A 56,868-nucleotide genomic window follows, 5' to 3' on the forward strand; every position below is an offset into this window, starting at 1 on the left:
CGGAGATCGGCGCGTCCAGCGGCAGCTCACCGCCGTCGCCGTTGGCCGGGAGCAGGCCCTCGGCGCGCAGCTCGGCGATGGTCGCGCCGAGCGAGATGCGGGCGGCGGCCTTGGCCAGCGGCACCGCCGTCGCCTTCGAGGTGAAGGGGACGGTCCGGGACGCGCGCGGGTTGGCCTCCAGGACGTAGAGGATGTCGCCGGCGAGCGCGAACTGGATGTTGATCAGGCCGCGGACCCCGACGCCCTTGGCGATGCCCTCCGTGGAGGCGCGCAGGCGCTTGATGTCGAATCCGCCGAGCGTGATCGGGGGCAGGGCGCACGCCGAGTCGCCGGAGTGGATGCCGGCCTCCTCGATGTGCTCCATGACGCCGCCGAGGTAGAGCTCCTCGCCGTCGTAGAGGGCGTCGACGTCGATCTCGATCGCGTCGTCGAGGAACCGGTCGACGAGGACCGGCCGCGAGGGGCTGATCTCGGTCGACTCGGCGATGTACGCCTCCAGGCGCGTCTCGTCATAGACGATCTCCATGCCGCGCCCGCCGAGGACGTAGGACGGGCGGACGAGGACCGGGTAGCCGATCTCGTCGGCGATGGTCTTGGCCTCGGCGAAGGTGGTGGCGGTGCCGTGCTTGGGGGCCGGGAGGCCGGCCTCCGCCAGGACCCGGCCGAAGGCGCCCCGGTCCTCGGCGGCGTGGATGGCCTCCGGGGAGGTGCCGACGATCGGTACGCCGTTGTCCTTCAGCGCCTGCGACAGCCCCAGCGGGGTCTGGCCGCCGAGCTGCACGACGACGCCCGCGACCGGTCCGGCCTGCTGCTCGGCGTGCACGATCTCCAGCACGTCCTCGAGCGTCAGCGGCTCGAAGTACAGGCGGTCGGAGGTGTCGTAGTCCGTGGAGACGGTCTCCGGGTTGCAGTTGACCATCACGGTCTCGTACCCGGCGTCGCTGAGCGCGAAGGAGGCGTGGACGCAGGAGTAGTCGAACTCGATGCCCTGGCCGATGCGGTTCGGGCCGGAGCCCAGGATGATGACGGCCGGCTTCTCGCGGGAGGCGACCTCCGTCTCCTCGTCGTAGGAGGAGTAGAAGTACGGCGTCTTCGCGGCGAACTCGGCGGCGCAGGTGTCGACCGTCTTGTAGACCGGGCGGATGCCGAGCGCGTGCCGGACCTCGCGGACGACGTCCTCGCGCAGGCCGCGGATCTCGCCGATCTGCTGGTCGGAGAAGCCGTGCCGCTTGGCCTCGCCCAGCAGGTCGGTGGTCAGCTCGGGGGCCTCGGCCAGCTCGTCGGCGATCTCCTTGATGAGGAAGAGCTGGTCGACGAACCAGGGGTCGATCTTCGTGTATTCGAAGACCTCCTCGGGCGTGGCGCCGGCGCGGATGGCCTGCATGACGGTGTTGATGCGGCCGTCGGTGGGACGGACCGCGTCGCGCAGCAGCTGGTCCTTGTCGCCCGGCTCACCGACGAAGGTGAACTGGCTGCCCTTCTTCTCCAGCGAGCGCAGCGCCTTCTGGAAGGCCTCGGTGAAGTTGCGGCCGATGGCCATGGCCTCGCCGACCGACTTCATCGTGGTGGTGAGGGTGGAGTCGGCGCTCGGGAACTTCTCGAAGGCGAATCGCGGGGCCTTCACGACCACGTAGTCGAGCGTGGGCTCGAAGGAGGCCGGGGTCTCCTGCGTGATGTCGTTGGGGATCTCGTCCAGCGTGTAGCCGACGGCGAGCTTGGCGGCGATCTTGGCGATCGGGAAGCCGGTCGCCTTGGAGGCGAGCGCCGAGGAGCGGGAGACGCGCGGGTTCATCTCGATGACGATGACCCGGCCGTCCTCGGGGTTCACCGCGAACTGGATGTTGCAGCCGCCGGTGTCGACGCCGACCTCGCGGATGATCGCGATGCCGACGTCGCGCAGCACCTGGTACTCGCGGTCGGTCAGCGTCATCGCGGGCGCCACGGTGATCGAGTCACCGGTGTGGACGCCCATGGGGTCGAAGTTTTCGATGGAGCAGACGACCACGACATTGTCGTTCTTGTCGCGCATCAGCTCCAGCTCGTACTCCTTCCAGCCGAGGATGGACTCCTCCAGGAGCACCTCGGTGGTCGGGGAGAGCGTGAGCCCCTGGCCGGCGATGCGGCGCAGCTCCTCCTCGTCGTGCGCGAAGCCGGAGCCGGCGCCGCCCATGGTGAAGGACGGGCGGACGACGACCGGGTACCCGCCGAGCTCCTCGACGCCCTTGAGGACGTCGTCCATGGAGTGGCAGATGTACGAGCGGGCCGACTCGCCGTGCCCGATCTTCTTGCGGACCTCCTCGACGACCTCCTTGAACAGGTCGCGGTCCTCGCCCTTGTTGATGGCCTCCACATTGGCGCCGATCAGCTCGACGCCGTACTTCTCCAGGACGCCGTTGCCGTGCAGCGAGATCGCGGTGTTCAGCGCCGTCTGGCCGCCCAGGGTGGGCAGGAGCGCGTCGGGGCGCTCCTTGGCGATGATCTTCTCGACGAACTCGGGGGTGATCGGCTCGACGTAGGTGGCGTCGGCGATCTCCGGGTCGGTCATGATCGTCGCCGGGTTGGAGTTCACCAGGACGACCCTGAGGCCCTCGGCCTTCAGGACGCGGCACGCCTGGGTGCCGGAGTAGTCGAACTCGGCGGCCTGGCCGATGACGATCGGGCCGGAGCCGATGACCAGGACGGACTGGATATCGGTGCGCTTAGGCACGCTGGCCCTCCATCAGGGAAACGAAGCGGTCGAACAGGTAGGCGGCGTCGTGCGGGCCGGCTGCCGCTTCGGGGTGGTACTGGACGCTGAAGGCGGGGCGGTCGAGGAGCTGGAGCCCCTCCACCACGTTGTCGTTCAGGCAGACGTGGGACACCTCGGCGCGGCCGAACGGGGTCTCGGAGACCTTCTCGAGCGGGGCGTCGACGGCGAAGCCGTGGTTGTGCGCGGTGACCTCGACCTTGCCGGTCGTGCGGTCCTGCACCGGCTGGTTGATGCCGCGGTGGCCGTACTTCAGCTTGAAGGTTCCGAAGCCGAGCGCGCGGCCGAGGATCTGGTTGCCGAAGCAGATGCCGAACAGCGGCGTGCCGCGCTCCAGGACGCCCCGCATCACGGAGACGGGGTGGTCGGCGGTGGCCGGGTCGCCCGGGCCGTTGGAGAAGAACACGCCGTCCGGGTTCACCGCGTAGACGTCCTCGACGGTCGCGGTGGCCGGGAGCACGTGCACCTCGATGCCGCGCTCGGCCATGCGGTGCGGGGTCATGCCCTTGATGCCGAGGTCGACGGCGGCGACGGTGAACTTCTTCTCGCCGATGGCCGGGACGACGTACGGCTCGGTGGTGGCGACCTCGGCGGAGAGGTTCGCGCCCTTCATCTGCGGGGCTTCCTGGACGCGGGCCAGCAGTGCGGCGTCGTCCCGGACGGCGTCGCCGCTGAAGATGCCGACGCGCATGGCGCCGCGCTCGCGCAGGTGGCGGGTGAGGGCGCGGGTGTCGATGCCGCTGATGCCGACGACGCCCTGGGCATCGAGCTCCTCGTCCAGCGTGCGCCGGGAGCGCCAGTTGGACGGCACGCGCGCGGGGTCGCGCACGACGTAACCGGAGACCCAGATCTTCCGGGACTCCATGTCCTCGTCGTTCACGCCCGTGTTCCCGACGTGCGGGGCGGTCATCACCACGACCTGGCGGTGGTAGGAGGGGTCGGTGAGAGTCTCCTGGTAGCCGGTCATGCCGGTGGAGAACACCGCTTCGCCGAAGGTCTCCCCCACGGCCCCGTAGGCACGGCCGCGGAAGATCCGGCCGTCCTCCAGGACGAGTACGGCGGGAGTCCTGGCAGCTCCCCTGGTGGAGGTGGTCATCGTTCGACGCCTTCCCTGGTGTTCGTTTCGATCATGGAGTTGATGGCCTCGACCCACTCGGTGTGCTCGGCCGCGTGGTCGGAGCGGAACCCGGAGTCGATCAGCCGGTCGCCGTGCTCCCAGGTGACGATCAGCAGGCCGCCCTCGGTGAGGACCTTGCCGGCGATGCCCTTGTCGAGCCGGGCCTCGCGCAGCTGTGCGGCCGGGACGAAGAAGTCGCTCGCCCCGGGGCGTACGACGTCGAGTCCGGCGTCCGTGAGGGTGAGCTCGGCCCGGCTGCGGGTGCCCAGGCCCTGGGCGACGATGCGGTCGAGCCACTGACCGGCGGTGGTGGAGCCGTGGTAGCGGCCGCTCAGGCTCAGCTTCTCGGGGCCCGGGTCGGCCGGGGTGGTGGGCAGCTCGGGCAGATCGCCCTGGAGGGTGCCGCGCCACTTCCAGCCCTCGCGCATCAGCCAGTAGACGAGCGCGACGAACAGGCCGAGGCCGACGACCCAGCCGATGCGGGCGGCCCAGTCGGTCACTTGCGCCGATTCCTTCTCGGCGGCCAGCAGGAGTACAGGTGTCACGTGAGCTTCCCGTCGACGAGCGTGGCCTTGCCCCGCAGCCACGTGTGCGTCACACGGCCCGGCAGCTCACGCCCCTCGTAGGGGGTGTTGCGGCTGCGTGAGGCGAAGCCCGCGGGTTCCACGAGCCCACGGTATGCCGTGTCGACCAGGGTGAGGTTGGCGGGCTCACCTGCCGAGACGGGACGTCCGTGGCCCGTGGCCTGTCCGATCCGCGCGGGCTGGACGGACATCCGGTCGGCGACGCCGGCCCAGTCCAGCAGGCCTGTGTCGACCATGGTCTCCTGCACCACCGACAGGGCCGTCTCCAGGCCGACCATGCCCATGGCGGCCGCGGCCCACTCGCAGTCCTTGTCCTCGTGCGGGTGCGGGGCGTGGTCGGTGGCGACGATGTCGATCGTGCCGTCGGCGAGCGCCTCGCGCAGGGCCATGACATCGCGCTCGGTGCGCAGCGGCGGGTTGACCTTGTAGACGGGGTTGTAGGTGCGGACCAGCTCGTCCGTGAGGAGGAGGTGGTGCGGGGTGACCTCGGCGGTGACGGCGATGCCGCGGGACTTGGCCCAACGGACGATCTCGACGGATCCGGCGGTCGACAGGTGGCAGATGTGGACGCGGGAGCCGACGTGGTCGGCGAGCAGGACATCCCGGGCGATGATCGATTCTTCGGCCACCGCGGGCCAGCCCCCGAGGCCCAGCTCGGCGGAGACGATGCCCTCGTTCATCTCGGCGCCCTCGGTCAGCCGCGGCTCCTGCGCGTGCTGGGCGACGACACCGCCGAAGGCCTTCACGTACTCCAGGGCCCGGCGCATGATCACGGCGTCGTGGACGCACTTGCCGTCGTCGGAGAAGACGGTGACGCCGGCGGCGGACTCGTGCATGGCGCCCAGCTCGGCGAGCTTCTTGCCCTCCAGGCCGACGGTGACCGCGCCGATCGGCTGGACGTCGCAGTAGCCGTGCTCCTTGCCGAGCCGCCAGACCTGCTCGACGACACCGGCGGTGTCGGCGACCGGGAAGGTGTTGGCCATGGCGAACACGGTGGTGTAACCGCCGGATGCCGCGGCCCGGGTGCCGGTGAGGACGGTCTCGGAGTCCTCACGGCCGGGCTCGCGCAGATGGGTGTGCAGGTCGACCAGGCCCGGCAGCAGCACCTTGCCCGCGGCCTCGACGACCTCCGCGCCTTCGGCCGACAGCCCGCTGCCGACCTCCGCGATCGTCCCGCCGTCGATCAGCACGTCCTGCGGCTCGCCGCCGAGCACCTTCGCACCACGGATCAGGATCTTGCTCATCTGTCTTACTTCTCCTCGGTGCGGGGGTGGGTGACGGCGGGTTCGTTCCCACCGAGCAGCAGGTACAGGACGGCCATCCGGATGGACACTCCGTTTGCGACCTGCTCGACGACGGTGCAGCGGTCGGAGTCGGCGACCTCGGCGGTGATCTCCATGCCGCGGACCATCGGGCCGGGGTGCATCACGATGGCGTGCTCGGGCATCCGCGCCATGCGGTCGCCGTCGAGGCCGTAGCGCCGGGAGTACTCGCGCTCGGTCGGGAAGAAGGCGGCGTTCATGCGCTCGCGCTGGACGCGCAGCATCATCACCGCGTCGGACTTGGTCAGCGTGCTGTCGAGGTCGTAGGAGACCTCGCAGGGCCAGGTCTCGATGCCGACCGGCAGCAGGGTGGGCGGGGCGACGAGGGTGACCTCGGCGCCGAGGGTGTGCAGCAGGTCGACGTTGGAGCGGGCGACCCGGCTGTGCAGGACGTCGCCGACGAGCGTGATGCGCTTGCCCTCGAGGTCCTGGCCGAGTCCGGCGTCCGGCCCGATCAGGCGGCGGCGCATGGTGAAGGCGTCGAGCAGGGCCTGGGTGGGGTGCTGGTGGGTGCCGTCGCCGGCGTTGACGACGACGGCGTCGATCCAGCCGGAGTTGGCGAGGCGGTACGGGGCTCCGGAGGCGCCGTGCCGGATGACCACGGCGTCGACGCCCATGGCCTCCAGGGTCTGGGCGGTGTCCTTCAGGGACTCGCCCTTGGAGACGCTGGAGCCCTTGGCGGTGAAGTTGATGACGTCCGCGGACAGCCGCTTCTCGGCTGCCTCGAAGGAGATCCGGGTCCGGGTGGAGTCCTCGAAGAAGAGGTTGACGATCGTGCGGCCGCGCAGGGTCGGCAGCTTCTTGATCGGCCGGTCGGCGACCCGGGCCATCTCCTCGGCGGTGTCGAGGATCAGGACGGCGTCGTCGCGGGTGAGGTCGGCGGCCGAGATGAGATGACGCTGCATCTGTCAGGCTCCGTAAGGCAGTTCATTCGGGAGAATTGGGGCAGACGGGCGCGCGAGGGCGCGACTAGCGGGCGTACGACGGCGGCGTACGCCGGGAGCGCTACTGAGAGGTCGGCTTGGCACCGAGCAGCACGGTGTCGCGACCGTCCTCCTCGGCGAGCTGGACCTTGACCGTCTCCCGCAACGACGTGGGGAGGTTCTTGCCGACGTAGTCGGCGCGGATGGGCAGTTCGCGGTGTCCGCGGTCGACGAGGACGGCGAGCTGCACCGCGCGCGGGCGCCCGATGTCGTTCAGGGCGTCGAGGGCGGCGCGGATGGTGCGGCCGGAGAAGAGCACGTCGTCGACGAGGACGACGAGCTTGCCGTCGAGGCCGTCACCGGGGATCTCGGTGCGGGCCAGCGCACGCGGCGGGTGCATGCGCAGGTCGTCGCGGTACATGGTGATGTCCAGCGAGCCGCACGGAACCTTGCGCTCGGTGATCTGCTCGAGCTTGTCGGCGATCCGCCGGGCGAGGAAGACGCCCCGGGTCGGAATGCCGAGGAGCACCACGTCGTCGGCGCCCTTGGCGCGTTCGACGATCTCGTGGGCGATGCGGGTCAGTACCCGCGCGATGTCGGGCCCTTCGAGAACGGGCCGGGCATCGGACTGCGTGTCATGCGTGTCGTGCGAGTCCATAAGAAACGGACCTCCTTCTCCGCCTCACGGGACGGACCTTAAAGGACGTCGGGATTGCGCCATACACGGTAGCAGGTCCTCGCGGTCGCCCGTATGGCCCCCTCGGATCACCCACTCGGCCTAACGGAACGCCGATACCACGGAAGAGTCGGTGCGGACCATTCGGCTTGACGCGGCAGAGTAACGCTGCGTAACCTCACAGTGAGTTACCAGCCGCGCGGCCTGGCATCCACGCCAGACGCGTCGACACAGTGCCGGGGAGCTATATGTCCAGCGAATACGCCAAACAGCTCGGGGCCAAGCTCCGGGCGATCCGCACCCAGCAGGGCCTTTCCCTCCACGGTGTCGAGGAGAAGTCCCAGGGCCGCTGGAAGGCGGTCGTGGTCGGTTCGTACGAGCGTGGCGACCGTGCCGTGACCGTGCAGCGCCTTGCCGAGCTGGCGGACTTTTACGGCGTTCCGGTGCAGGAGCTGCTTCCGGGCACGACCCCGGGCGGCGCCGCCGAGCCGCCGCCGAAGCTGGTCCTGGACCTGGAGCGGCTGGCCACGGTGCCGGCCGAGAAGGCGGGCCCTCTTCAGCGCTACGCGGCCACGATCCAGTCGCAGCGCGGTGACTACAACGGCAAGGTGCTGTCGATCCGCCAGGACGACCTGCGCACACTCGCCGTCATCTACGACCAGTCGCCCTCGGTCCTCACGGAGCAGCTGATCAGCTGGGGTGTCCTGGACGCGGACGCGCGCCGCGCGGTGGCCTCCCACGAGGACGCCTGACCCGCTCGGCGGGTCCAGCAGAAACGTGCCGCCGGGGTGGCCGAGACCGATTGGTTCTCGGCCACCCCGGCGTCGTTGTGCGGCTCTGACATCCCTGCGCGGCACGAGGACGTACGGGAACGCACCCCGGCGTCGTTGTGCGGCTCTGGCACCCCTGCGCCGCACGAGGACGTACGGGAACGCCGGAGGGCCCGCAGCGGTGACGCTGCGGGCCCTCCGGCATGTGGTCCGTCTCAGACCTCGTCGCGGCGGAGCGAGGGCTTGAGCTCCTTGAACCGGCCGAGCAGGCCGTTCACGAACGAGGGCGACTCGTCCGTGGAGAACTCCTTCGCGAGCTGCACCATCTCGTCGAGGACGACGGCGTCCGGCGTCGCGTCGACCCAGATCAGCTCGTAGGCGCCGAGCCGCAGGATGTTGCGGTCGACGACGGGCATCCGGTCGAGGGTCCAGCCGACGGCGTACTGCGCGATCAGCTCGTCGATGCGCTTCGCGTGCTCCGCGTAGCCCTCGACCAGCTCCATCGTGTACTCGCTGACCGGCGGCTGCCGGGTGTCCGCCCGGGAGAGCCGGACCCAGTCCGCGAGGACGGTCAGCACCTCGACGCCGCGCTGGTCCCCCTCGAAGAGGATCTGGAAGGCGCGCTTACGGGCCGTGTTGCGGGCAGCCACGGTTAGCTGTTCACCCGGCCGAGGTAGTCGCTGGTGCGGGTGTCGACCTTGATCTTCTCACCGGTGGTGATGAAGAGCGGCACGTTGATCTGGTGGCCGGTCTCCAGGATGGCGGGCTTGGTGCCCCCGGTGGAGCGGTCGCCCTGGACACCCGGCTCGGTCTCCTGGATGACGAGCTCGACGGCGGCCGGCAGCTCGACGAAGAGCACCTCGCCCTCGTGCTGCGCGACGGTGGCGGTGAAGCCCTCGATCAGGAAGTTCGCGGCGTCGCCGACGGCCTTCCTGTCGACGTGCAGCTGGTCGTAGGTCTCCATGTCCATGAAGACGAAGTACTCGCCGTCCATGTAGGAGAACTGCATGTCGCGCTTGTCGACGGTGGCCGTTTCGACCTTGACGCCGGCGTTGAAGGTCTTGTCGACGACCTTGCCGGAGAGCACGTTCTTGAGCTTGGTGCGCACGAAGGCCGGGCCCTTGCCGGGCTTGACGTGCTGGAACTCGACGACGGACCAGAGCTGGCCGCCTTCGAGCTTGAGCACCATGCCGTTCTTGAGGTCGTTCGTGGAAGCCACGGTTGCGGAATCTCCTGGACTGACGTACGACCCTGGGGCACGCACCTGCCTGGCTACAGGGCGAGCAGCTCCTTGGTCGTGATGGTGAGTAGCTCGGGTCCGCCGTCCGCCTCGGGGCGGACGACGAGCGTGTCATCGATCCGGACACCGCCCCGGCCCGGGAGGTGGACCCCCGGTTCGACGGTGACTGGCACGCAAGCGTCCAGTTTACCCATGGCCGCAGGACTCAATTGAGGGTCCTCGTCGATTTCGAGCCCTACGCCGTGTCCGGTCAGGACCGTGAGGCCCTCCGTGTACCCCGCGGAGTCCAGGACCTGACGGGCCGCGCGGTCGACGTCCCGGCAGGCGGCGCCGGGTACCAGGCTCTCACGCCCGGCCCGCTGGGCCGCGAAGACCAGGTCGTACAGCTCGATCTGCCAGTCCGCCGGAGCCGTGCCGATGACGAACGTGCGGCCGATCTCGCAGCGGTAGCCGCGGTAGGTCGCGCCGAGGCAGACGGAGAGGAAGTCGCCCTCCTCGACCCGGCGGTCGGTGGGCCGGTGGCCGGAACGGCCGGCGTTCGGCCCGGTGCCGACGGATGTCGGGAAGGCCGGCCCGTCCGCCCCGTGGTCCACGAGTCGTCTTTCGAGTTCCAGGGCGAGATGGCGCTCGGTGCGGCCGACGAGGATCGACTCCAGCAGTTCGCCCAGGGCCTGGTCGGCGATCTCGGCGCCGATGCGCAGGCAGGAGATCTCCTCCTCGTCCTTGACGACCCTGAGCTGCTCGACGGCGCTGCCGAGGCCCGTCAGGCGCAGCCGGGGGGCGACCGAGCCGAGGGCGCGGTGCCGGGCCACGGTGAGGTGGTGCTCCTCCACTGCGAGGGAGTCGGCACCCTGGCCCGCGGCGAGGCCGGCGGCCGCGACGGCCGGGTCACCACCGCCGACTCCGGGCAGGGTATGGACGCGCAGGGCCTCGTCGGGGCGCTCCTGCGTGGGGCGGTCGACCGCCGCTCCGGTACTGACCAGGAGGTCGTGCTCCTCGGTCCTGCCCAGCAGCAGAACGGCGCCCTGCGGGGCGGCGCCCGCGAGATAGCGCACGTTGGCGGGGCGCGAGACCAGCGCCGCCGCGCTGCCGCCCGCGTTGCAGTATTCCCTCAGACGCGTCCGGCGGGCCGCGTACACCTCTGACATGACCCGAGCGTATGAGCTCCGCCGGTTTGGCGCCGGTTGAGGGCGTCTGAGTGGGCGGTGCCCGGTGCGGCGTGCCGTTCGGGAGACGGGGTGCCGCGCGGGGTCGGATGCCGTCCGCGGCTGTATGGGGCTTGTCGCGCAGTTCCCCGCGCCCCTAAAGGGGCGCTCGCCTCGGGGCGCTTGGCTGAGGGGCGCTCACCATTGGGGCGGGCTGGCGATCGACCTGGCCAGGACGTCGTCCAGGATCCTCGCCGTCTCCGGGACGTCCAGCTGGGAGTTGTCGATGATCGGCAGCCCCGAGCCGTACCACCCGGCCATGCGGCCGTGGATGCGGGCGACCTCCTCGTCGGACAGCCGTCGGTTGCCCGAGCGCTCCGCGTTGCGTTCCAGGACGATCTCCAGGCCCGGCAGCAGCACGACCGGCAGCAGGCCCGGCCCCACATGGCGCTTCCAGCCGCCGAGGCCGACGACCGGGCGGTCGGGGAAGACCGCGTCGTCGAGGATGCACGAGATGCCGTTCGCCAGGAAGTTCCGGGCGGCGAAGCCGCAGGTGCGGCGGGCCAGGCGGTACTGCGCCTCGGAGTTGTCGTTCCACCCGGACTGGGGGTCGGCGAAGCCGGAGCGGACCCACTCGCGCACGTCGTCGAGGCTGATGTGGGCCGTGGGGACCCGGCGGTGGTCCGCCCAGTACTTGGCGACGCTGGTCTTGCCCGCACCCGCGGGGCCGATGAGCAGCACCGCGAGCGTCGTGCCGGCGGGGTCGGGAACGGCCGCGGCGGGCGAGGCCATCGGCATGGCGACCGGGCCGCCGGGCGGCAGCGGCACGTGCCCGGTCGTCTCCGGCGTCGGCGGGGCGGAACCCGCGGCCGGTCCCGGTCCGGGCGGGGGCGCCGGATATCCCGGCGCCGGGGGCGGCGGGGGCACGGGCACGGCGCCCTGGTGCGCGCCCGCGTGCTGCGGGCCCGGGTGATGTGCGGCCGGCGACCAGCCCGTGGCCGGTCCGTGCCCCGGCTGATGGGGCGGCGGCAGCGGAGAACCCACTGCGTGCTGCATCCGGTGCCACTCCGTCTCATACAGGCGATGGGCGCTGACAGCGGGGGCGGAACCCGCTTTCCCCCACAGCCTAAAGGGCGTGGGGGGACCCCCATCCGAACGGTACCGCCCCCGGTCGTCGATGTGTGAACGGCCGGGGGCGGCCCGAAGTGCCCGCCCCGTAAGGCGATTTCGGGCGCAAGGCGCGCCGGAGGACTTACTGCCCCACCTCGCCGTACGCGGCGAGCAGCACGGCCGGGTCGGGTCCCTCCAGGACGGTGGGCTTGGCCAGACCGTCGAGGACGATGAAGCGCAGGAGGTTGCCGCGCGACTTCTTGTCGACCTTCATGGTCTCCAGCAGCTTGGGCCACTGGTCGTACCGGTAGTGCAGGGGCAGCCCGACCGCTTCGAGGATCGTGCGGTGGCGGTCGGCCGTCGCGTCGTCCAGCCGGCCCGCCAGGCGCCCCAGTTCGGCGGCGAAGTGCATGCCGACCGAGACCGCCGCGCCGTGGCGCCACTTGTAGCGCTCGTTCTTCTCGATGGCGTGGCCCAGCGTGTGGCCGTAGTTGAGGATCTCGCGCAGTCCCGACTCCTTGAGGTCGGACGACACGACGTCGGCCTTGACCCGGATGGAGCGCTCGATGAGCTCGGCCGTGTGCGGGCCGGCCGGGGTGCGGGCGCCCTGTACGTCGGACTCGATGAGGTCCAGGATCACCGGGTCGGCGATGAAGCCGGCCTTGATGACCTCCGCGAGCCCGGAGACGTAGTCGTTGACCGGCAGGGAGTCCAGTGCGGCCAGGTCGCAGAGCACACCGGCGGGCGGGTGGAAGGCGCCGACGAGGTTCTTGCCCTCGGCGGTGTTGATGCCGGTCTTGCCGCCGACAGCCGCGTCCACCATGGCGAGCACGGTGGTGGGGATGGCGATCCAGCGCACCCCGCGCAGCCAGGTGGCCGCGACGAACCCGGCCAGGTCGGTGGTCGCACCGCCGCCGACACCGACGATGACGTCGCTGCGTGTGAATCCGGACTGGCCGAGCGCCTTCCAGCAGTAGGCGGCGACCTCGGCGGTCTTGGCCTCCTCCGCGTTGGGCACCTGGACGGCGACCACTTCGTAGCCCTGCTCGGCCAGGTCGGCGCGCAGCGCGTCGCCGGTCTCGGCCAGCGCCTCGGGGTGGAGGATCGCGACCCGCTGGGTCTTCTCGCCGATCAGCCCGCCGAGTTCACCCAGCAACTGCCGGCCCACCAGGACCTCGTACGGGTCGGTCCCCGCGGTGCCGCCGACCTGGATCCGCGTGACTGCCTCGCTCATACTTCCTTCAACTCCAGTGCGTCCAGGGCGGCTTCGGTGACCTCTTCGGGGGTCCGGCCGTCGGTGGCGACCACGGCCGTGGCGACCTCCTCGTACAGGTGGCGGCGGGCCTCCATCAGCTCGCGCCACTGCTTGCGCGGATTGACCGCGAGCAGCGGGCGGGCCGTGTTGAGGCCGGTGCGCTTGACCGCCTCCTCGACGTCCATCGACAGGTACGCCACGCGCTGCCCGGCGAGCAGTGCGCGCGTGTCGCTGTCGAGGATCGCTCCCCCGCCCAGGGCCAGGACGCCGTCGTGCTCGCCGAGCGCCCGCCGCACAGCCGCCTTCTCGATCGCCCGGAAGGCCGACTCGCCCTCGTCGACGAAGATCTCGGCGATGGTCCGGCCCTGCTCGGCGACGATGTCGTCGTCGGTGTCCCGGTAGGAGACCCCGAGCCGCTCGGCCAGGAGCTGTCCGACGGTGGACTTGCCCACACCCATCGGACCGACCAGGACGACCAGCGGGCCGCTCATCGGATGGCGAGGTTGTCGAGGTACGACGTCACGTTGCGGCGCGTCTCGGCCACCGAGTCGCCGCCGAACTTCTCCGCCACCGCGTCCGCGAGCACCAGGGCCACCATGGCCTCGGCGACGATGCCGGCGGCCGGGACCGCGGACACGTCGGAGCGCTGGTGGTGGGCCTGCGTGGCCTCGCCGGTGGTGACGTCCACGGTCTGCAGGGCGCGCGGGACGGTGGCGATCGGCTTCATCGCGGCGCGGACGCGCAGCAGCTCACCGGTGGTCAGACCGCCCTCGGTGCCACCGGAGCGGCCCGTGGTGCGCCGGATGCCGTCATCGGTCTTCACGATCTCGTCGTGCGCCTTGGAGCCGGGCACTCGCGCCAGTTCGAAGCCGTCGCCGAGCTCGACGCCCTTGATCGCCTGGATGCCCATGAGGGCACCGGCGAGGCGGGCGTCCAGCTTGCGGTCCCAGTGCACGTGCGAACCGAGGCCGACGGGCACGCCGTACGCCAGGATCTCGACCACGCCGCCGAGGGTGTCGCCGTCCTTGTGGGCCTGGTCGATCTCCGCGACCATCGCCTTCGACGCGTCCGCGTCCAGGCAGCGCACCGGGTCCTCATCCAGCCGCGCGACATCGGCCGGGGTCGGGTAGACACCCTTCGGCGCCTTGGCCGCAGCCAGCTCGACGACGTGGCTGACGATTTCGACGCCGGTCGTCTCCTTCAGGTACGACCGGGCCACCGCGCCCAGGGCGACGCGCGCGGCCGTCTCACGCGCGGAAGCACGCTCCAGGATCGGCCGGGCCTCGTCGAACCCGTACTTCTGCATGCCCGCCAGGTCGGCGTGGCCGGGCCGGGGCCGGGTCAGCGGGGCGTTGCGGGCGAGCCCGTCGAGGATCTCCGGGTCGACCGGGTCGGCGGCCATGACCTGTTCCCACTTCGGCCACTCGGTGTTGCCCACCATGATCGCGACCGGGGAGCCGAGGGTCAGGCCGTGCCGGACGCCGCCGAGGAAGGTGACCTCGTCGCGCTCGAACTTCATCCGGGCACCGCGCCCATAGCCCAGGCGCCGCCTCGCGAGATGGTCCGCCACCATGTCCGTGGTGATCGGCACGCCGGCGGGAAGACCCTCCAGCGTCGCCACGAGTGCGGGACCATGGGACTCCCCCGCGGTCAGCCAGCGCAACCTGCTCAACGGTGCTCCTCAGTGCTCGCGCTCTGGTACTGCCCTGCGTACGCGCCTCGTCGCGTACGGCGACGGCGCGACCGGGTGCGCGGCCCGGCCCGCCATCTCCGATCCTCCCACGCCGGGGCGGTTTGCCCGGCGGCCGGTCCATCAAGCGGACGCGTTCGCGGACGGGCCGTCGCCCTGACGCTGCTGCGGCGCGTACGCGCCGAGGAAGTCGGCGCCGCTCGGCTGCTGCGCGGGCTCGGCCTGCCGCTGCGGGGCGTACGCCCCCAGGTGGTCGGCACCGCTGCCCTGCTGCCCGTCCGGCTGCGTCTGCCGCGGGGCGTACTGGCCGAGGTAGTCCGCGCCGCGCCCCTGCCCGTACTGGGCGGCTGCGTGGACCGGCTGCCCGTTGCGGACGGCGCGCCGGTAGGCGATCTTGCGCTTGATCTTGACGACCCAGGACGCCACGACAGCGAGCACGATCAGGGCGAGCACCGTGATCTGCACCCAGTCGGGCAGGAATCCCAGCAGGGACTCGAATATCTGGGACTTGACGGATGCCTGAGGCAGGCCTGCGGACATGACGGACGTTCCCCTCCCCTGTTCCGCCCCCTGCGGAACCGAGAGCGGATCTTATCGGGCCGCGAGAGCCCGCTCGCCCGCTTTTCGCATGGCGTCCAGCGGTGCCGGTGCCAGCCCCGTCATCTGCTCGACCTGGAGCACGGCCTGGTGCACCAGCAGGTCGAGGCCGCTGACGACGGCACCGCCGTACGCCGACCAGCGGGCGGCGAGGTCGGTCGGCCAGGGGTCGTACAGGACGTCGAAGAGGGCTGCCGGGCGCTCCGGCACGGACCGGGCGAGGGCGTCGGTGACACCGGCCGGCGTCGTGCTGATCACCAGGGGGGCGCGCAGGGCCCGCTCGGCATCGGCCCAGTCGGCGATACGGACGGCGACATCGAGCCGCTCGGCCCACTGGCGCATCTCGGTGGCCCGGGCCTCGCTGCGCACGTACACGGAGATCTCGCCCGGGCAGATCCGGGACAGCGCGGCCAGCGCGGAAGAGGCGGTGGCGCCCGCACCGAGGACGGCGGCGGCGTCGACCTTGTCGATGCCGTGCTCACGCAGCGCCGCCACCATGCCGGGGATGTCGGTGTTGTCGCCGATCCTGCGGCCGTCCTCGGTGCGGACGACGGTGTTGACGGCGTCGACCGAGGCGGCGGTCTCGCTGATCTCGTCGAGCAGCGGGATCACGGCCCGCTTCAGCGGCATGGTCAGCGAGAGGCCGGCCCACTCGGGGCCGAGCGTCTCGAAGAACGCGGGCAGCCCGGCCTCGTCGACCTCGAACCTGTCGTACGTCCAGCCGGCCAGGCCCAACTCCTGGTAGGCGGTGCGGTGCAGGACCGGGGAGAGCGAGTGGGCGATCGGGGAGCCGAGTACGGCGGCCCGGCGTGGTGCGGCCATCAGGGTTTCCTCAGTTGTTCCGCGAGGCGTTGAACTGGTCGACCAGCTTCTGGTGTTCGGCGTTCGTCTTCGTGAACTTGCTGGTCTTGCCGTCGAGCGAGATGAAGTAGTACCAGCCGTCGTCCGTCGGCTTGAGGGCGCCCTTGATCGCGTCCTCGCCCGGGTTGTCGATCGGACCGGGCGGCAGGCCCTTGTGGAAGTACGTGTTGTACGGGTTGTCGTACGTCCGCAGCTCTTGCAGAGTCAGGTCGATCTTGCTCTGGTTCTTGATGTAGTTGTAGGTGGAGTCGAACTCCAGCATGCCGTTGGTCTGCGGGTTGCCGGGCTTCATCCGGTTGTAGACGACCTCGGCCATCTTGCGGAAGTCGCTGTGGCTCGTGCCCTCGGCCTGGACCAGGCTGGCGATGGTGACCAGTTGCCACGGGTCCTCGAGTCCGAGGCTCGCGGCCTTCTTCTCGACTCCGAGCTTCTCGTACGTCGCGGTGGCCCGCTTGACCATCTGCTTCAGGACGGCCTCGGGCTTCTGGCCCTCGCTGACGCCGTAGCTGGAGGGGTAGAGGAAGCCCTCCAACGGGTCCTTGACGTCGGCGTGGTTCTGCGCCCAGGCGGGCAGACCGAGTTGCTTGTAGTCCTTCTTGGCCACGGCGGCGGTGGTGCCTGCCTTGACCTTGAGGCGCTTGTCGATGAGCCGGTAGATGTCGGCGTTGCGACGGCCCTCGGCGATGATCAGGTTGTCGCGGCTCTTCGGACTGAGCATCAGTTCGACCGCACTCGCGGCCGACATTTGCTTCTGCAGCGTGTAGACGCCGTCCTGGATGCCCTTGCCGTTCGGGTTGTCCTCCTGGGCGGCGACGAACGCGTCGACGCTCTTGACGACCCCCGCGCTCTTCAGCACCTGGCCGATCTTGTAGCCGAGCGCTCCCTCGGGGATCTCGACGGACACCTGCTGCCCGTTGCCGTCGCCCGCGAAGTCCGGGGCGTCGCCGAAACGATCCTGGTAGAACTGGTAGCCGAAGTAGCCGGCACCGGCCAGACCGCCGCCGAGGATCACGACGACCAGCAGGCAGGCCATGCCATTGCGGCGCTTCTTCGGTTTGCCGCCGCCACGCCCCCGCTTGTCCTCGCGCCCACGGCGCTCTCCGGGCTCGTCGCCGTCGTCATCGTCGTCGCCCGCGAAGAAGGCGTGCTCGCCCTGATCGGGGCCGGGATCCCAGTCGGTCACCGCTTCCTGAGCGGGCTCCTGAGCGGGCGCGACCCCTCGCCGGCCGGGCGGCTCCGGGGGCGGATAGGCCTCGGGCGAGCCGTAGTAGTCCTGCTGTCCCCCGCCGTACGCACCGGCCTGCTGCCCATAGGGGTCCGCCGGGTCACCGGGGTAGGAGACCTGCTGGTGCGGGTCGTTGACCCAGCCGCCGGTGTCGTACTGCTGCTGGTAGCCCTGGGTCTGCTGGTGTCCGGGGTCCTGCTGGCCGGGGTACTGCTGGTGGTCGTGGGCCTGTGCCGTGTAGTGCTGGTCGTACGGGTACTGCTGCTGTGCCTGACCGTATGCGGCCTGGTCACCGGTGCCCCAGTCGCCGTACTGCGGCTGCTGCGGCTGCTCTGGGTAGTGCTGCGGCTGGCCGCCGTAGGGGGACTGCTGACCCTGATGGGCCTGCTGTCCCTCCCATCCGCCGTCCCCGTACAACGGGTCCTCGGGATGCCACGGTTCGGAGCCGTGGCCCCGGCCATACTCAGTCATCGATCCCCTAGAGCCGCGAGGCGGCGGTCGCGCGGCTTCCGGTCCGGCTCCCGTCCCGCCTCTTGCTGTGCGGTGGCTGTTCGAATGCCGCCGCATCGCGCGGAACGTTACCGTATCGCGATCAGATGACCACTTCGACGCCTTCGCCGGGTGCTTTACCTGACACCCGTTCGGATTCGAGGGCTTGTTGCAGGATGACCACGGCTGCGGCCTGGTCGATGACGGACCGGCCCTTCTTGGATTTGACGCCCGAGGCGCGCAGTCCCTGGCTGGCCGTCACCGTTGTCATGCGTTCGTCGACGAGTCTCACCGGAACCGGTGCGATGATGCGGGCCAGTTCCTGGGTGAAGCCCCGGACCTTGACCGCGGCCGGGCCCTCGCCGCCCTTGAGGGAGCGCGGGAGACCGACCACGACCTCCAGCGGCTCGTACTCCTCGACCAGTTGCTTCAACCGTCTCTGAGCTGCGGGGATGTCACGCCCCGGGACCGTCTCCACCGGGGTGGCGAGGATCCCGTCGGGGTCGCACGAGGCGACCCCGATGCGGGCGTCCCCGACGTCGATCGCGAGTCGACGTCCTCTGCGCATGCTGTCCGACCCGTCTCTTACTTGGCCGTCTCGGTGACCAGGCGCTCCACGGCGTCCACGGCGTCACCGATGGCGGCCGGGTTCTGGCCGCCGCCCTGGGCGACGTCCGGCTTGCCGCCACCGCCGCCGCCGAGGGTCTTGGCGGCCGTACGGACCAGGTCGCCGGCCTTCAGGCCGCGCTCGCGGGCGGCCTCGTTGGTGGCGATGACCGTGAGCGGCTTGCCGTTCGCCACCGTGAACAGGGCGACGACGGCGGCCCGCCCGCCCTGGATGCGTCCGCGCACGTCGAGGACCAGCTTGCGGAGGTCGTCGGCGGTGGTGCCGTCCGGCACCTGACCGGTCACGACAGCAACGCCACGGACGTCCTTGGCCGACTCGGCGAGACCGGCGGCGGCCTGGAGGACCTTCTCGGCGCGGAACTTCTCGATCTCCTTCTCGGCGTCCTTCAGCTTGCCGAGCATGGCGGAGACCTTCTCCGGGAGCTCCTCCGGGCGGCCCTTGATCAGCTCCTGGAGCTGGGCGACGACCGTGTGCTCCCGGGCGAGGAAGTTGTAGGCGTCCACGCCGACGAGGGCCTCGATCCGGCGCACACCGGAGCCGATGGAGGATTCGCCGAGCAGCTTGACCAGGCCGAGCTGGGCGGTGTTGTGCACGTGGGTGCCGCCGCACAGCTCCTTGGAGAAGTCGCCGATCGTGACCACGCGGACGCGCTCGCCGTACTTCTCGCCGAACTCGGCGATGGCGCCCTGCTTCTTGGCCTCGTCGATGCCCATGACGTCGGCGCGGACGTCGAGGTCGCGGGCGAGCACCTCGTTGATCTTCTGCTCGACGTCGGTCATCACGGCCGTCGGGACGGCGGACGGGGAGCCGAAGTCGAAGCGGAAGCGGCCGGGCTGGTTCTCGGAACCGGCCTGGGCGGCCGTCGGGCCGAGGGCGTCGCGCAGGGCCTGGTGGGTCAGGTGCGTGGCCGAGTGGGCGCGGGCGATGGCCTTGCGGCGGCGGTCGTCGATCGAGGCCTGGGCCTTGGCACCGACGGTGACCTCGCCGACCTGGACGACGCCCTTGTGGACGTAGACCCCCGGGACCGGCTTCTGGCAGTCACGGATCTCGATGACGGCACCGGTGTCGACCTTGATCTTGCCGGTGTCGCCGATCTGGCCGCCGCCCTCGGCGTAGAAGGGGGTGCGGTCGAGGACGATCTCGACCTCGTCGCCCTCGGTGGCGGCCGGGGAGGAGGCCCCGTCGACGAGGATGCCGACGATCGTGGACTCGCTCTCGGTGTCGGTGTAGCCGATGAAGTCGGTGGCACCGGCCTGGTCGGCGATCTCACGGTAGGCACCGGCGCCGGCGTGCCCGGTCTTCTTGGCCTGGGCGTCGGCCTTGGCGCGCTCCCGCTGCTCCTTCATCAGGCGGCGGAAGCCGTCCTCGTCCACGGAGAGGCCCTGCTCGGCGGCCATCTCCAGGGTGAGGTCGATCGGGAAGCCCCAGGTGTCGTGGAGCAGGAAGGCCTTGTCGCCGGCCAGGACGGTGCCACCGGCGGCCTTGGTGTCGGTGACGGCCGTGTCGAGGATGTTGGTGCCGGCCTTCAGCGTCTTGAGGAAGGCGTTCTCCTCGGCGAGGGCGACCTTCTCGATGCGCTCGCGGTCGGTGATGAGCTCGGGGTACTGCTGGCCCATCATCTCGATCACGGTGTCGATCAGGTCCTGCACGACCGGACCGGTGGCGCCGAGCAGGCGCATGTTGCGGATGGCGCGGCGCATGATGCGGCGCAGCACGTAGCCGCGGCCCTCGTTGCCGGGGGTGACACCGTCGCCGATGAGCATCACGGAGGTGCGCATGTGGTCGGTGACCACGCGCAGGGAGACGTCCGAGTCGTGGGCGTCGCCGTAGCGGACGCCGGTCAGCTCGGTGGCCTTGTTGATGACGGCCATCGAGGTGTCGATCTCGTACATGTTCTGCACGCCCTGCAGAATCATGGCGAGGCGCTCCATGCCGAGGCCGGTGTCGATGTTCTTGCTGGGCAGGTCTCCGAGGATCTCGAAGTTGTCCTTGCCGATGCCCTCGCCCCGCTCGTACTGCATGAAGACGAGGTTCCAGATCTCCACGTAGCGCTCGTCGTTGACGGCGGGGCCGCCCTCGACGCCGAAGTCGGGGCCTCGGTCGTAGTTGATCTCGGAACACGGGCCGCAGGGGCCGGGGACGCCCATGGACCAGTAGTTGTCCTTCATGCCGAGGCGCTGGATGCGCTCCTTCGGCACCCCGACGACCTCGTGCCAGATGCGCTCGGCCTCGTCGTCGTCCTTGTAGACGGTGATCCACAGGCGCTCGGGGTCGAGGCCGTAACCGCCCTTGTCCTGGGCGCTGGTGAGCAGCTCCCAGGCGTACTTGATGGCGCCTTCCTTGAAGTAGTCGCCGAAGGAGAAGTTGCCGCACATCTGGAAGAAGGTGCCGTGCCGGGTGGTCTTGCCGACCTCTTCGATGTCGGGCGTGCGCACGCACTTCTGGACGCTGGTGGCGCGCGCGAAGGGCGGCTTGACCTCACCCAGGAAGTAGGGCTTGAAGGGCACCATGCCGGCCGGGACGAGGAGCAGAGTCGGGTCGTCCGCGATGAGCGACGCCGAAGGGACGACGGTGTGACCGCGCTCCTCGAAGAAGCTCAACCAGCGGCGGCGAATCTCAGCCGACTCCATCAGTGGTCCTCATTCCGGTTGTACGGGTGCGTCTGGTACGTCGAACCCTCGACGTACTTCGGGTTGTTGCGGTTCTCGATGGCGATGTGACGGCGGGGGCCGGGCAGCTCGGGATTCTCGTTGATCCCGAGGGCGTCGCCCAGTTCGGCCTCCCGCACGGCCATGTTGTCGCGGACGTCGAGCGCGAAGCCCACGGCACGGTCCTTGATGCGGTGACCGGCCTCGATCGCCTTGTTGCCCGCGGTTCTGGCGAGGCTCTCGGGGGTCAGCTGCTTCAGCTTGCGATTGACCTTGGTGGTGGCCCACACACCGGCGGCGACGCCCGTGGTGAACCAGAAGGTGCGGCGGAACATCGCTGGCTCTCAGTCCCTCTTCCCTCGGGCGCTGCGCCGAGAGACCGTACGGCCCACGATCACGGTACGCCTGGACGCCTTGGCGGGCACGTCCTCCTTGCGGCCGCCCAGGGCCCGGCGCACGCCGTAGCCGAAGGCCGCGACCTTGACCAGGGGGCCGCCGAAGGTGGAGGCGACGGTCGTCGACAGCGCCGAGGCGTTCGACGTGACCTCCTGGACGTCGGAGGCGATCGAGTCGACCCGGTCGATCTGGGTCTGCGCGGAGCGCACCGCCGTGGAGGCGTCGGCCAGCAGCGGGACGGCCTGGTCGGTCACGTCCGCCACGAGCTTGGTGGTCGCCTTGAGCGTCTGGGCCACCCTCGCCAGCGCGACGGCGAGGAAGGAGACCAGGATCGCCCAGAAGACGGCCACCAGGATCCCGGCAACCTCTCCACCGGACACTGTGTGCACCCGCTCCCTGAAACGTGCCTGAACATCGAAAAAGTCGTGCGACGAGCCTATCGCGACCGCGACGGCACTCCGTACCGGATTTGGCTCCGGCGCGGGGGCGCGGCGTGGATTGTCCGGGCGGGTCGGGGAAGCCGCCGGGCATGAAAAACCCGCTGCCTCCCACCGTGACGGTGGGAGGCAGCGGGCTCAGCGCGAGGCCGGTGGTACCGCGTCGCCGAGGAAGATCAGCGGGCGTAGTACTCGACGACGAGCTGCTCGTCGCAGATCACCGGGATCTCCTTGCGGTTCGGCTCGCGGTCCAGGCGGAACGCCAGGCCCTTGAGGTTCACCTGGAGGTAGCGCGGGGTCTCACCGTCGGGGGCGAAGCCACCCTCACGAGCGATCGTGAAGAGGGTCTTCTCCTTGGAGCGCTCGCGAACCTGCACGACGTCGTCCGGACGGACACGGAAGGAGGGCTTGTCGACCTTCTTGCCGTTGACCGCGATGTGGCCGTGGACGACCATCTGGCGGGCCTGGTAGATCGTGCGGGCGATGCCCGAGCGAAGCACCAGCGCGTCGAGACGACGCTCGAGCTCGATGATCAGGGCCTCACCGGTCTTGCCCTGGACCTTGGAGGCACGCTCGTAGGCGCGGACGAGCTGGCGCTCGGACACGTCGTACTGCGCGCGCAGACGCTGCTTCTCGAGCAGACGGACCTTGTAGTCCGAGTTCTGCTTGCGGCCGCGGCCGTGCTCACCCGGCGGGTAGGGGCGGGCCTCGAAGTACTTGACGGCCTTCGGGGTCAGCGCGATGCCGAGGGCACGCGACTTCTTGACCTTGGGACGGGGCTGGTTCGCCACTGTCTTCTTCTCTTTCCTGGTTTCCGGCTTGTCAGGGTTGAGGGAGGTCGCATCCGCAGCCGGGGAAACCCTCCTCGGTCCTGGTGGACCCCGGTGGGCAGCCGCTCCCCTGGTCTGGGCACATACGTGCAGCACGCGAGTGGCCCACCGACCGGTTCCGTCGTGCGACGGTGGTGGTGGGCTGCCCGCGACACCGTTCGACGGTGCGCGACGCTCCTGGAGCCGATCCCGGAGGATCGGGCTCCGGCCGACTGTCCCGTTCTGACTGCACGGGACGCGGCACTCCGGACGAGTTTACAGGGTCCTCAGGACCGCTTTCGACCGAGGTTCTTCCGGGTCCACTCCACCGCGTCCGCGTAGCGGGCCTCCGACCCGTGCCGGGTCGGCTCGTAGTACTCGCGGTCCTTCAGCTCGTCCGGGGCGTACTGCTGGGCCGCGATGCCCTCGGCCAGGTCGTGCGGGTAGACGTAGCCCTGGCCGTGGCCGAGCTTGGTCGCGCCCTTGTAGTGGCTGTCGCGCAGATGCGCGGGGACGGGTCCGGCCAGGCCCTTGCGGACGTCTTCGAGGGCGGCGCCGATCGCGGTGGTGGCGGCGTTGGACTTGGGGGCCAGGGCGAGGGCGATCGTGGCGTGGCTGAGGGTGAGGGCGGCTTCGGGGAAGCCGATCATGGCCACGGCCTGGGCGGCGGCCACCGCCGTCTGGAGAGCGGTCGGGTCGGCCAGGCCGATGTCCTCGCTGGCGGAGATCATCAGGCGGCGGGCGATGAAGCGGGGGTCCTCGCCGGCTTCGATCATCCGGGCCAGGTAGTGCAGGGCGGCGTCGACGTCGGAGCCGCGGATGGACTTGATCAGGGCGCTGGCCACGTCGTAGTGCTGGTCGCCGTCACGGTCGTACTTCACGGCGGCCCGGTCGACCGTCTCCTCCAGGGTGGTCAGGCCGATCTCCCCCTCGCCCTTGTCGAGGGCGGCTCCGGCGGCCGCCTCCAGGGCGGTCAGGGCGCGGCGGGCGTCACCGCCGGCGATACGCAGAAGGTGGTTCTCGGTCTCCTCGGGGAGGGTCACGGCGTCCCCCAGGCCGCGTTCGTCGGTGAGGGCGCGACGGATGAGGCTCCTGATGTCCTCGTCCGTGAGCGGTTCGAGGGTCAGCAGCAGGGAGCGGGACAGCAGGGGCGAGATCACCGAAAAGTACGGGTTCTCCGTCGTCGCCGCGATGAGCGTCACCCAGCGGTTCTCGACGGCCGGGAGCAGGGAGTCCTGCTGGGCCTTGCTGAAGCGGTGGATCTCGTCGAGGAAGAGGACGGTCTCCTTGCCGTAGCCGCCGGAGGCGCGGCGGGCGCCGTCGATGACCGCGCGGACCTCCTTGACGCCCGCGGTGATCGCGGACAGCTCCACGAAGCGGGCGTCGGTCGCCTTGGAGACGACGTAGGCCAGGGTGGTCTTGCCGGTGCCGGGCGGGCCCCAGAGGAGCACCGAGGAGGGGCCGGCCGGGCCGGACGCCTCCCCCACCAGTCTGCGCAGGGGTGAGCCCGGCTTCAGCAGATGCTGCTGGCCCACGACCTCGTCGAGGGTGCGCGGGCGCATCCGCACGGCCAGGGGGCTGCTGGACGGCTCCTTCTCCTGGCGTTCTTCGGCTGCGGCGGTGAACAGGTCGGGCTCCACGTCAGAAACCCTAAATCACGGCACCGACAATCCGGCCGGGCCCCAAAAGCGGGGGCTCAGCTCAGCCAGAAGTCCCACCAGCGGGTCAGGATCAGCATGCCGATGATGCCGATGTGCAGCACGGGCATGACCCAGGTGAACTCGCCGAAGAAGCTCTTGAGCCAGTTCGGGGCGGGCAGGAAGCCCTTGCGGACGTTGAACGACGTCACGTACCAGAACATCAGGATCGTGGCGACCCAGGCCAGGCTGCACCACAGGCAGAGCGCGTTGATCCGGTACAGGGACTGGAACATCAGCCAGGCGCAGAAGACCACGCCGAACAGGCAGCCGGCGTTGAAGGTGAGCCAGTACCAGCGCGGGAAGCGGGCGCGGGCCAGCAGGGCCATGCCGACGCCGATGACGATGCCGTAGCAGACGAGGCCGAGCATCGGGTTCGGGAAGCCGAAGACGGCGGCCTGCTTGCTCTCCATGACGCTGCCGCAGGAGACGACCGGGTTGAGGCTGCAGCCGGGCGTGTAGCTCTTGCCGGCGACCTTGGCCTCGAGGATCTTGAACTTGTCGATCGTGATGACCCACGCGGCGAGCAGTCCGGCCGCTCCGGTGATCACCAGCAGTAGGGCGAGGGCCCTGCTGCCGCCCTCCGCGCGCGGTGCGATCTCGGCGCGCTCCGGCTCGGACTCCGTGGAGACGTCCCTGACTGTCGTCTTGCTCATCACGCCGATTCCGTCACTTGAGACCTGAACATCTTCGGGCAGGGCCATTGTGCCGCACAGGTGCCTCCGTCCACCGTTCAGTGGACATAAGGATGTCCGCCCGGTCGTCCCTGAGGGGTGCGTTCCGGCCGACGCTCGTCGCATGACAGCACAGGGGTACGAACTCGCCGTGGACGTGCGGGGGCTGCGCAAGCGCTACGGGGACGTGACCGCCGTCGACGGCATCGATCTCGGCATCCGGCGGGGCGAGGTGTTCGGCCTGCTCGGGCCCAACGGCGCGGGCAAGAGCACCACGGTGGAGATCCTCCAGGGCAACCGGGACCGGGACGCGGGCGAGGTGTCCGTGCTCGGGTCGGACCCGGCGGCCGGCACGCGCGCGTGGCGCTCCCGTGTCGGAATCGTCTGGCAGGACGAATCGGCGCCCGCCGAGTTGACGGTCCGGGAGACCGTGCGGCATTTCGCCGGCTACTACCCCCGGCCGCGGGACCCGGAGGAGGTCATCGGCCTGGTCGGTCTGGAGGCGAAGGCGGACAGCCGGATCAAGGCGCTGTCGGGCGGCCAGCGCAGGCGCCTGGACGTGGCGCTCGGCGTCATCGGGGGCCCCGACCTGCTGCTCCTGGACGAGCCGACGACCGGGTTCGACCCGGCGGCCCGGCGGCAGTTCTGGACGCTGATCCGCGCCCTGGCCGACGAGGGCACGACCATCGTGCTGACCACGCACTACCTGGAGGAGGCGGAGGCCCTCGTGCACCGGCTGGCCATCGTCGCGGGGGGCCGGATCGTCGCCGAGGGCGAACCAGGAGCCCTGCGGGAGCGGTACGGCACCGAGGCCACCGTGGCGTGAACCGAGCCGGACGGCAGCCCGCGCGCGACGCGCACCGGAACGCCGACGCGGGCCGTCGCCGATCTCATGGGGCGCTTCGGCGGCGAGATCCCCGGGCTGACGGTGACCCGCCCCACGCTGGAGGACGTCTACCACCGGCTGACCGGGCAGTCCCAGGAGGACGCGCGATGACCACCACCGTCGTACGCGAGCGCGGTGACGTCGGCTCCGGACGGCTGCCCGGCGCGTGGGGACTGGGGCTGCGGCGGGGCGCCCTGGAGATCAGGCAGTTCTTCCGCCAGCGCGACCAGGTGGTGTTCACGTTCGCCTTCCCGGTCGTCTTCCTGTTCCTGTTCGCGTCGATCTTCCGGGACGACGTGGAGGGCGCGGGCATCACCGCCTCGCAGCTCTACGTGCCGGCGATGATGGCCGCCGGGATCATGTCGACGAGCTTCCAGGCGCTCGGCATCTCGATCGCGATCGAGCGGGAGGACAAGGTGCTGCGCCGGCTGCGGGGCACGCCGATGCCGCCCGCGGCCTACTTCCTGGGCAAGATCTGGCTGGTTCTGTTCACCGGTCTGCTGGAGACGGCGGTCCTCCTCCTCGTCGGCACGACCTGTTACGGCGTCGACCTCCCCTCGGACGCGGGCCGCTGGTTCGACCTGGCGTGGATCTTCGTGCTGGGCATCACGGCCTGCGCGCTGCTCGGCATCGCGATCAGCTCGGTCCCGAACTCCGCGAACAGCGCGAGCTCGGTGGTCGTCCTGCCCTTCCTGGTGCTGCAGTTCATCTCCGGGGTGTACATCGCCATCGGCACCATTCCGGACTGGATGCTGAACATCGGCGCGCTGTTCCCGCTGAAGTGGATGTGCCAGGGGCTGCGCGGGGTGTTCCTGCCGGAGTCGGCGCAGGTGCTGGAGCCGGCGGGGAGCTGGGAGTCGGGACGCGTGGCCCTGGTGCTCGCCGCGTGGTGCGTCGGAGGATTGGCCCTGTGTCTGCTGACGTTCCGCTGGAAGGACCGCCGCACCGGATGAGCGATGCCGCGAGCGCCTATCACTGGGAGCGCTCGTTCCGGCTCTGGGACACGTACTTCGCGCTGATCTGGGCGGCCACGGTGGCCTACGTGCTGGCCACGGAGCGGCCCGGCTGGCCGCTCCGCGCGGTCGCGGCGGCGCTGCTCGTGCCGCTCGTGCCGCTGTACGTGGTGGCCGGGCGGCGACTGATCCGGGGCGATCCGCCCGACCAGCGGCAGGCGATCGGCTATCTGGCGGCGGCGCTGGCGCTGTTCCTGCCGTCGGCGGTGCTCGCCGGTGAGACGCGGGTGCTGACGTTCGCGCTGATCCCGCAGTGCTTCATGACGCTGCGGCTGCGGTCGGCGCTGGTGGCGGTGGCCGTGATGAACCTGGTTCCCGTGGCGGGCTGGGCGCTGTTGTGGTGGCCGGGCGCCCGGGAGCTGGCCTTCGACGTGCTGTTCTCGGTGGTCAGCCTGGTGTTCTCGGTGGCCGTCGGCATCTGGATCATCCGGATCATCGAACAGAGCCATGAGCGGGCGGAGTTGATCGCCGAGCTGGACGCGAGCCGCCACGAGCTCGGCCGGTTGTCCGAGGCGCACGGGGCGCTCGCCGAGCGGGAGCGGCTGGCCCGGGAGATCCACGACACGCTGGCGCAGGGGTTCACCAGTCTGGTGATGCTGATCCAGGCGGTCGAGGCGGAGCTGGACCATGACGTGCCCGAGGCACGGCGGCATCTGCGGCTGATGGACGAGACGGCCCGGCAGAACCTCGCCGAGGCCCGGGCCCTGGTCGCCGGGGGTGCGCCGGCGGACCTGGACGGCGCGTCCCTGCCGGACGCGCTGCGGCGGCTGGCCGCGCGTCATGACGCCGTGCTGGAGGTGACCGGGCCGGTGCGGACGCTGCCCGCGGGCCCGGAGGTGGTGGCGCTGCGCGCCTGTCAGGAGGCGCTGGCCAACGCCCGTAAGCACGCGGGGAGTCCGGTGACGATCGGCGTGTCACTGGCGTACGCCGACGACTCGCTGACGGTGTCGGTACGGGACGGCGGCCGTGGCTTCGACGCGACCGCCGCCAGCGGCGGGTACGGACTCGCGGGGCTGCGGGCCCGGGCCGCCGAGGTGGGCGGCACCGCCGACGTGCGCAGCTCCCCGGGCGACGGCACGGTCGTGACCGTCCGGCTGCCCGTCGTACGGAGGAGGATCCCGTGATCCGGATCATCCTGGCCGACGACCATCCCGTCGTGCGGGAGGGGCTGCGGGCGATGCTCAGTGCGGAGTCCGACCTGGAGGTCGTCGCCGACGCGTCCAGCGGGCCGCAGGCGGAGGCCCTGGCGGCTGAACTGCGGCCGGACATCGTGCTGATGGACCTGCGGATGCCGGGTGGTGGGGGCGTGGACTCCATCGTGCGGATGGCCGGGGCCGGACTGCCCTGCCGCGTGGTGGTCCTGACGACGTACGAGACGGACCGGGACATCCTGCGGGCGGTGGAGGCGGGGGCGGCGGGCTATCTGCTGAAGGACCTGCCACGCGCGGAACTGGCGGACGCGGTGCGGGCCGCCGCGCGCGGCGAGACGGTCCTGGCCCCATCGGTGGCGGCCCGGCTGGTCGACCAGCTGCGGACGAAGCCGGAGCGGCCCCGGCTCTCGGAGCGCGAGACGGCGGTACTCCGGCTGGTGGCCGAGGGGTGCACCAACGCGGAGATCGGGCGGCGGTTGTTCATCGGGGAGTCGACGGTGAAGACGTATCTGCTGCGGGTCTTCGGGAAGCTGGGGGTGGACGACCGGACGGCGGCGGTCACCAGCGCGATGCGGTTCGGGCTGCTGGACTGAGGGCTGGTGGCTGCGGGCTGCGGTTCTCGCTCGCGCCGCCCTTACTCGCCCCCTCCCCAGGGGCTCGGCCCCTTCGCCCCGCCGGGGGCTACGCCCCTGGAACCCCGTCGGCCCGAAGACCCTCGTCCTCACGCGACGGCGGGCGGAGAGAACGGAACCGGCCTCGGCCTCCAGAGCCACGGGGGCTGTGCAGGCCGAGGCCGTTCCCGTCCGGGCGGCTGATCAGCCCAGCCGCGCTTCCAGCTCCGCCACGATCTCGTTCACGCCCACCGCCGTCTGCTCGCCGGACTCCATGTCCTTGAGCTGGACGACGCCCTCGGCGAGGTCGCGTTCGCCGGCGACGACCGTGTAGCGGGCACCGCTGCGGTTGGCGTTCTTCATCGCGCCCTTGAGGCCCTTGCCGCCGTAGGAGAAGTCGGCCGCGATGCCGTTCTTGCGCAGCTCGGTGACCTTGGCGAACAGGACGCGGCGGGCCTCCTCGCCGAGCGGGACGGCGAACACGCTGGTGGTGGCGGGCAGTTCCAGCTCGACGCCCTCCGCCTCCAGGGCGAGGACCGTGCGGTCGACGCCGAGGGCCCAGCCGACGGACGGCAGCGCGGGGCCGCCGATCATCTCGGAGAGGCCGTCGTAGCGGCCGCCGCCGCCCACCGCGGACTGCGAGCCGAGACCGTCGTGGACGAACTCGAAGGTGGTACGGGTGTAGTAGTCCAGGCCGCGGACCAGCTTCGGGTCGTCCTCGAAGGAGACGCCCGCCGCCGTGATCAGCTCGCGGACCTCCTCGTGGTACGCCTTGCACGCGTCGCACAGGTAGTCACGCAGCAGCGGCGCGTCCCCCAGCTGCTTCTGCACCGACTCGCGCTTGTCGTCCAGGACGCGCAGCGGGTTGATCTCCGCGCGGCGCAGGGTGTCCTCGTCCAGGTCCAGGCCGCGCAGGAACTCCTGCAGCGCCGTCCGGTACACCGGGCGGCACTCCTGGTCGCCGAGGCTGTTGAGCAGGATCCGGAAGTTGCTCAGGCCCAGCGAGCGGTACGCCTGGTCGGCCAGGATGAGCAGCTCGGCGTCCAGCGCCGGGTCCTCCGCGCCGATCGCCTCGGCACCGACCTGGGAGAAGTGGCGGTAACGGCCCTTCTGGGGGCGCTCGTAGCGGTAGTACGAGCCGGAGTACCAGAGCTTGACCGGGAGATTGCCGGCCTTGTGCAGGTTGGCCTCCAGCGCCGCGCGCAGAACGGAGGCCGTGCCTTCGGGGCGCAGGGCGAGCCGGTCGCCGCCCTTGGTCTCGAAGGCGTACATCTCCTTGGTCACGATGTCGGTGGACTCACCGACCCCGCGCGCGAAGAGCTCGACGTTCTCGAAACCCGGCGTCTCGATGTAGCCGTAGCCGGAGTTGCGCAGCGGGGCGGCGATCGCCTCACGGACGGCGAGGTAGGTGGCGCTGTCCGGGGGGATCAGGTCGTACGTGCCCTTGGGGGCCTTGAAGGTGCTCACGGAAGGTCTCGTCACATTCCTCGTCGGGGAGCCCGGGCGGGTCCCTGGCCGGCGGCCACCTGCCGCAGATACGGGTTGGTGGAGCGCTCCTGGCCGATGGTCGTCTGGGGGCCGTGGCCGGACAGCACCACGGTCGAGTCGTCGAGCGGCAGGCACACGCGGGCCAGCGAATCGAGCATCTCGGCCATGTCACCGCCGGGCAGGTCGGTGCGTCCGATGGAGCCGGCGAACAGCAGGTCGCCCGAGAAGAGGATCGGCGGGATGTCCGCCGCCTCGGGCATGCCGAAGGTCACCGACCCCTTGGTATGGCCGGGCGCGTGCGCGACGGACAGCTCCAGGCCCGCCAGCTCCAGCTTCGCCCCGTCGGTCAGCTCCTTGACGTCGTCCGGCTCCCCCACGGTCAGCTCGCCCAGCAGCGGCATCCCGATGGAACGGCCGATCCCCTTCTCGGGGTCGCTCATCATGTACCGGTCGTCCGGGTGGATCCAGGCCGGCACGTCGTGCGCGCCGCACACCGGGACGACCGACGCCACGTGGTCGATGTGGCCGTGGGTGAGGACGACGGCGACGGGCTTGAGCCGATGCTTGTCGATCGCCTCCGCGACGCCGTCGGCGGCCTGATGGCCGGGGTCGATGATCACGCACTCCTCACCGGCGGCGGGGGCGACGAGGTAGCAGTTCGTCCCCCAGGCCCCGGCGGGGAACCCGGCAATGAGCACGATCGTCCTTCGTTGTGTCGATATACGGGCGGCTACGGCTGCTCACAGAGCCTACCGGCGCTGCCGATTCCTCAGCGAACCCATATACGGTACGGGGCACACGCACGCGCTCGGCACACAGGACGCACGCGTACCGGTCGACGTATCAGACCCTTGAGGAGAGAACCCGGTGGTCAGCCAGGAACAGCGGCGGCGTCAGCTCGCCCGGGAGAAGTTCTTGCGGCAGCAGCAGCGACGCACTGACGCGCGACGCAAGGCCCGTATCCGCAACTCCGTGATCGCCTCGGTTCTCGGCGTGATCGTGGTCCTGTCGGTGACGGTCTTCCTGACCAAGCCGTTCGAGGACGACGGCAAGAAGGAGAACGCGAACGCGGACGTCACGCCGAGCGCCACGCCCAGCAAGGCCCCGGACCCGTGCGAGAAGCCGGCCCCGGGCAAGGTCGAGTCGCAGACCTGGAAGAAGGAACCGGCGATGACCGTCGACGAGGCGGCGACGTACACGATGAAGCTGGACACGACCTGCGGTGAGATAGACGTCGCGCTGAAGGCGTCGGCGGCGCCGCACACCGTCAACTCGTTCAACTTCCTTCTCAACAAGGGCTACCTGGACCACAGCAAGTGCCACCGGCTCACGGACCAGGGCATCTACGTCCTGCAGTGCGGCGACCCGCAGGGCACCGGCATGGGCGGACCGGGCTACACCATCCCGGACGAGAACCTCAAGGACAAGAGCCTCAAGGGCGGCACGTACCCGGCGGGCACGGTCGCGATGGCGAACCAGTACAACGCGCAGACGAAGCAGGGCCGCGACAGCGGCGGCAGCCAGTTCTTCCTCGTCTACCAGGACAGTCAGCTGCCGCCCGACTACACGCCGTTCGGCACGGTGTCCGAGGCGGGCATGAAGGTCCTCAAGAAAATCGCGGACGCCGGGGCGCAGGCTCCCGACCCTCAGACGGGCAATACGGCGCCCAACGCGACGGTTGTGATCAACAAGGCCACGATCACGAAATCCTGACCCCCAACTGCGAAATTTCGGTCGCGCGGGATGCGGACACGCCCCCCGCCGGTCGCCTATGTTGGCCGTGACGAAACTGTGGACGATGCCCGGGGGAGCTGAGGCCCCTCGCAGGCATCATGTGGAGGAGGCGCTGTGAGCAGCGACCCGTGGGGCCGCGTCGACGAGACGGGGACCGTGTACGTGCGTACGGCCGACGGCGAGCAGGTCGTCGGTTCCTGGCAGGCAGGCTCCCCCGAGGAGGCGCTGGCCTATTTCGAGCGCAAGTACGAGGGCCTGGTTGTCGAGATCGGCCTCCTCGAGAAGCGAGTGAAGACCACCGACCTGTCGGCCAAGGACGCCCAGGCCGCCATCGACCACATCCGTGAGCAGGTCGACGCGCACCACGTGGTGGGCGACCTGGACGCCCTGCGGGTCCGGCTGGACAAGCTCGTGGAGCTGGTGGAGGCGCGCCGCGAGGAGCGCAAGGCGCAGCGGGCGAAGCAGTCCGACGAGGCTCGTCACGCCAAGGAGGCGCTGGTCACCGAGGCGGAGGAGCTGTCGCAGTCCGACCAGTGGCGGGCGGCCGGTGAGCGGCTGCGGGCCCTGGTGGACACCTGGAAGGGTCTGCCGCGCCTGGACCGCAAGTCCGACGACGAGCTGTGGCACCGGTTCTCGCACGCGCGCTCGGCGTTCTCCAAGCGGCGCAAGCAGCACTTCGCGCAGCTGGACGCGCAGCGCGAGGAGGCCCGCAAGACCAAGGAGCGGCTGGTCTCCGAGGCCGAGGCGCTGTCGAACTCGACGGACTGGGGCGTGACGGCGGCGCGCTACCGCGAGCTGATGTCCGAGTGGAAGGCCGCCGGCCGCGCTCAGCGCGAGCACGAGGACGACCTGTGGAACCGCTTCCGCGGCGCCCAGGACGTCTTCTTCGCGGCCCGCAGCTCGGTCTTCGCCGAGCGGGACGCCGAGCAGTCGGAGAACCTCAAGCTCAAGGAGGAGCTGGCCGAGGAGGCCGAGAAGCTCCTGCCGATCACGGACCTCAAGGCGGCCCGCGCCGCGTTCCGGAACGTGAACGAGCGCTGGGAGGCCATCGGCCATGTGCCGCGCGACTCCCGGCCGAAGGTCGAGGGCCGGATGCACGCGGTCGAGCGCGCCATCCAGGAGGCCGAGGAGGCCGAGTGGCGCCGGACGAACCCGGAGGCCCGCGCGCGTGCCGAGGGTCTCACCGGCCAGCTCCAGGCAGCGGTGGACAAGCTGCGGGGCCAGATCGAGCAGGCTCGGGCGCAGGGCAACAACGCCAAGGCCGACAAGCTCCAGCGTGAGCTCGACGGCCGTCAGGCGCTGCTGGACCAGGCGCTGAAGGGCCTGCACGAGTTCGGAGGCTGAGCAGTCCGTCGAAAGGGGCTCCCGTACGAGGTGTACGGGAGCCCCTTTCGTGTGGTCGGAGGTGACGAGCGGTTACGACCTGCTGCGCGCCGACGTCACCCGGTACACGTCGTACACGCCCTCCACGCCCCGGACCGCCTTCAGCACATGGCCGAGGTGCTTCGGGTCGCCCATCTCGAAGGTGAAGCGGGAGGTGGCGACGCGGTCGCGGGAGGTCTGGACGGCCGCGGAGAGGATGTTGACGTGCTGGTCGGACAGCACGCGGGTGACGTCCGAGAGGAGCCGGGAGCGGTCCAGGGCCTCGACCTGGATGGCGACCAGGAAGACCGAGGACTGGGTGGGCGCCCACTCGACCTCGAGGATGCGCTCGGGCTCGCGGGACAGCGAGTCGACGTTCACGCAGTCGCTGCGGTGCACCGATACGCCGCTGCCGCGGGTGACGAAGCCGATGATGGGGTCGCCCGGGACGGGGGTGCAGCAGCGGGCCAGCTTGACCCACACGTCCTCGACGCCCTTGACGACGACGCCCGGGTCGGCGCTGGAACGGCGCTTGCGGCTGCGACCGGGGGCCGGCGGGACCGACTCGTCGATCTCCTCGGTGGCGGCCTCCTCGCCGCCGAGGGCCTGGACCAGCTTCTGCACGATGTTCTGCGCGGAGACATGGCCCTCGCCGATCGCCGCGTACAGCGCGGAGATGTCGGCGTAGCGCATCTCGTGCGCGAGGGTCACCAGGGAGTCGCCGGTCAGGATGCGCTGGATCGGCAGGTTCTGCTTGCGCATCGCGCGGACGATGGCGTCCTTGCCCTGCTCGATCGCCTCGTCGCGGCGTTCCTTGGAGAACCAGGCCCGGATCTTGTTGCGGGCGCGCGGTGACTTGACGAAGCCGAGCCAGTCGCGGGAGGGGCCCGCGCCGGCGGCCTTGGAGGTGAAGACCTCCACCAGGTCGCCGTTGTCGAGGGTGGACTCCAGCGGGACCAGCCGGCCGTTGACGCGGGCGCCTATCGTGCGGTGCCCGACCTCGGTGTGCACCGCGTAGGCGAAGTCCACCGGGGTGGCACCGGCGGGGAGCGCTATGACGTCGCCCTTGGGGGTGAAGACGAAGACCTCGTTGCGGGACAGGTCGAAGCGCAGGGACTCCAGGAACTCGCCCGGGTCCTCGGTCTCCTTCTGCCAGTCCAGGAGCTGACGCAGCCACGCCATGTCGTTGAGGTGGTCGTCCTTGCCCTTGCCGGACGACTTGGGGGCGTCGCTGCGCACCTTGGAGGCACCGGCGACGGCCTCCTGCTTGTACTTCCAGTGCGCGGCGATGCCGTACTCGGCGCGGCGGTGCATGTCGAAGGTGCGGATCTGCAGCTCGACCGGTTTGCCGCCGGGGCCGATGACCGTCGTGTGCAGCGACTGGTACATGTTGAACTTGGGCATCGCGATGTAGTCCTTGAACCGGCCGGGGACCGGATTCCATCGCGCGTGCACCGTGCCGAGGGCCGCGTAGCAGTCGCGGACGGTGTCCACGAGGACGCGGATGCCCACCAGGTCGTAGATCTCCGCGAAGTCCCGGCCACGGACGATCATCTTCTGGTAGACGCTGTAGTAGTGCTTCGGGCGGCCGGTGACGGTCGCCTTGATGCGGGCCGCGCGCAGGTCCTGCTGTACCTCGTCGGTGACGATGGCCAGGTACTCGTCACGCTTGGGCGCCCGCTCGGCCACCAGCCGGACGATCTCGTCGTACATCTTGGGGTAGAGGATCGCGAAGGCGAGGTCCTCCAGCTCCCACTTGATGGTGTTCATGCCCAGGCGGTGGGCGAGCGGCGCGTAGATCTCCAGGGTCTCGCGCGCCTTCTTCTCCTGCTTCTCGCGCTTGAGGTAGCGCATGGTGCGCATGTTGTGCAGGCGGTCGGCGAGCTTGATGACCAGGACGCGCGGATCCTTGGCCATGGCGACGACCATCTTGCGCACGGTCTCGGCCTGCGCGGCCTCGCCGAACTTGACCTTGTCCAGCTTGGTGACGCCGTCGACGAGCAGCGTGACGACGTCGCCGAAGTCGCGGCGCAGGTCGTCCAGGCCGTACTCGGTGTCCTCGACCGTGTCGTGCAGCAGGCCGGCCATCAGCGTGGCCGGATCCATGCCCAGCTCGGCGAGGATGGTGGTGACGGCGAGGGGGTGCGTGATGTACGGGTCGCCGCTCTTGCGCTTCTGGCCGCGGTGCCAGCGCTCGGCGACCTGGTAGGCGCGCTCGATCTGGCGGAGCGTGGCCGTCTCGATCTTCGGGTCGTTGCTGCGCACTATCCGCAGCAGCGGCTCCAGCACCGGGTTGTACGGGTTCGCGCGCTGCACACCGAGCCGGGCCAGACGGGCGCGGACGCGGTTGGAGGAGCCGGAGCGGGCCGGCTGTCCGGCTGCCTGCCGTACCGCGGGCGGCGGGGTGGGCTTGGGCCGCGACTGATCGGCGGGCTTGTCGACCGGTGCCGCCTGGGCATGCTCGACCGGCCCGCGGGTGTCGTTCTTCGCGTGGGGCGCGTTCGGCGCGGGCTTCGCCGCGGCTGCCGAGGCGGACTCGGGCTTGGCGGCGGTCAGGTGCTGGGCCTCGTCTGGCAAGAGGGCTCCTCGTGCGCGATCCGGGTCCCCCGGTCAGGCTCCGGACCCCCATGGTAGCGATCCCGGGGCCCGGGATCGCCTTCAGGCCAATGTGAGGACCGTCTACCCGGGATACGCAGGTAACGCACGAGGCGGGCTCCGGATTCCTCCGGGCCCGCCTCCGCGGTGTCGTGGCGGTGTCCGCCGGGACGCAGTGGTCGCTAGACCGTGAGCAGCGCCTCCAGCGGGGCGCCGTTCAGCGCCGGCTCCAGGCGGGCGCGGCCGCTCAGGAAGCCGAGCTCCATGAGGACGGCGAGACCCGCGACCTCGGCGCCGGCCCGGCGGATGAGCTGGACCGAGGCCTCTGCGGTGCCGCCGGTGGCGAGGACGTCGTCGACGACCAGCACACGGTCCTCGGCGGTGAGGTCCTCGGCGTGCACCTCGATCTCCGCCGAGCCGTACTCCAGGTCGTAGGCCTGGGCGAGGGTCGCTCCGGGGAGCTTGCCCGCCTTGCGTACGGGGATGAAGCCGAGCCCCGCGCGGACGGCGACCGGGGCGCCGAGGATGAAGCCACGGGCCTCCAGGCCGACGACCTTGGTGGCGCCGGTGCGCTCGGCGATCTCGGCGAGGGCGTCGGTCAGGGCCGTGAACGCCGCCGGGTCCGCCAGGAGCGGGGTGATGTCCTTGAACATCACGCCCGGCTCCGGGTAGTCGGCCACGTCGCGGATGCGGCTGAGCAGCAGCTCCTTGATGTCGGTCATCGGCGCTTCCCCGAGGGGCGGCCGCGGCCACGGGTGCGCGAGGCCGGCTGGTTGCGCGGCCCGACCACCGCGGGCGCGGCGTCCTCGGGCTCGTCCGTGTACGCCTCGTCGTCGCCCTGGGCCTGGGTCTCGCCCTTGGCGGCGGCCTGGGCCCGCTTGGCGAGGACGCGCTTCTTCAGGGCCTTCATCGCCGGCTCGCGCTCCTTGAGGTCGGCGACGAGCGGCGTGGCGATGAAGATCGAGGAGTAGGCGCCGGCGGCGAGGCCGACGAACAGCGACAGCGAGATGTCGTTCAGCATGCCGGCGCCGAGGACACCGCCACCGATGAACAGCAGACCCGCGACCGGCAGCAGCGCGACCACCGTGGTGTTGATGGAGCGGACCAGGGTGCTGTTGATCGAGCGGTTGGCGACGTCGCTGTAGGTCCAGCGGGTCTGCTTGGTGAGGTCCTTCGTCTGTTCCTTGAGGCTGTCGAACACCACGACTGTGTCGTAGAGCGAGTAACCGAGGATGGTCAGCAGACCGATCACCGTGCCCGGTGTGACCTCGAAGCCCACCAGGGCGTAGATGCCGACGGTGATGGTGATGTCGTGGATCAGCGCGACGAACGCGGCCAGCGCCATGCGCCACTCGAACGCGATCGCGAGGTAGATCACCACGAGGATCAGGAAGATGCCGAGGCCCTGCCAGGCCTTGTTGGCGATCTGCTCACCCCAGCTGGGACCGACCAGTTCGGCGTTGATCTGCTCCGCGTCGACCTTGAGGTCCTTTGAGAGCTGGGCCTTGATCTGGTTGGCCTTGTCGGTCTCGATGCCCGCGACCTGGATGCGCAGGCTTCCGTCGCCGAGCCCCTGGACGATCGCGTCGTGGCCGGAGGCCGTTTCCGCGTACTTCTCGGCCTGGGACACCGAGGCGCTGACGTTCTTCGGGGTGGTGAAGACGGCACCGCCCTGGAACTCGATGCCCATGTTCAGGCCGCGCACCGCCAGGCCGACGATGGCCGTGATGGTGATCAGGATCGACAGGCCGTACCAGATCTTGCGGTTCTTGACGAAGTCGTAGCCGATCTCGCCACGGTGCAGCCGGGCGCCGAGGTTGCCGAGTTTCGACATCTCACGCCTCCTTCGTCTCGACGGGGGCGGAGGGACGGCGGGTGCGGCGCAGTGGCGGCTGGGCACCCAGGCTCTTCGGGTCCAGGCCGGACCACTTGTGGCCGCTCGCGAAGAAGGTGCGACGCGCCAGCAGGGTCAACAGCGGCTTGGTGAAGAGGAAGACCACGACGACATCGAGCAGCGTGGTCAGGCCGAGCGTGAAGGCGAAGCCGCGCACCTTGCCGACGGTGACGATGAAGAGCACCGCGGCGGCGAGGAACGACACGAAGTCGGAGACCAGGATGGTGCGCCGGGCGCGAGGCCAGGCCCGCTCGACGGCGGGGCGCAGCGTACGGCCCTCGCGGATCTCGTCTCGGACGCGTTCGAAGTAGACGATGAACGAGTCCGCCGTGATGCCGATGGCGACGATGGCACCGCAGACGGCCGGCAGGTTCAGCGCGAAGCCGATGGCCGGGCCGAGCAGGGCCATGAGCGTGTAGGTGAGGGCGGCGGAGACCAGCAGCGAGAGGAGCGCGACGAACGACAGACCGCGGTAGTAGGCCAGCAGGTAGACGACGACCAGGGCGAGACCGATCGCGCCGGCGATCAGACCGGCCTGCAGCTGGTCACCGCCGAGCGCGGCGGTCACGGTCGTCATGCTGTCCACCTTGAAGGTCAGCGGCAGCGCGCCGTAACTCAGCATGTTGGACAGGTCCTGGGCGGACTGCTGGTTGAAGTTGCCGGAGATCTCGGCGTTGCCGCCGGTCAGGGCCTGCCGGACGAACGGGTCGGAGACGACCTCGCCGTCCAGGACGATCGCGAACTGGTTCTGCGGGGACTGGTTCTGCGCCAGCTTGCCGGTGATGTCCGCGAACTTCTTGGCGCCGCCGTCGGTGAAGTCCATCGTGACGGTCCAGCCGGCACCGGTCTGCGTGTTCAGGACGGCCTGGGCCTTGTCGACGTCCGTGCCGTCGACCTCGGCGGGGCCGAGGATGTACTTCTGCCACTGGCCCTGCGAGTTCTTGCCGCAGGCCAGGGTGGGCTGGGAGGCCTTGACGCCGTCGCCGACGGTGGAGCGGGTCTTGGTGTCCGTGCAGTCGAGCTTGGCGTACTTCGCCTGCAGCGCGTTCGCGTCGGCCTCCGCGGTGCCGCCGCTGGCCGACGGGGAGGGGCTGGTCCCGGGCTTGTCCGAGGCGCTCGCGGACGGTGTGGCGTCGGCCTTCAGCCCGTCGGTGACCGCGCGGCCCTGGGTGGTGGGCGTGGCGGACGGCGAGGCGGAGTTCTTGTCGGTGGCCGCGGGCTTGTCGCTGGCCGCGCCGGACGGCTTGCCCGAGGGGCTGCCGGTGGGGCTCGGGGAGGGGCTGGCCGCGCCCTTGCCGCCGGAGACCTCGGTGGCGATGACCGGGCGGAAGTAGAGCTTGGCGGTGGTGCCGACCTGCTTGCGGGCCTGCTCGGAGTTGGTCCCCTTGGGGATGTTCACGACGATGTTGTCGCGGCCCTGCGTCTGGACCTCGGCCTCCGAGACGCCCAGACCATTGACGCGGCGCTCCATGATGGAGACGGCCGTGTCCATGTTGGTCTTGTTGATCGCCGACTCGTTACCGGCCTCGGGGACCGCGCGGAGCGTGATGCTCGTACCGCCGGCGAGGTCGATGCCGAGTCGCGGCTTCGTGTGCCCCGAGGCGAACATCCCACCGGTGAGCGCCGCGATGGCGATCAGGATCAGGGCCAGCGAGCGCCCCGGCTTGCTCTGGGCGCTCGCGCTCCGGCCCTTTTTGGGTGTGGCCACCTTCTCGTACTCCCTCTCGGGCCACCTCGCTCCGGATCGGCGGACGGGCGGCCATGACATGGTGTCGGGATTCCGTGCGAGCTGGGCGTGTCCCGGGGTGCGCGGGCCGGGCCCGCGCACCCCGGGACACGACTACTTCGCCCCGGAGTCGCCGTCGGTCTTCTTCGGCTCTGCGTCCGTCTTCGCCTCGGCGGTCTCGTCGGCCGGCTCGTCGGCCGCGTCCTTCTTGCCGAGGTCGACGGCCTTGTCGTCACCGGGGGCGTCGGCGGCGGTCTCGTCGGTCGCGGTGAGGGAGGAGGCGTCGTCCGGGACGATGTCAGCGTCGGACTTCAGGTCGTGCTCGATGCCGTGAACGATGCGGTTGTACTCGTCGTCGGTGAGGACGGCGCCGATGGCGTTCTTGGCGAAGAGCAGATCGACGCCGGGACCGGCGTCGACGAGGACGGTGTCCTCGTTCACTTCCTTGACCGTGGCGTACATGCCCCCGATGGTGCGGATACCGCTGCCGGGCTGCATCTGGTTCCGCATGTCGGCGGCCTGCTGCTGCTTCTTCTTGGCCGACCGGGTCATCAGGAACATGGCCCCGATGAGCACGATGAAGGGGAGGAGGGTCAGGAGACTCACGGGTCGGTACTTCCTTCACACGACCGCGCTGTGAGCGGCCAGCTGGTTGGGGGTATGTACGCCGCCGGCAAAGGCGGCATCGGCGGAGTCTAAGCGAGTCCGCGCGCATGGAACAACGCTCAGCATGGCACCGGGGTTCCCCCTGCGGCCACTGACCTCGCCGCCCCGAAGGCGTGACGGCGCCGTCACGCCCCGAACAGGTCCCCTTGTCCGTTTCCGGCGCTCTGGGAGCGTGGCGGGGTGAGGCCGAGATGCGCCCATGCGGCGGGGGTGGCGACCCGGCCGCGGGGGGTCCGGGCCAGCAGGCCCTCCCTGACGAGGAAGGGCTCGGCGACCTCCTCCACGGTCTCACGTTCCTCCCCCACCGCGACAGCGAGCGTGGAGAGGCCGACCGGGCCGCCGCCGAACAGCTTGAGCAGGGCTTCCAGCACACCCCGGTCGAGGCGGTCGAGGCCGCGGGCGTCCACCTCGTACACGGCGAGGGCCGCCGCGGCGATGTCCCTGGTGATCAGGCCGTCGGCCTTGACCTGCGCGTAGTCGCGGACTCGGCGCAGCAGGCGGTTGGCGATGCGGGGCGTGCCGCGGGAGCGCCCGGCGATCTCGGCGGCGCCCTCCGGCTCGATCTCGACTTCGAGGAGGCTGGCCGAGCGGTGGATGACCCGCTCCAGTTCGGCCGGTTCGTAGAACTCCATGTGCGCGGTGAAGCCGAAGCGGTCGCGCAGCGGGGGCGGCAGCAGGCCGGCCCGGGTGGTGGCGCCGACCAGGGTGAAGGGGGGCAGCTCCAGCGGGATGGCCGTGGCGCCGGGGCCCTTGCCGACGATGACGTCGACGCGGAAGTCCTCCATCGCCATGTACAGCATCTCCTCGGCGGGCCGGGACATGCGGTGGATCTCGTCGAGGAAGAGGACCTCGCCCTCCTGGAGGGAGGAGAGGATGGCGGCGAGGTCGCCGGCGTGCTGGATGGCGGGGCCCGAGGTGATGCGGATGGGGGCGCCCATCTCGGCCGCGATGATCATCGACAGGGTGGTCTTGCCGAGGCCGGGGGCGCCGGAGAGCAGCACATGGTCGGCGGTGGCCCCACGCGCGCGTGCGGCGCGCAGTACGAGGTCGAGCTGCTCGCGGACCTTCTCCTGGCCGATGAACTCGTCCAGGTCCTTGGGGCGCAGGGCGGCCTCGACGGCCTGGTCCTCACGGTCGGCGACGGAGTCCACCAGCCGCTCGGCGGCGTCGGCGTCGGTCGTGTCGTCCCAGTTCATGGAGTGTGCCTCGGAATCTCGGTACGGGGGTGCGGACGGCTCGGACTAGCGGGCGCGGTTCAGCGTCTGCAGGGCCGCCTTCAGCAGCTGCCCCACCTGGGGCGTGCCCTCGGCGGCCTCGGCCTGCGGGGCCACGGCGGTCACGGCCTCGTCGGCCTCCCGGGTCGCGTACCCGAGGCCGATCAGGGCCGCGTGCAGCTGGTCACGCCAGCCGCTGCTGACCGGTGCGCCGACGGCGGGTGCGCCGACCGGCGCGCCGAGCCGGTCCTTCAGCTCCAGGAGCAGCTTCTGGGCGCCCTTCTTGCCGATGCCGGGGACGGCGGTGAGGGCCTTCTCGTCCGCGGTCGCCACGGCCCGGCGCAGGGCGTCCGGGCTGTGCACGGCGAGCATGGCCTGGGCCAGCCGGGGGCCGACGCCGCTGGCCGTCTGGAGCAGCTCGAAGACCTGCCGTTCGTCGTCGTCCGCGAAGCCGTACAGGGTGAGGGAGTCCTCGCGGACGACCAGGGAGGTGTGCAGCTTGGCCGGCCGGCCCATGCGGAGCGTGGACAGCGTGTTCGGCGTGCACTGAACGGCCATGCCAACGCCGCCGACCTCGACGACGGCGGCGTCCGGAGCGAGTGCGGCCACTGTGCCGCTGACGAAGGCGATCATGCCGTCCGGCCTTTCGGTGCTTTGGCGGTGTGCAGGGCGACGGCCTGCTGGAGTCGGTTCTGCGCGGGGGCGCGCCAGATGTGGCAGATGGCGAGGGCGAGGGCGTCGGCCGCGTCGGCGGGTCTGGGCGGGGCGCTGAGCCGGAGCAGGCGGGTGACCATGGCGCCCACCTGTGCCTTGTCGGCGCGGCCGCTGCCGGTGACGGCGGCCTTGACCTCGCTCGGCGTGTGCAGCGCGACGGGGATGCCGCGGCGGGCGGCGCAGAGCATGGCCACGGCGCTGGCCTGGGCCGTGCCCATCACCGTACGGACGTTGTGCTGGCTGAAGACGCGCTCGACCGCGACGAACTCGGGCCGGTGCTCGTCGAGCCACTGCTCGATGCCCTGCTCGACGGCGACGAGGCGGTGGCCGAGGTCGGCGTCCGCGGGCGTGCGGACGACGCCGACGCCGATCATCGTGAGCGGCCGTCCGGCGACGCCCTCGACGACGCCGACACCACACCGGGTCAGTCCCGGGTCCACCCCCAGTACGCGCACGCGCCCTCCCCTTTTCGCGGCTGAACCGCCGCCGCTCTCGCGGACCTGGCTGAGCACCGTCGTGGCTCCTCGATTGAGGGTCGCGGTCCGTGGACGGTGATCTTTGGCTACGCCAGGCTATCCGCTGCCACCGACAACGACAGCGGGCCGGAGGACATGTGTCCCCCGGCCCGCCGAGATCGCGGCATGCGCGGCGCGTTACGCGTCGACCTTCTCCATGACCTCGTCACTCACGTCGAAGTTGGCGAAGACGTTCTGCACGTCGTCGCTGTCCTCCAGCGCGTCGATCAGCTTGAAGATCTTCTTGGCGCCCTCCTCGTCCAGCTCGACCTGCATGGTCGGGACGAAGTTGGCGTCGGCGGAGTCGTAGTCGATGCCGGCGTCCTGAAGGGCGGTGCGGACCGCGACCAGGTCGGTGGCCTCGCTGAGGACCTCGAAGCTCTCGCCGAGGTCGTTGACCTCTTCGGCGCCCGCGTCGAGCACGGCGGCCAGCACGTCGTCCTCGGACAGCTCGCCCTTGGGGACGATCACGACGCCCTTGCGGTTGAACAGGTACGACACCGAACCCGGGTCGGCCATGGAGCCGCCGTTGCGGGTCATGGCGACACGGACCTCGGAGGCGGCGCGGTTGCGGTTGTCGGTGAGGCACTCGATGAGCACCGCGACACCGTTGGGACCGTAGCCCTCGTACATGATCGTCTCGTAGTCGGCGCCGCCGGCCTCGAGGCCGCCGCCGCGCTTGACCGCGGAGTCGATGTTCTTGTTCGGTACCGACTGCTTCTTCGCCTTCTGGATGGCGTCGTAGAGGGTGGGGTTGCCCTCGATGTCGACGCCGCCCATCCGGGCAGCCACCTCGATGTTCTTGATCAGCTTCGCGAAGAGCTTGCCGCGCTTGGCGTCGATCACGGCCTTCTTGTGCTTCGTCGTAGCCCATTTAGAGTGGCCGGACATCTGCCTGTCTCCTTCGCGTAACCCATCTCAGCAACGAACGCAGGAATCCTACAAGGATCCGGCTGTCCGGTTCGCCCGCACCATGTCGACGAACAGGGCGTGGACGCGGTGGTCGCCGGTCAGTTCCGGGTGGAACGACGTGGCCAGCGCGGTGCCCTGGCGGACCGCGACGATGTGGCCCTCGTGCTCGGCGAGCACCTCGGCCCGGGCGCCGACGGACTCCACCCAGGGGGCGCGGATGAAGACGCCCTCCACCGGGTCGCCCTCGATGCCCTGGATGCCGACGGCCGCTTCGAAGGACTCGTTCTGCCGGCCGAAGGCGTTGCGGCGCACGATCATGTCGATGCCGCCGAGGGTCTCCTGGCCCGATCGCGGGTCGAGGATCTTGTCGGCGAGCATGATCATGCCGGCGCAGGTGCCGTAGACGGGCATGCCGTCCCGCACGCGCGCGCGGAGGGGCTCCATCAGGCCGAACAGGACGGCCAGCTTGGAGATGGTGGTGGACTCGCCGCCGGGGATGACGAGGCCGTCGACCTCGGCGAGTTCGTCGGGGCGCCGCACCGGCCTGGCCACGGCATCGGCCGCGGCCAGGGCGACGAGGTGCTCCCGTACGTCGCCCTGGAGGGCCAGGACGCCTATGACGGGGGTGTCGCTCATGGGTTCCTGTGCCTTACCAGCCGCGGTTGGCGTAGCGCTCGGCCTCGGGGAGGGTGTCGCAGTTGATGCCGACCATGGCCTCGCCGAGGTTGCGGGACGCGTCGGCGATGATCTTCGGGTCGTCGTAGAAGGTGGTGGCCTTCACGATGGCGGCGGCGCGCTTGGCCGGGTCGCCGGACTTGAAGATGCCGGAGCCGACGAAGACGCCCTCGGCGCCGAGCTGGCGCATCAGGGCCGCGTCGGCCGGGGTGGCCACGCCGCCGGCGGAGAACAGCACGACGGGGAGCTTGCCGAGTTCGGAGACTTCCTTGACCAGCTCGTACGGGGCGCGCAGCTCCTTGGCGGCGGCGTACAGCTCGTTGTTGTCGTAGCCGCGCAGGCGGGCGATCTCGTTCTTGATCTGGCGCAGGTGGCGGACGGCCTCGACGACGTTGCCGGTGCCGGCCTCGCCCTTGGAGCGGATCATGGCCGCGCCCTCGGCGATGCGGCGCAGGGCCTCGCCCAGGTTGGTGGCGCCGCAGACGAAGGGGGTGGTGAAGGCGAACTTGTCGCTGTGGTTGACCTCGTCGGCCGGGGTGAGGACCTCGGACTCGTCGATGTAGTCGACGCCGAGGGACTGCAGGACCTGGGCCTCGACGAAGTGGCCGATGCGGGACTTGGCCATGACCGGGATCGAGACGGCGTCGATGATGCCCTCGATCATGTCCGGGTCGGACATGCGGGCGACGCCGCCGTCCTTGCGGATGTCGGCGGGGACCCGCTCCAGGGCCATGACGGCGACGGCGCCCGCGTCCTCGGCGATCTTGGCCTGCTCCGGCGTGACGACGTCCATGATCACGCCGCCCTTGAGCTGCTCGGCCATGCCGCGCTTCACTCGGGCGGTGCCGGTCTCGGGAGCCTGGTTTTCGGAGATGGACACGGGTGACCTCGCTGATGGGAAAGAGGGTTTCTGCAGCACTGAGGAAACGTGAGAGAACCAGGCCACAGCAAGGGCCAATGAGAACGCCGTGGATCCTTTTGCGACGGACGGCCGGAAAACGACAGGTGAACGGGGCTCAGGAGGCCCGGTCCACCAGGGCCGCCGGAGGCTCGTCGTCCATTTCGAAGGCCATCGGGAAGGGCGCGTGACCGGCCAGGCGGAACCAGCGCACCTTGCGGTGCCGGCGCAGGGCCCGGGCCGCGCGTACGGCGTCGTTGTGGAAGCGCCGGGCCATCGGCACCCTGCGGACCGCCTCGGTGAGTTCCCGGGCCGCCTCCTCTCCCCCGGGCGCCTCCCGCACCGCCTCCACCTGCGGGGCCTCGCCGAAGACGGCCCGCAGCGCCTGGCTCAGTTCGCTCTCGGCCACCTCCCGCTGTTCCTCCTCGGCCTGCCGGGCGGCGTGCGCGGCCTCGTACAGCACGATCGAGGCGGCCGGGTCGAGGACCCCCGACGTCGCGAGCTCCTGCGCCACCGAGGCGCGCCGCAGCAACTGGGCGTCCAGGGCCGCGCGGGCGGCGTCGATCCGGGCGTGGAGGCGGTCGAGCCGGCCGGCGGTCCAGCTCAGGTAGAGCCCGATCGCGACCAGGGCGACGGCGATCCAGATGAGAGTGGTGGTCACGGGCGGCAAGGCTAGCGCCACGAGGGTCCCCGCCGTTCGCCCCGCCCCGCCCCGCCCGTGATCAGCGGTTGCGGTCCTCCGCCAGGGGCGGGATGGAGATCAGTGTCTTGAAGTGCCCCTTGGGGTGGCCCTCGCCGACGAGTTGCCGCTCCGCCTCGACCCAGGCGTGGGCGGCGAAGGGGTGGGTGCGCACCCCGGTGCACCAGGTGGGCCAGGCACCGCGCATGCGGCACAGCAGAGCGGTGGCGATGGAGCGCTGCAGGCAGCCCTGTCCGGCGCAGCGCAGACTGACGGACACGACCTCCTCGCGGGCTCTGAGCGCCTGCGCGACCGTCGCGGGTGCGGCGCCCCGGCGGGCGAACTCCAGGACGGTGCGCAGCCGGGCGGGTCTGACCTTGGCCAGCAGCCGGGCGACGCCCACGGCCAGCAGGGGCAGGACGCGGCGGTGCACAGGGAGACGGCGCCGTTCGGCCAGCGCGACGGGCATGCTCACGAGATCACCAGTTCCGAGCCTCGCAGTCGCTCGATCACGGCGCTCACGTCGCGTTCGGCCTGCTGGGAGTCGATCCCGTACCGGCTCGCGAGTGCGGTGGCGATGGCGGCGGGCTGGTGTCCGTCGAGCAGTTCGCGCAGCACGTGGGCGCCGGTGTTGTTCAACTGCCAGTACCGTCCGGTGCGTTCGTTGAGCAGGACCGTGCCGTCGTCGGTGTCGGTGGTGCTCACGTCAGGGTGCAGGCGCACGGGCGTCGAACCTCCAGGCAGGGGTGGGGCGGGTGGCGGCGCGCAGCCAGGTCTCGCAGCCGATGAGGGGTTCCAGGGCGATCCGCGTGGAGTTGTCCGGCTGGGGTGCGAGCAATCGGGTGCGCAGTTCCGCGGGGTCGATCAGGCCTCGGGCGGCCAGGGCCGAGTCGTCGAGCATCTCCAGGATCGCGGGCAGGTTGCGGCGCAGCCCGCTGTTGGCCTCGTCGCTGAACTCGCCCTTGGTGGAACGGCCCAGCACGGGCTGCGGGACGATGCCGCGCATCGCGTCGGCCAGCAGGGGCTTGTAGCGCCAGGGGCCCGCGTGTTCGTCGGCCCGGACCGCCAGGACCGCTTCCACCACGCGGTCGTCGAAGAAGGGCGAGTCGAGTTGTACGCCGTCGTCGGCGAACACGCGGGCCAGTTGCCGGTACCAGGGGGCGGCGGTGCGCACGGCGAGGAGCGACTGGTGTTGTGCCAGGTCGCCGGAGAGCGGCCGCACCCGGGTCGCGGTGTCCCGCAGGGCCTCTCGGGCGGCCTCGATCGCGGTGCCGGTCGCCCAGGAGGGTGCGCGCAGCGTCCACAGGCCCCACCCGAGAGCGGGTCGGCGTTTGGGCGGGGGCGGGTCGGTGAGCCGGTCGGCCTGGCTGCGCCACCAGGCGGCTTCGTCACCGGGGCGGGTCAGCGCGGCCAGGGTCGGCAGGACGGGCCAGCGGCTCAGCGCGGCGTATCCGCGGACGTGCCGCAGGGCGGTCAGCGGACGGCGGCGGAGCAGTCCGTGGAGGTAACCGGGGAACGGGGTGAACAGTTCGTCGCCGCCGTGTCCGGCGAGGTGTCTGCGCGATCCGGTGCCGGCCAGCAGGCGGGCCGTGTGCCGGGTGCGGGCCAGGGTGCGGGCGAACGGGTAGGGCCCCTCGGTGTCCACCGGCTCGTCGCAGTCGGTGAACAGGGAGGGGAGGTCGCCCGGAGGGACCACGAGGTGCTCGGCCCGGTCGAGGGCACCGATGGCGTGGGTGGCGAAGGCGGCGTCGTCGTTGCCCGCCTCGGCCTCGCCCCAGCGGAACGTCAGCAGGTCGGGCGTGCGCCGGGCGGCGAGGAAGCACAGCGAGGTGGAGTCCATGCCGCCGGACAGGTCCGTGCTCAGCCGGCCCCGCTCGGGCGCGCGGTCGTCGAAGGCCGAGGTGAGAGCCTGCCGCACCGCCTCGGCGCCTGCCGTCAGGGTCAGTTCGGGGGCTGGTGGCCGCCACCAGCGTGTCTCACGGATCCGCTCGTGTTCCCACACCAGGCAGTGGTCCGGGGCGAGGGCGGATATGCCGGCCCAGAGGGGCCGGTCGCCCAGCGGAGGCGGCAGGAACCCACCGGTGGCCACGCGCAGGGCCAGCGCCTGCTCGTCGATCCCGGCACCGGTCATCGCGGCGAGGACATCGGCCCGGTCCGCTGCCACCTCGACCTCGTTCGTCCGGGTGCGGAACACCCGGCGCAGTCCGGTCACGCTGCCCTGGAAGCGAACCTCCCCGTGGGCCGAGACGACCAGGTGGCAGGAGCCGGGGAGGGACGTGGCGAGCGCGTCCGCGTCGGACACCGTCCGTATCCGGGCGGCCAGTTCGCAGAGCCGGGCGGCGGGGACGGGGCAGACCCCGACCACCGCCACCCGCACCGGGCCCGCGGTGACCACCGTGATCTCGCCGGTGGACCAACGCCCCACCAGCCACGGCCGCCCCGAGGCGTGCGCGTACTCCTGCGGCGACGCCCACGGCACGGCCGCGCGAACGGCGGCCGCCGCTGCCGTGTCCGGCAGGACCACGAACCCGGTGCTGCTCATCTGCTCATCTCTCCGAGCGTGCTCGTGCCGGCGAGAGCCGGCGAGACGACTGTCAGAAGCCGCCCGAGTAGTGACCGAAGATGTCGTTGCCCCAGCCGATGAAGCCCAGGGTGTCCTCGTTGAACTCTCCGACCTCGGTCAGCGTCGGCGGGGCGTACGGCTCGGCGGTCGTGAGCTCGGTCTGCTCGTCCACAACATCTCCTCCCGTTACAAGGGGCAGCCGGTCAGCTACCCATTGCACCGTACATTCGATATTGATTCATGATCCATCGGTTTTCACTCAAGTCCCGGCAGCCACTTCGCACACTCGAGCGACACGGAAAGATCACGGGTGATCTGCGCAATCGATCATTCGGCACATGACACACGCACGCCCGACCCGCCGTTTCGGCATGGCTTGAAAAGGACCCGGCGCCCGCCCGTCAGTCGCGGGCGAACCCCAGCCGCCCCCACAGCCCGGTCGTCCGCTCGTCCTCGGCCACCGCCGCCGCTCCGGCCGTCACGGTCTCGTAGACGGACAGGATGTCGGCGCCGACGGTCGACCAGTCGAAGCGCCGCACATGGGCGCTGCCCCGCTCGCGCAGCTCCGCCAGCCGCTCCGGGTCCGCCAGGAGCCGTACGGCCGCGTCGGCGAGGGCGTCGGCGTCCTCGTTGGGGAACAGTTGGCCGGCCGCTCCCCGGTCCAGGACCTGGGCGAAGGCGTCCAGATCGGAGGCGAGGACGGGGGCTCCCGCGGACATGGCCTCGACGAGGATGATGCCGAAGCTCTCGCCGCCGGTGTTGGGCGCCACGTACAGGTCGACGCTGCGCAGGAAGCGGGCCTTGTCCTCGTCGCTGACCATGCCCAGGAACTCGACGCGGGCGCGCAGCTCGGCCGGCAGGGACTCGACGGCCTCCTTCTCGTCGCCGCGCCCGGCCACCAGCAGCCGGGTCTGCGGACGCGCGGCGAGGATCTTCGGCAGGGCCTTCATCAGCACCGGGAGTCCCTTGCGGGGCTCGTCGATACGCCCTATGAAGCCGATCGTGTCGCCCTGCCACTCGGCCTTCGGCTCGGCCTCGGCGAAGAAGTCGACGTCGACGCCGTTGGGGATCACGACCGCGTCGCCGCCGAGGTGCTCCACCAGCGTGCGGCGGGCGTACTCGCTCACCGCGATCCGGGCGCTGATCTTCTCCAGGGCGGCCTGGAGGATCGAGTACGCGGCGATCATCGCGCGGGAGCGCGGGTTGGAGGTGTGGAACGTCGCCACGATCGGCCCCTGGGCGGCCCAGCAGGTCAGCAGGCCCAGCGACGGGGAGGTCGGCTCGTGGATGTGGATCACGTCGAACGCGCCGTCGTGCAGCCAGCGGCGCACCCGGGCGGCGCTCAGGAAGCCGAAGTTCAGCCGGGCCACCGACCCGTTGTAGGGCACCGGCACCGCGCGCCCGGCCGAGACGACGTACGGCGGCAGCGGGGTGTCGTCGTCGGCCGGGGCCAGCACGGACACCTCGTGGCCGAGGCGGAGGAAGTACTCGGCGAGGTCACGGATGTGGAACTGGACGCCACCCGGTACGTCCCAGGAGTACGGGCAGACGATGCCGATCCTCACGTGGATCCCTTCGCTGGATCGAGGTCGGCGAGCCACAGGCGCTGCAGCATGTGCCAGTCCTCCGGATGGTCGGCGATCCCGGTGGCGAAGGCGTCGGCCAGCGCCTGCGTCATGACGGAGGTCTTCTCGGCGCGCGTGCCCGATTCGGGGACCTCGACGGCCGGGTGGACGCGGCCCCGCATCACGGGCGAGTCGTCGTACCAGAGGGTCACCGGCAGCAGCAGGGCGCCGGTCTGCTGGGCGAGCAGGGCCGGTCCGGCCGGCATCCGGGCCGTGTCGCCGAAGAAGTCCACCTCGACGCCCGAGGCGGACAGGTCGCGGTCGGCGACCAGGCAGACCAGGCCGCCCTCGCGCAGCCGCCGGGCCAGGGTGCCGAAGGCGGTGCCGCCGCTGTGCGGCAGGACCTCCATGCCGAGGCCCTCGCGATAGGCGACGAACCGGTCGTAGAGCGTCTCGGGCTTCAGGCGCTCGGCGACCGTGGTGAAGGGGATGCCGAGCTTCGTGGTGACCCAGGCGCCGGCGAGATCCCAGTTGGCGAGGTGCGGCAGGGCGAGGACGACGCCCTTGCCGGCGGCCAGGCCCTCGGTGAGGTGGTGCAGGTCCTTGCCCTCGAAGCCGCCCTTGATCCGGTCCTCGCTCCAGGCCGGGAGGCGGAAGGACTCCATCCAGTAGCGCAGGTAGGAGCGCATGCCCGCGCGGGACAGCTCGGCGAGGCGCTCGGGGCTCGCGCCGGGCACCACGCGCGCGTAGTTGCTCTCCAGGCGCTGGACGCCCTTGCCGCGCTGCTTCCAGGCCAGGTCTGCGATGGTCCGGCCGAGCCGTGCGGCGACCGGCTCGGGGAGCTTCTTGACCGTGCCCCAGCCGAGGCCGTACAGCGCGTCCGTCAGCCGGTCCTGTGCGCTCACGTGGCCGCCTCGCTCCCGTGAGAGGCGTTCCGCTGCTCGTCCTCATTTTCCTGCCCGTCCGGCGTGGCCGCCGCGGCCTCGGCCTCCGCGGACTCCCGGCGGACCGTGACGACCCGCTGGATGAGCGTGACGAGGCTGCCCACGGCGACGATCCACAGGGCGACGGGCAGCAGGTACTGGATGCCGGGCACACCGAACGTGTGCAGGCCCGCGAGCCCGGCCGCGACCAGGGAGATCACCAGACGCTCGGCCCGCTCGACGAGCCCGTTGACCGCGACCGGCAGGCCGATGGACTCGCCCCGGGCCTTGGTGTACGACACCACCTGGCCGCTGGCCAGGCAGAAGATCGAGACGGCGCACAGGACGAGGTCGTCGCCCCCGCCGGCGTACCAGAGGATGAAGCCACCGAAGATCGCGCCGTCGGCGACCCGGTCGAGCGTGGAGTCCAGGAAGGCGCCCCAGCGGCTGGAGCGGCCGAGCTGACGGGCCATGTTGCCGTCGACCAGGTCGGAGAACACGAACAGCGTGATCACGACCGTGCCCCAGAAGAACTCGCCCATGGGGTAGAAGACCAGCGCGCCCGCTACCACACCGGCGGTGCCGATGAGGGTGACCGTGTCGGGGCTGACGCCCCGGCGGATGAGAAACGCGGCGAACGGTGTGAGGACACGCGTGAAGAATGCACGCGCGTACTTGTTCAGCATGGCCTTCCCGAGGGTCGGTGTCGCCGTCTGGCCCCTGCTGGCCACCGGCTGGCCCATCGTAGTCACGCGCGCGCGTGGGCGAGGCGCGGGCACCCTGACCCCTTTCGGGGGAACCCTCCGGCCGCTGGTGGGCCGTGGGATCGCGTCGTTCGTATGGACGCACCGTGACGGGAGTGGGAAGGTCGAATGACCGCGGGCGTCGCCGGAGCCGCACCGCACGCGGATTCCGCGTGTCCGCGCCCACAGTGACCTCACCGTGCACGGGAGGCAGGATCATGGGCGACAAGGCACAGACACACCCTGGGGCCGCCGGCAGGGCACGAGCGGCCGACCACCCTCAGTCCGTACGGAATGTGGTGCTGGTCGGCCACTCCGGATCGGGAAAGACCACGTTGGTCGAAGCCCTCGCGCTCACGGCGGGGGCGGTGAACCGGGCGGGCCGCGTGGAGGACGGCGGCACCGTCTCCGACTACGACGACATCGAGCACCGGCAGCAGCGTTCGGTACAGCTCTCCCTGGTGCCCGTCGAGTGGGACGGCATCAAGGTCAATCTCCTCGACACCCCCGGATACGCCGACTTCGTCGGTGAACTCAGGGCCGGTCTGCGCGCGGCGGACGCGGCCCTCTTCGTCGTCTCGGCCTCGGACGGCGTGGACGGCTCGACCCGCACGGTGTGGGAGGAGTGCGCGGCCGTGGGCATGCCCCGGGCCATCGTGGTCACGCACCTGGAGTCGGCGCGCGCCGACTTCGAGGAGATGACCCGCAGCTGCGCCGAGGCCTTCGGCGCGGACGACCCCGACGCGGTCCTGCCGCTCTACCTGCCGCTGCGCGGCCCCCAGGCGCCCGACGGGCACGCGCCCGTGACCGGGCTGATCGGCCTGCTGTCGCAGAAGCTGTTCGACTACTCGACCGGTGAGCGCAAGGAGTCCGAGCCGGGCGAGGACCAGCTGCCGCTGATCGAGGAGGCCCGCAACCGGCTCATCGAGGGGATCATCGCCGAGAGCGAGGACGAGACCCTCATGGACCGCTACCTCGGCGGGGAGCCCGTCGACGTCAAGACGCTCATCGAGGACCTGGAACGGGCCGTCGCGCGCGGGGTCTTCTTCCCCGTCCTGGCCGCCGCCCCCGCGGGTGAGGGCGCCCGGCAGGGGCTCGGCACCCTGGAACTGCTGGAGCTGATCACACGGGGCTTCCCGACGCCGCTGGAGCACGAGACGGTGCGGGTCACGACCATCGACGGCAAGCCGCGCCAGCTCAAGCCGTGCGACCCGGACGCCCCGCTGGTCGCGGAGGTCGTGAAGACCTCCTCGGACCCCTACGTGGGCCGGCTGTCGCTGATCCGCCTGTTCTCCGGCACCCTGCGCGCCGACCAGACGGTCCACGTCTCCGGGCACGGGCTGGCCGATCGCGGACACGAGGACCACGACCTCGACGAGCGGATCGGCGCCCTGTCCACGCCGTTCGGCAAGCAGCAGCGCCCGGTGTCGCACGTCATCGCGGGCGACCTGGCGTGCGTGGCGAAGCTGGGCCGCGCCGAGACCGGCGACACCCTGTCCGCCAAGGACGACCCGCTGCTCATGGAGCCGTGGCGGATGCCCGACCCGCTGCTGCCGCTGGCCATCCAGGCGCACAGCAAACCGGACGAGGACAAGCTGTCCCAGGGCCTGGCCCGGCTGGTGGCCGAGGACCCGACGATGCGGCTGGAGCAGAACCAGGACACCCACCAGGTGGTCCTGTGGTGTCTGGGCGAGGCGCACGCCGACGTGGCCCTGGAACGGTTGCGCAGCCGGTACGGCGTCCAGGTCGACGTCGTCCCCCACCGGGTGTCCCTGCGCGAGACGTTCGCGACCAAGTCGGCCGGCCGCGGTCGGCACGTCAAGCAGTCCGGCGGGCACGGGCAGTTCGCGATCTGCGAGATCGAGGTCGAACCGCTGCCCGGCGGGTCCGGCATCGAGTTCGTCGACAAGGTCGTCGGTGGGGCGGTGCCCCGGCAGTTCATCCCGTCGGTGGAGAAGGGCGTACGGGCCCAGGCGGCGAAGGGGGTCGCGGCCGGGTACCCGCTCATCGACGTACGGGTGACGCTCCTGGACGGCAAGGCGCACTCGGTGGACTCCTCCGACGCCGCCTTCCAGACGGCCGGCGCGCTCGCGCTGCGGGAGGCCGCGGCCGGCGCGAGGATCCATCTGCTGGAGCCGGTGGCCGAGGTGTCGGTGCTGGTCGGTGACGACTTCGTGGGCGCCGTGATGAGCGACCTGTCGGGGCGGCGCGGCCGGGTGCTCGGCACCGAGCAGACCCCGGGCGGGCGCACCCTGATCCGGGCCGAGGTTCCGGAGATCGAGATCGGCCGGTACGCCATCGATCTGCGGTCGATGTCGCACGGCACGGCGGGGTTCGGCCGCCGGTACGCGCGGCACGAGCCGATGCCGCAGCAGGTCGCGGACCGGTTGCGTGAAGAGGAGCGCAAGGCCTCGTAGTTGGCGCCGGGCGCCACCAAGTGCCCTTGTGGGAGCTCCCCTCCGCGGGGGCGGGCGGCTTGACGGGCCGCCCGCCCCCGCTCACCGGTGTGGACGGATACGCTGATGACCTGATCAACAGGTGTGCGGAGCGCGGAAGTCGGGAAGGCCGCAGATGCGGATGCGGCAGCGATGGGGGCGGCAGTGACGGACGGATTCGACTTCAGCCCGGGAGCCCAGGTGCCCCTGGCGGGTGCGAGCGGCCAGACGGCGGCGACCTATGCGCTGGCCGCGGCGGCGTACCGGGACGACGAGGTCACCAAGATCCTGGCCGCCGACAACGAGTGGCACCAGTCGAAGGTGACGCCCCCGCGCTCCTGGGCGAAGATCTTCCGCCCCAGGTTCGGCGAGGCGTTCTCCCGCGCGGTGATCGACCGGATGCTGGGTGCCGGGCGCAAACCGGTCATCCAGTCCTTCGGCATCGAACCGCAGGTCGTCGTGGAGCACTGCCTGGCGGCCCACCGCATCCGCCGCGACCGCGACAACTGGCTCGCGGCGATCACGGTGATCTGCGGGGTGCTCTTCCTGCCCGGCTTCCTCGTGTGGCTGCTGGTGTTCACGCTGCGCACGACCATGGCCAAGCGCGAGGACAAGCGGGCCGGCGCCCTCGCCACGACGCTGCTGGTCGCGGTGGGCGCGCTGGCCGTGCTGTTCCTGATCCGCATGCCGTTCACGGGCTTCTGGGCCCTGTACGGGCGCGCGGCGGTGATCATGCCGGTGGTCGGCTGGTTCTGGGCCAAGCAGATCTGCGAGCGGACGGCCCGTGACCTGCGGGAGCGCTGGTCGAGTCTGCTGTCGGGCGGTGGTGTCGGCGCCAAGATCCCCGAGGCCGTGCCCGGCAACCCCGGTGACGCGGCCGAGCAGGTCCGCAAGGAGCTGGCCCGTCTCGCCGCCGAGCAGCGGTCCAACTCGGTCTTCTACGCCGGCCCCAAGGGCATACTCGGCATGGGCACGCGGTGGGGCAGCTGGCAGCTGGCCGAGGAGCTGGTCTCCGCCGAGCCGGGCAAGGAGTTCCACCCCTTCCGCAGCTGGGACGTCATCGTGGCGATCCAGGGCGGTCTCGGCATGCTGGAGCGCACGTCGATCAACACCGGCGGCTTCCCCAAGCCGTCCATCACGCACTGGATCGTCACGCCGATCGGTGAGAAGGCGACGGACGTGTCCCGGCCGAGCGGCACGGACGTCGACGCGTACACGGTCCGGACGCACGCCATCCAGGACATCTGCAACAAGCAGCAGTTCGGCAGCGGCGACCGGCACTACCTGGGCGTGCAGTGGACGTTGTGGGACGGTCACCTGGTGATCACGATGCTGATCACGGTGACCGTGCTGCACGACACTCTGCGCATCGAGGTCACCGGGCACGCGCTGGGGCCGGTCAACCCCCTGTTCAACGAGAAGCCGGCGGCCAAGGAGAAGGCGGTGCAGAAGGCTCTGAGGTTCTGGGAGACCCGCACCGTGAAGCTCCCGCTGATCGACGCCGACGAGGTGGTACGGCTGGCCGCGCGCGCCCCGCTGACCTGGTACCCGCCGCTGCTGAACTGGCTCGGCGGCAGTCTGACGCTGCCCGAGCCGTTCGGTCTGCGGCACGCGTGGGCCGACCAGCCGTGGCGGCACCGGTTCATGGCCGACGACGCGCTGCGGGCGGCCACGCCGGTGCTGCGCGTGGTGCACACGGCGGCGCTGAAGGTGCTGCGGGAGAACGGCGTGGACGTGGAGAAGTTCGGCTCCAGGTCGGCGGCGCTGAGTGGGGCTGTGCAGGAGGCTTCGCCCAAGAAGGCGGATGTGTACGACGCCTGATGGTCGAGGAGCTCTGCGTTGCAGCTGGGGCGGGGTGGGGGCGCGACCCGGCGCTGCGGGGTGCCGCCTGCGCCCACCCGTGCCGCCCTGGGGGCACCTCCACCTCCCAGGCCCTTACGGCACTGGGGGAGGCACGACTGCCCGCAGGCTAGGCCGTCGGCCAGGCCTCCGCCAGCATCTTCCGTGTGTCCGCCAGCAGCTGCGGCAGCACCCGCGTGTGACCCACCACCGGCATGAAGTTCGTGTCGCCGCCCCAGCGCGGCACGATGTGCTGGTGCAGGTGTGCGGCGATGCCCGCGCCGGCGACCGTGCCCTGGTTCATGCCGATGTTGAAGCCGTGTGCGCCGGAGGCCGTGCGCAGGGCCGTCATGGCCTGCTTGGTGAGTTCGCCGAGCTCGGCGGTCTCCCCCGCCGTGAGATCGGTGTAGTCGGCGACGTGCCGGTAGGGCACGGTCATCAGGTGCCCGCCGTTGTACGGGTAGAGGTTGAGCACCGCGTAGACCTGTTCGCCGCGCCGGACGACGAGCCCGTCCTCGTCGGACTTGGCCGGGATCGAGCAGAAGGGGCAGCCGTCGCCGGCGCCCGGGCCGGTCGGCTTGTTCTCGCCCTGGATGTAGGCCATCCGGTGGGGCGTCCACAGACGCTGGAACGCGTCCTGCGTCCCGACTCCCTGCTGCTGCTCCGGCTCACTCGTCATGCAGTGCAGCATATGGCGTGGAGCTGGGGGTACGGCAAAGGCCCCCGGGATCTCCCCGGGGGCCTTCGCACCGTGTGATCAGACCTGGGCACGCTCCTCGACGACCTTCAAAATCTTCGCGATGGCCTCGTCGAAGGGGATGCCGTTCTCCTGTGAGCCGTCGCGGTAGCGGAAGGACACGGACTCGTTCGACATGTCCTCGTCGCCCGCGATGACCATGAAGGGCACCTTCTGCTTCTGGGCGTTGCGGATCTTCTTCTGCATGCGGTCGGAGGAGGAGTCGACCTCGACGCGCAGGCCCTTCTTCTTGGCCGCGGCGGCGAACTTCTCCAGGTACTCCACGTGCGCG

At 70.7% G+C, this 56,868-nt stretch carries 54 protein-coding genes and 1 pseudogene (2 of these 55 cut by a window edge); 9 read left to right on the top strand and 46 right to left on the bottom strand.

Annotated features, from left to right (window positions below; all coding sequences use genetic code 11):
• The 6 genes from carB to pyrR all read right to left on the bottom strand — a co-directional run.
• Positions 1-2,707, bottom strand: the 5' portion of a protein-coding gene (gene carB, locus QOL88_RS06550) for a carbamoyl-phosphate synthase large subunit (protein WP_097215521.1). The gene continues 602 nt to the left of window position 1, outside the view; the window shows 2,707 of its 3,309 coding nt (coding positions 1-2,707); the start codon lies at positions 2,705-2,707; its stop codon lies beyond the left edge, outside the window.
• Positions 2,700-3,842: a glutamine-hydrolyzing carbamoyl-phosphate synthase small subunit gene (gene carA, locus QOL88_RS06555; protein ID WP_097215522.1), complete on the bottom strand. Its 1,143-nt coding sequence runs from the start codon at positions 3,840-3,842 to the stop codon at positions 2,700-2,702. Before carA ends, carB begins: the two co-directional genes overlap by 8 nt.
• A complete protein-coding gene (locus QOL88_RS06560) occupies positions 3,839-4,408 on the bottom strand; it encodes a PH-like domain-containing protein (protein WP_097215523.1) in 570 nt (189 codons plus the stop codon). The genes carA and QOL88_RS06560 overlap by 4 nt, the downstream gene beginning before the upstream one ends.
• Positions 4,405-5,691 carry a dihydroorotase gene (locus tag QOL88_RS06565; protein WP_097215524.1) on the bottom strand — a complete coding sequence of 429 codons (1,287 nt, stop codon included), beginning with the start codon at positions 5,689-5,691 and terminating at the stop codon, positions 4,405-4,407. Before QOL88_RS06565 ends, QOL88_RS06560 begins: the two co-directional genes overlap by 4 nt.
• 5 nt (positions 5,692-5,696) lie before the next feature.
• Entirely contained in the window at positions 5,697-6,674 is a 978-nt protein-coding gene (locus QOL88_RS06570; RefSeq protein WP_097215525.1) for an aspartate carbamoyltransferase catalytic subunit, read from the bottom strand.
• Between the two features lie 100 nt (positions 6,675-6,774).
• Positions 6,775-7,350 (bottom strand): bifunctional pyr operon transcriptional regulator/uracil phosphoribosyltransferase PyrR, encoded by a 576-nt coding sequence (pyrR, locus tag QOL88_RS06575; protein WP_097215526.1) that lies wholly within the window; start codon positions 7,348-7,350, stop codon positions 6,775-6,777.
• A gap of 266 nt (positions 7,351-7,616) precedes the next feature.
• Here pyrR and bldD point away from each other — a divergent pair, with 266 nt between their 5' ends.
• Complete coding sequence (gene bldD / locus QOL88_RS06580; RefSeq protein ID WP_006131213.1) at positions 7,617-8,120, top strand: transcriptional regulator BldD; 504 nt, start codon at positions 7,617-7,619, stop codon at positions 8,118-8,120.
• A 233-nt stretch (positions 8,121-8,353) separates the two neighbouring features.
• On the opposite strand, the gene nusB is transcribed toward bldD, so the two are convergent.
• The 17 genes from nusB to QOL88_RS06665 form a co-directional block, all read right to left on the bottom strand.
• Positions 8,354-8,788: a transcription antitermination factor NusB gene (gene nusB, locus QOL88_RS06585; RefSeq protein ID WP_097215527.1), complete on the bottom strand. Its 435-nt coding sequence runs from the start codon at positions 8,786-8,788 to the stop codon at positions 8,354-8,356.
• A 2-nt stretch (positions 8,789-8,790) separates the two neighbouring features.
• On the bottom strand, positions 8,791-9,357 hold the full coding sequence (gene efp / locus QOL88_RS06590) for an elongation factor P (RefSeq protein ID WP_031138970.1): 567 nt from the start codon (positions 9,355-9,357) through the stop codon (positions 8,791-8,793).
• 53 nt (positions 9,358-9,410) lie between these two features.
• Positions 9,411-10,526: an aminopeptidase P family protein gene (locus QOL88_RS06595; protein ID WP_097215528.1), complete on the bottom strand. Its 1,116-nt coding sequence runs from the start codon at positions 10,524-10,526 to the stop codon at positions 9,411-9,413.
• A gap of 195 nt (positions 10,527-10,721) precedes the next feature.
• Entirely contained in the window at positions 10,722-11,579 is an 858-nt protein-coding gene (locus tag QOL88_RS06600) for a Pro-rich N-terminal domain-containing protein (RefSeq protein WP_097215529.1), read from the bottom strand.
• Between the two features lie 196 nt (positions 11,580-11,775).
• Positions 11,776-12,867: a 3-dehydroquinate synthase gene (gene aroB / locus QOL88_RS06605; RefSeq protein WP_097215530.1), complete on the bottom strand. Its 1,092-nt coding sequence runs from the start codon at positions 12,865-12,867 to the stop codon at positions 11,776-11,778.
• Positions 12,864-13,379: a shikimate kinase gene (locus QOL88_RS06610; RefSeq protein ID WP_097215531.1), complete on the bottom strand. Its 516-nt coding sequence runs from the start codon at positions 13,377-13,379 to the stop codon at positions 12,864-12,866. Before QOL88_RS06610 ends, aroB begins: the two co-directional genes overlap by 4 nt.
• Positions 13,376-14,560: a chorismate synthase gene (gene aroC / locus QOL88_RS06615; RefSeq protein ID WP_097215532.1), complete on the bottom strand. Its 1,185-nt coding sequence runs from the start codon at positions 14,558-14,560 to the stop codon at positions 13,376-13,378. The genes QOL88_RS06610 and aroC overlap by 4 nt, the downstream gene beginning before the upstream one ends.
• A 141-nt stretch (positions 14,561-14,701) precedes the next feature.
• Positions 14,702-15,118 carry a hypothetical protein gene (locus QOL88_RS06620; protein WP_097215533.1) on the bottom strand — a complete coding sequence of 139 codons (417 nt, stop codon included), beginning with the start codon at positions 15,116-15,118 and terminating at the stop codon, positions 14,702-14,704.
• A 51-nt stretch (positions 15,119-15,169) separates the two neighbouring features.
• Positions 15,170-15,997 carry a shikimate dehydrogenase gene (locus QOL88_RS06625; RefSeq protein ID WP_097215534.1) on the bottom strand — a complete coding sequence of 276 codons (828 nt, stop codon included), beginning with the start codon at positions 15,995-15,997 and terminating at the stop codon, positions 15,170-15,172.
• A 10-nt stretch (positions 15,998-16,007) separates the two neighbouring features.
• Positions 16,008-17,732 carry an endolytic transglycosylase MltG gene (gene mltG, locus QOL88_RS06630; RefSeq protein ID WP_097215535.1) on the bottom strand — a complete coding sequence of 575 codons (1,725 nt, stop codon included), beginning with the start codon at positions 17,730-17,732 and terminating at the stop codon, positions 16,008-16,010.
• A gap of 121 nt (positions 17,733-17,853) precedes the next feature.
• A complete protein-coding gene (gene ruvX / locus QOL88_RS06635; protein WP_097215536.1) occupies positions 17,854-18,318 on the bottom strand; it encodes a Holliday junction resolvase RuvX in 465 nt (154 codons plus the stop codon).
• A 17-nt stretch (positions 18,319-18,335) separates the two neighbouring features.
• Positions 18,336-21,008 carry an alanine--tRNA ligase gene (gene alaS, locus QOL88_RS06640; RefSeq protein ID WP_097215537.1) on the bottom strand — a complete coding sequence of 891 codons (2,673 nt, stop codon included), beginning with the start codon at positions 21,006-21,008 and terminating at the stop codon, positions 18,336-18,338.
• Positions 21,008-21,361, bottom strand: coding sequence for a hypothetical protein (locus QOL88_RS06645; protein WP_097215538.1), 354 nt, complete (start codon positions 21,359-21,361; stop codon positions 21,008-21,010). Before QOL88_RS06645 ends, alaS begins: the two co-directional genes overlap by 1 nt.
• Before the next feature lie 9 nt (positions 21,362-21,370).
• On the bottom strand, positions 21,371-21,811 hold the full coding sequence (locus tag QOL88_RS06650; RefSeq protein ID WP_097215539.1) for a DUF948 domain-containing protein: 441 nt from the start codon (positions 21,809-21,811) through the stop codon (positions 21,371-21,373).
• Positions 21,812-22,035: 224 nt separating this feature from the next.
• On the bottom strand, positions 22,036-22,650 hold the full coding sequence (rpsD, locus tag QOL88_RS06655) for a 30S ribosomal protein S4 (RefSeq protein WP_030843106.1): 615 nt from the start codon (positions 22,648-22,650) through the stop codon (positions 22,036-22,038).
• A 305-nt stretch (positions 22,651-22,955) separates the two neighbouring features.
• On the bottom strand, positions 22,956-24,308 hold the full coding sequence (locus QOL88_RS06660) for a replication-associated recombination protein A (protein ID WP_097215540.1): 1,353 nt from the start codon (positions 24,306-24,308) through the stop codon (positions 22,956-22,958).
• Between the two features lie 56 nt (positions 24,309-24,364).
• Positions 24,365-25,021 (bottom strand): vitamin K epoxide reductase family protein, encoded by a 657-nt coding sequence (locus QOL88_RS06665; RefSeq protein ID WP_097215541.1) that lies wholly within the window; start codon positions 25,019-25,021, stop codon positions 24,365-24,367.
• 142 nt (positions 25,022-25,163) lie between these two features.
• On the opposite strand from QOL88_RS06665, the pseudogene QOL88_RS06670 reads away from it, so the two are divergent.
• From QOL88_RS06670 to QOL88_RS06685, 4 genes and pseudogenes are all read left to right on the top strand, one after another.
• Positions 25,164-26,036: pseudogene (locus QOL88_RS06670) on the top strand (ABC transporter ATP-binding protein).
• Positions 26,033-26,878: an ABC transporter permease gene (locus QOL88_RS06675; RefSeq protein WP_097215542.1), complete on the top strand. Its 846-nt coding sequence runs from the start codon at positions 26,033-26,035 to the stop codon at positions 26,876-26,878. Before QOL88_RS06670 ends, QOL88_RS06675 begins: the two are co-directional and overlap by 4 nt.
• Entirely contained in the window at positions 26,875-28,062 is a 1,188-nt protein-coding gene (locus QOL88_RS06680; protein ID WP_097215543.1) for a sensor histidine kinase, read from the top strand. Before QOL88_RS06675 ends, QOL88_RS06680 begins: the two co-directional genes overlap by 4 nt.
• Positions 28,059-28,682 carry a response regulator gene (locus QOL88_RS06685; protein ID WP_097215544.1) on the top strand — a complete coding sequence of 208 codons (624 nt, stop codon included), beginning with the start codon at positions 28,059-28,061 and terminating at the stop codon, positions 28,680-28,682. Before QOL88_RS06680 ends, QOL88_RS06685 begins: the two co-directional genes overlap by 4 nt.
• 222 nt (positions 28,683-28,904) lie before the next feature.
• On the opposite strand, the gene hisS is transcribed toward QOL88_RS06685, so the two are convergent.
• Both hisS and QOL88_RS06695 read right to left on the bottom strand, forming a co-directional pair.
• Entirely contained in the window at positions 28,905-30,167 is a 1,263-nt protein-coding gene (gene hisS, locus QOL88_RS06690; protein ID WP_097215545.1) for a histidine--tRNA ligase, read from the bottom strand.
• 11 nt (positions 30,168-30,178) lie between these two features.
• Positions 30,179-30,886, bottom strand: a complete 708-nt coding sequence (locus QOL88_RS06695) for an MBL fold metallo-hydrolase (protein WP_031104233.1) — start codon at positions 30,884-30,886, stop codon at positions 30,179-30,181.
• A 169-nt stretch (positions 30,887-31,055) separates the two neighbouring features.
• On the opposite strand from QOL88_RS06695, the gene QOL88_RS06700 reads away from it, so the two are divergent.
• Positions 31,056-31,901, top strand: a complete 846-nt coding sequence (locus tag QOL88_RS06700) for a peptidylprolyl isomerase (protein ID WP_097215546.1) — start codon at positions 31,056-31,058, stop codon at positions 31,899-31,901.
• Positions 31,902-32,036: 135 nt separating this feature from the next.
• Positions 32,037-33,266, top strand: coding sequence for a DUF349 domain-containing protein (locus tag QOL88_RS06705; RefSeq protein ID WP_097215547.1), 1,230 nt, complete (start codon positions 32,037-32,039; stop codon positions 33,264-33,266).
• A 72-nt stretch (positions 33,267-33,338) separates the two neighbouring features.
• Here the strand turns inward: QOL88_RS06705 and relA are convergent, their stop codons facing one another.
• The 19 genes from relA to pgsA all read right to left on the bottom strand — a co-directional run bounded on the left by relA (position 33,339) and on the right by pgsA (position 51,566).
• Positions 33,339-35,861, bottom strand: coding sequence for a GTP pyrophosphokinase (gene relA, locus QOL88_RS06710; protein ID WP_097215548.1), 2,523 nt, complete (start codon positions 35,859-35,861; stop codon positions 33,339-33,341).
• Between the two features lie 200 nt (positions 35,862-36,061).
• Positions 36,062-36,601 carry an adenine phosphoribosyltransferase gene (locus tag QOL88_RS06715; protein ID WP_097215549.1) on the bottom strand — a complete coding sequence of 180 codons (540 nt, stop codon included), beginning with the start codon at positions 36,599-36,601 and terminating at the stop codon, positions 36,062-36,064.
• Positions 36,598-37,713: a protein translocase subunit SecF gene (secF, locus tag QOL88_RS06720; protein ID WP_097215550.1), complete on the bottom strand. Its 1,116-nt coding sequence runs from the start codon at positions 37,711-37,713 to the stop codon at positions 36,598-36,600. The genes QOL88_RS06715 and secF overlap by 4 nt, the downstream gene beginning before the upstream one ends.
• Position 37,714: 1 nt before the next feature.
• Positions 37,715-39,481 carry a protein translocase subunit SecD gene (gene secD / locus QOL88_RS06725; RefSeq protein ID WP_097215551.1) on the bottom strand — a complete coding sequence of 589 codons (1,767 nt, stop codon included), beginning with the start codon at positions 39,479-39,481 and terminating at the stop codon, positions 37,715-37,717.
• 132 nt (positions 39,482-39,613) lie between these two features.
• The gene (yajC, locus tag QOL88_RS06730) at positions 39,614-40,105 is read right to left on the bottom strand and encodes a preprotein translocase subunit YajC (RefSeq protein WP_097215552.1); all 492 of its coding nucleotides are present in this window, start codon (positions 40,103-40,105) and stop codon (positions 39,614-39,616) included.
• A 185-nt stretch (positions 40,106-40,290) separates the two neighbouring features.
• Positions 40,291-41,361: a Holliday junction branch migration DNA helicase RuvB gene (ruvB, locus tag QOL88_RS06735; protein ID WP_097215553.1), complete on the bottom strand. Its 1,071-nt coding sequence runs from the start codon at positions 41,359-41,361 to the stop codon at positions 40,291-40,293.
• 45 nt (positions 41,362-41,406) lie between these two features.
• On the bottom strand, positions 41,407-42,012 hold the full coding sequence (gene ruvA, locus QOL88_RS06740) for a Holliday junction branch migration protein RuvA (protein WP_062925784.1): 606 nt from the start codon (positions 42,010-42,012) through the stop codon (positions 41,407-41,409).
• On the bottom strand, positions 42,009-42,548 hold the full coding sequence (gene ruvC, locus QOL88_RS06745; protein WP_097215554.1) for a crossover junction endodeoxyribonuclease RuvC: 540 nt from the start codon (positions 42,546-42,548) through the stop codon (positions 42,009-42,011). Before ruvC ends, ruvA begins: the two co-directional genes overlap by 4 nt.
• A 198-nt stretch (positions 42,549-42,746) precedes the next feature.
• Positions 42,747-43,499, bottom strand: a complete 753-nt coding sequence (locus QOL88_RS06750) for a YebC/PmpR family DNA-binding transcriptional regulator (RefSeq protein ID WP_097215555.1) — start codon at positions 43,497-43,499, stop codon at positions 42,747-42,749.
• Between the two features lie 48 nt (positions 43,500-43,547).
• Entirely contained in the window at positions 43,548-44,156 is a 609-nt protein-coding gene (pdxT, locus tag QOL88_RS06755; protein ID WP_097215556.1) for a pyridoxal 5'-phosphate synthase glutaminase subunit PdxT, read from the bottom strand.
• Between the two features lie 13 nt (positions 44,157-44,169).
• A complete protein-coding gene (gene pdxS / locus QOL88_RS06760) occupies positions 44,170-45,075 on the bottom strand; it encodes a pyridoxal 5'-phosphate synthase lyase subunit PdxS (RefSeq protein ID WP_030843057.1) in 906 nt (301 codons plus the stop codon).
• A 136-nt stretch (positions 45,076-45,211) separates the two neighbouring features.
• On the bottom strand, positions 45,212-45,754 hold the full coding sequence (locus tag QOL88_RS06765) for a LemA family protein (protein WP_097215557.1): 543 nt from the start codon (positions 45,752-45,754) through the stop codon (positions 45,212-45,214).
• Between the two features lie 61 nt (positions 45,755-45,815).
• On the bottom strand, positions 45,816-46,247 hold the full coding sequence (locus QOL88_RS06770) for a lasso peptide biosynthesis B2 protein (RefSeq protein ID WP_097215558.1): 432 nt from the start codon (positions 46,245-46,247) through the stop codon (positions 45,816-45,818).
• On the bottom strand, positions 46,244-46,477 hold the full coding sequence (locus QOL88_RS06775) for a lasso peptide biosynthesis PqqD family chaperone (protein WP_229828957.1): 234 nt from the start codon (positions 46,475-46,477) through the stop codon (positions 46,244-46,246). Before QOL88_RS06775 ends, QOL88_RS06770 begins: the two co-directional genes overlap by 4 nt.
• Position 46,478: 1 nt before the next feature.
• A complete protein-coding gene (locus QOL88_RS06780; RefSeq protein ID WP_097215560.1) occupies positions 46,479-48,314 on the bottom strand; it encodes a lasso peptide isopeptide bond-forming cyclase in 1,836 nt (611 codons plus the stop codon).
• A 52-nt stretch (positions 48,315-48,366) separates the two neighbouring features.
• Positions 48,367-48,507 (bottom strand): keywimysin-related RiPP, encoded by a 141-nt coding sequence (locus tag QOL88_RS06785; protein ID WP_179878786.1) that lies wholly within the window; start codon positions 48,505-48,507, stop codon positions 48,367-48,369.
• Between the two features lie 229 nt (positions 48,508-48,736).
• The gene (locus QOL88_RS06790) at positions 48,737-49,900 is read right to left on the bottom strand and encodes a glycosyltransferase family 4 protein (RefSeq protein WP_097215561.1); all 1,164 of its coding nucleotides are present in this window, start codon (positions 49,898-49,900) and stop codon (positions 48,737-48,739) included.
• A complete protein-coding gene (locus tag QOL88_RS06795) occupies positions 49,897-50,805 on the bottom strand; it encodes a phosphatidylinositol mannoside acyltransferase (RefSeq protein ID WP_097215562.1) in 909 nt (302 codons plus the stop codon). Before QOL88_RS06795 ends, QOL88_RS06790 begins: the two co-directional genes overlap by 4 nt.
• Positions 50,802-51,566, bottom strand: coding sequence for a phosphatidylinositol phosphate synthase (pgsA, locus tag QOL88_RS06800; RefSeq protein WP_257028041.1), 765 nt, complete (start codon positions 51,564-51,566; stop codon positions 50,802-50,804). The genes QOL88_RS06795 and pgsA overlap by 4 nt, the downstream gene beginning before the upstream one ends.
• 218 nt (positions 51,567-51,784) lie before the next feature.
• Between pgsA and QOL88_RS06805 the strand changes: the two genes are divergently transcribed.
• Together QOL88_RS06805 and QOL88_RS06810 are read left to right on the top strand one after the other, a co-directional pair.
• On the top strand, positions 51,785-53,983 hold the full coding sequence (locus tag QOL88_RS06805; RefSeq protein WP_097215563.1) for an elongation factor G-like protein EF-G2: 2,199 nt from the start codon (positions 51,785-51,787) through the stop codon (positions 53,981-53,983).
• 171 nt (positions 53,984-54,154) lie between these two features.
• Positions 54,155-55,822, top strand: a complete 1,668-nt coding sequence (locus QOL88_RS06810) for an AbeC-like domain-containing protein (protein ID WP_031104474.1) — start codon at positions 54,155-54,157, stop codon at positions 55,820-55,822.
• A gap of 148 nt (positions 55,823-55,970) precedes the next feature.
• Here QOL88_RS06810 and QOL88_RS06815 read toward each other — a convergent pair whose 3' ends face one another.
• Together QOL88_RS06815 and thrS are read right to left on the bottom strand one after the other, a co-directional pair.
• Positions 55,971-56,531 (bottom strand): HIT family protein, encoded by a 561-nt coding sequence (locus QOL88_RS06815; RefSeq protein ID WP_097215564.1) that lies wholly within the window; start codon positions 56,529-56,531, stop codon positions 55,971-55,973.
• 66 nt (positions 56,532-56,597) lie between these two features.
• Positions 56,598-56,868: the 3' portion of a threonine--tRNA ligase gene (gene thrS, locus QOL88_RS06820; RefSeq protein WP_097215565.1), read on the bottom strand. Its footprint extends 1,706 nt past the window's final position; the window shows 271 of its 1,977 coding nt (coding positions 1,707-1,977); its start codon lies beyond the right edge, outside the window; its stop codon occupies positions 56,598-56,600.

The sequence above is a fragment of the Streptomyces sp. Ag82_O1-12 genome (assembly GCF_900182715.1).
GTDB lineage: Bacteria > Actinomycetota > Actinomycetes > Streptomycetales > Streptomycetaceae > Streptomyces > Streptomyces massasporeus.

What these genes read in the sequence shown, in the direction of transcription:
- carA (WP_097215522.1), bottom strand. Translation starts at nt 3,842, where the DNA reads ATGACCACCTCCACCAGGGGAGCTGCCAGGACTCCCGCCGTACTCGTC.
- QOL88_RS06565 (WP_097215524.1), bottom strand. Translation starts at nt 5,691, where the DNA reads ATGAGCAAGATCCTGATCCGTGGTGCGAAGGTGCTCGGCGGCGAGCCG.
- QOL88_RS06570 (WP_097215525.1), bottom strand. Translation starts at nt 6,674, where the DNA reads ATGCAGCGTCATCTCATCTCGGCCGCCGACCTCACCCGCGACGACGCC.
- pyrR (WP_097215526.1), bottom strand. Translation starts at nt 7,350, where the DNA reads ATGGACTCGCACGACACGCATGACACGCAGTCCGATGCCCGGCCCGTT.
- bldD (WP_006131213.1), top strand. Translation starts at nt 7,617, where the DNA reads ATGTCCAGCGAATACGCCAAACAGCTCGGGGCCAAGCTCCGGGCGATC.
- QOL88_RS06595 (WP_097215528.1), bottom strand. Translation starts at nt 10,526, where the DNA reads ATGTCAGAGGTGTACGCGGCCCGCCGGACGCGTCTGAGGGAATACTGC.
- QOL88_RS06600 (WP_097215529.1), bottom strand. Translation starts at nt 11,579, where the DNA reads ATGCAGCACGCAGTGGGTTCTCCGCTGCCGCCGCCCCATCAGCCGGGG.
- aroB (WP_097215530.1), bottom strand. Translation starts at nt 12,867, where the DNA reads ATGAGCGAGGCAGTCACGCGGATCCAGGTCGGCGGCACCGCGGGGACC.
- QOL88_RS06610 (WP_097215531.1), bottom strand. Translation starts at nt 13,379, where the DNA reads ATGAGCGGCCCGCTGGTCGTCCTGGTCGGTCCGATGGGTGTGGGCAAG.
- QOL88_RS06620 (WP_097215533.1), bottom strand. Translation starts at nt 15,118, where the DNA reads ATGTCCGCAGGCCTGCCTCAGGCATCCGTCAAGTCCCAGATATTCGAG.
- QOL88_RS06625 (WP_097215534.1), bottom strand. Translation starts at nt 15,997, where the DNA reads ATGGCCGCACCACGCCGGGCCGCCGTACTCGGCTCCCCGATCGCCCAC.
- mltG (WP_097215535.1), bottom strand. Translation starts at nt 17,732, where the DNA reads ATGACTGAGTATGGCCGGGGCCACGGCTCCGAACCGTGGCATCCCGAG.
- ruvX (WP_097215536.1), bottom strand. Translation starts at nt 18,318, where the DNA reads ATGCGCAGAGGACGTCGACTCGCGATCGACGTCGGGGACGCCCGCATC.
- alaS (WP_097215537.1), bottom strand. Translation starts at nt 21,008, where the DNA reads ATGGAGTCGGCTGAGATTCGCCGCCGCTGGTTGAGCTTCTTCGAGGAG.
- QOL88_RS06645 (WP_097215538.1), bottom strand. Translation starts at nt 21,361, where the DNA reads ATGTTCCGCCGCACCTTCTGGTTCACCACGGGCGTCGCCGCCGGTGTG.
- QOL88_RS06665 (WP_097215541.1), bottom strand. Translation starts at nt 25,021, where the DNA reads ATGAGCAAGACGACAGTCAGGGACGTCTCCACGGAGTCCGAGCCGGAG.
- QOL88_RS06675 (WP_097215542.1), top strand. Translation starts at nt 26,033, where the DNA reads ATGACCACCACCGTCGTACGCGAGCGCGGTGACGTCGGCTCCGGACGG.
- QOL88_RS06680 (WP_097215543.1), top strand. Translation starts at nt 26,875, where the DNA reads ATGAGCGATGCCGCGAGCGCCTATCACTGGGAGCGCTCGTTCCGGCTC.
- QOL88_RS06715 (WP_097215549.1), bottom strand. Translation starts at nt 36,601, where the DNA reads ATGACCGACATCAAGGAGCTGCTGCTCAGCCGCATCCGCGACGTGGCC.
- secF (WP_097215550.1), bottom strand. Translation starts at nt 37,713, where the DNA reads ATGTCGAAACTCGGCAACCTCGGCGCCCGGCTGCACCGTGGCGAGATC.
- ruvB (WP_097215553.1), bottom strand. Translation starts at nt 41,361, where the DNA reads ATGAACTGGGACGACACGACCGACGCCGACGCCGCCGAGCGGCTGGTG.
- ruvA (WP_062925784.1), bottom strand. Translation starts at nt 42,012, where the DNA reads ATGATCGCCTTCGTCAGCGGCACAGTGGCCGCACTCGCTCCGGACGCC.
- QOL88_RS06750 (WP_097215555.1), bottom strand. Translation starts at nt 43,499, where the DNA reads ATGTCCGGCCACTCTAAATGGGCTACGACGAAGCACAAGAAGGCCGTG.
- pdxT (WP_097215556.1), bottom strand. Translation starts at nt 44,156, where the DNA reads ATGAGCGACACCCCCGTCATAGGCGTCCTGGCCCTCCAGGGCGACGTA.
- QOL88_RS06780 (WP_097215560.1), bottom strand. Translation starts at nt 48,314, where the DNA reads ATGAGCAGCACCGGGTTCGTGGTCCTGCCGGACACGGCAGCGGCGGCC.
- pgsA (WP_257028041.1), bottom strand. Translation starts at nt 51,566, where the DNA reads ATGGGCCAGCCGGTGGCCAGCAGGGGCCAGACGGCGACACCGACCCTC.
- QOL88_RS06805 (WP_097215563.1), top strand. Translation starts at nt 51,785, where the DNA reads ATGGGCGACAAGGCACAGACACACCCTGGGGCCGCCGGCAGGGCACGA.
- QOL88_RS06810 (WP_031104474.1), top strand. Translation starts at nt 54,155, where the DNA reads ATGGGGGCGGCAGTGACGGACGGATTCGACTTCAGCCCGGGAGCCCAG.
- QOL88_RS06815 (WP_097215564.1), bottom strand. Translation starts at nt 56,531, where the DNA reads ATGCTGCACTGCATGACGAGTGAGCCGGAGCAGCAGCAGGGAGTCGGG.